Raw genomic sequence first — 57,671 nt, forward strand, 5'->3', positions numbered from 1 at the left:
CGGGAGTTATAGAAATGGAAGCTTTAAAGTCTGTAGAACAAAGTTACCTCACGCAACTATGGAGTAACGATGTATTCAGTAAAAATAAAGAAGATAGCTTTACCACCTTAACAAACCAAATTAGTAAGCGATTTACAATTGCCGTTTTAACCATCGCTATTGTAGCAACTACCTATTGGTTATTTGCAGATCCAAGCAAAGCAATGAATGTATTTACAGCAGTTTTAATTATTGCTTGTCCCTGCGCAATTGCACTCTCTGCCCCTTTTACTCTAGGAAATATGCTACGTATTTTTGGAAGATTAAAGTTTTATGTGAAAAACGCTTCGGTAGTAGAACAATTAGCTGCTATTAATACCATTATTTTTGACAAAACAGGAACCATTACTTCCAATGCAAAAAGTACTGCGACTTACGAAGGCGAGGAATTAACAACTTCGGAAAAAGTTTTATTGAAAAACACGCTCCGAGGATCGAACCACCCTTTAAGTAGATCGCTTTATGAGATTCTAGATGCCAATAATATTATTACTTTAAATCATTTTGAAGAACACGTAGGGAAAGGTATTGAAGCTTCCCATGAAAATAATAAAATAAAAATTGGTTCTGCTAGCTTTGTTGGTTCTAATGAATCTTCCGTATTAAATACAACCGTACACATTAGCACCAATAATAATTACAAAGGAAAATACACTTTTTATAATAGCTACAGAAAAGGTTTATCGAATCTATTTAATAGACTGAAAAAGCAATATGATTTAGTTATTCTTTCTGGAGATAACGAAGGAGAGTTGGAAAATCTAAAAAAATTACTACCTTCAAAGACGAAATTGATTTTTAATCAAAAACCTGACGATAAGTTAGAGTATATAAAATACCACCAAACAGAAGGTGCAAAAGTATTGATGGTTGGTGACGGATTAAATGATGCTGGAGCATTAGCCCAAAGTAATGTAGGAATTGCCATTTCTGAAAACGTAAATGTATTTTCCCCTGCCTGTGATGCTATTTTAGATGCTTCAAAGCTTACACAGTTAAACAATTATATAAAAGCAGCAAAAGGAGCTATTAAAATAATAAAATGGAGTTTTGCACTTTCCTTTTTCTACAATGTAATTGGATTGTACTTTGCGGTAACAGGACAACTAGCACCAGTAATCGCTGCTATATTAATGCCGCTAAGTTCTATTAGCATTGTGGTATTTACAACGGTTGCTACAAATCTTTTAGGAAGGAAATTAAATACATTAAAATAACCAAATATGATAAAAGTCATATTTTTATAAATCGGTCAATTGTAAATTTGTCCAATAACTTCAAACAGGTATGAGTGTTATATACATTTTATTGAGTATTAGTATCATAGTTGCTATTATATTTTTTGTCGCTTTTATATATGCAGTAAGAAGAGGACAATTTGATGATAGTTACACCCCTTCAGTTAGAATGCTTTTTGAAGACGAACTAGTAAAAGAAAAACCAGAAACAAAAACTAATAAGACTAATTAATTATTATGGAAGTACAACAATTCTATTACGATAATAAAATCGTTAAAAATTTCCTTTATGCTACCATATTTTGGGGTGTTGTAGGTATGACAGTAGGTTTAATGCTTGCTTTCTTATTTATTTTTCCAAATTATATGGAAGATATTTCGTGGCTTAGCTTTGGTCGATTAAGACCTCTACACACCAACGCGGTAATTTTTGCCTTTGTAGGTAATGCTATTTTTGCAGGAGTTTACTACTCGCTGCAAAGACTGCTTAAAGCAAGAATGGCTAGCGATCTTTTAAGTAAAATAAACTTTTGGGGATGGCAACTTATTATTGTTGGAGCGGCTATCAGTTTACCGCTTGGGTATACAACCTCAAAGGAATATGCTGAACTAGAATGGCCTTTTGATATTGCAATTGCAATAGTATGGGTTGCCTTTGGTGCAAACATGATTTGGACTATTTTACAACGTAGACAAAGACATTTATACGTTGCTATTTGGTTCTATATTGCTACATTCGTAACTGTTGCTGTACTTCATATATTTAATAGTTTAGAACTTCCTGTAAGTGCCATGAAAAGTTATTCTGTGTACGCAGGGGTACAAGATGCACTTGTGCAATGGTGGTACGGACATAATGCCGTTGCATTCTTCCTTACTACTCCTTTCTTAGGATTGATGTACTACTTTGTTCCAAAAGCAGCAAACAGACCTGTTTACTCTTATAGACTGTCTATTATTCACTTCTGGTCTTTAATCTTTATTTATATCTGGGCGGGACCTCACCATTTATTATATACTGCCTTACCAGAATGGGCACAAAACTTAGGTGTAGCCTTCTCTATCATGTTATTATTACCGTCTTGGGGAGGTATGATCAACGGATTATTAACGCTTCGTGGTGCTTGGGATAAAGTAAGAACAGATCCTGTTTTAAAATTCATGGTAGTGGCTATTACTGGTTATGGTATGGCTACTTTTGAAGGGCCAATGCTTTCTCTTAAAAACGTAAATGCAATTGCTCATTATACAGATTGGATTATTGCTCACGTACACGTTGGGGCATTAGCATGGAATGGTTTCCTGGCCTTTGGTATGATTTACTATTTAGTACCAAAGCTATTCAATACTAAATTACACTCGCTGGGCTTAGCTAACTTACACTTTTGGGTAGGTACTTTAGGTATTATTATGTATGCATTACCATTATATGTTGCTGGATTCACACAAGCAAGTATGTGGAAACAATTTAACCCAGACGGAACTTTAGTGTACGGTAACTTCTTAGAAACCGTTACGGAAATTATGCCAATGTACTGGATGCGTGCGATTGGTGGTACATTATATATTGGAGGTATGTTAATTCTAGTATATAACGTTATTATTACAGTTAGAAACGGAAGTGTTGTTTCAGATGAGTTAGCTGAAGCTCCTGCCCTACCACATGTATCTAAAAAACGTACATCAGGTGAAGGATGGCACACTTGGTTAGAGCGTAAGCCTATTCAATTAACTATTGGCGCTACCATCGCAATCTTAATTGGAGGAATTGTGCAAATTGTTCCTACAATTATGGTAAAATCTAACATTCCAACTATTGCTAGTGTAGAGCCATATACGCCATTAGAACTAGAAGGCCGTGATATTTATATTCGTGAAGGATGTGTTGGATGTCACTCGCAAATGATTCGTCCTTTCCGATCTGAGGTAGAACGTTACGGAGAGTACTCCAAAGCAGGAGAGTATGTTTATGACCATCCATTCTTATGGGGAAGTAAACGTACAGGACCAGACTTACACCGTATTGGTGGAAAATATTCTGACAACTGGCACTTTAACCATATGTATGACCCAGAAAGTACTTCTTCAGGTTCTATTATGCCTTCGTATAGATGGCTAATTAGAGATGAATTAGACAAATCTTTAACAGAAAAGAAAATGGAGGTTATGGTAACATTAGGAGTTCCTTATACCGAAGAGGAAATTGCTAATGCACAGCAAGCAATGTTAGAACAAGGAACCCAAATCGAGGAAAACCTTTATGCAGATCCTGATTTTGCAAAATCATACGAAGCAGATAAAGCTGCAGGAGGTGAAGATTTTGTAGAAATGCGTAATCGTGAAATTGTAGCACTTATCGCTTACTTACAACGATTAGGAACAGACATAAAAGTAAAGGATTTAGAAACAGCTAAAAACTAAGATTATGCTAAAATTCGTAAAAAATCATATGGATAGTATTTCTGGTATAGAAATCTACCCTATCATATCATTACTTATTTTCTTCGGCTTTTTTGTTGGTCTTTTCTGGTGGGTTTTTACAGCCAAGAAAGATTATATAGATAAAGTAAGTAATATTCCATTAGACAACCAAAACCAAACAGAACTATGAGAAATCAAATTCCATCTTGGGTAAGAATACCTGTTATCTTTTTTATAATTGTAGGTATAGTAGAATTCTTTGTAGACTCTGGTAAACAACCGGCGTTTATAGAGCAACCTATTATCTTATTGTTCTTAGTATTGGTATTATTTATACTTATTGCTACAGATGCAATTGTAGGGTCGTTAGATAATATTCTTTACCAAAGCTTAGACGAAAAAGGAAGAGAAAAATACGATGCTAAAGTGATAGAAAAATCTAAATTCCTTACTTGGGTTGAAGCCACTTACGAAAAAGCTTTAGGAGCTAAACCAATGCAAGAAGAGCATGAAATCATTCTAGACCACAGCTATGATGGTATTAGAGAGCTTGACAACGACCTTCCGCCATGGTGGAAATATAGTTTTTATGCTTCTATCATTTTTGCTTTTGTTTATATGATAAAATACCATGTATTTAATGGTGAAAATCAATATATGGAGCTAGAAGCTGAATATGCACAAGCGAAAATAGATATCGAAAACTACAAAAAAACAGCGAAAGATTTAGTAGACTTTAACACTGTAGAGCTACTAACAGATGCCTCCGACTTAAGTAACGGTAAAAGAATATACATGGAAAACTGTGTTGCTTGTCATAAAGCAGATGGTGGTGGTGGAATAGGACCTAACCTTGCCGATGAACATTGGATTTTAGGTGGCGGAATTAAAAACGTTTTCAAAACAGTTTCTGAAGGGGGTCGTGCCGGAAAAGGTATGATTGCTTGGAAACAAAGTTTAAAACCTGCTGAAATAGCACAAGTATCTAGTTATGTTTTACAATTTCAAGGCACAAATCCGCCAGATGCAAAAGCTGCAGAAGGGGATATTTGGGTAGAAGAAAACAACTAATATTTAAATATAAATCATTGTGGAAACACCAAAAAACGAAACTTTTAGAGATTCAATTGGAACGCTTACCGAAGACGGAAAACGCGCCTGGGTGTACCCTAAAAAGCCAAGTGGTAGATATTTTGAAATGCGTAAAATTGTAAGTTATGCATTACTTACATTCTTTCTCGCTGCGCCATTTATAAAAATAAACGGAAATCAGTTTTTACTGTTTAATATATTAGAACGCCGTTTTAATGTATTCGGTTTACCATTTTGGCCTCAAGATTTTTATTTAGTAGTAATGTCCATGCTTATTGGTATTGTCTTTATTGCACTATTTACCGTAAGTTTTGGCCGTGTATTTTGTGGGTGGATTTGTCCGCAAACCATTTTCATGGAAATGGTATTCAGACGTATAGAATTCTGGATTGAAGGCGACAGAAACAAACAACGTAAGTTAGACAGACAGGAATGGAATGCAGAAAAAATTAGAAAACGAGCAATAAAATGGTCTATCTTTTTATTGATTTCCTTTACTATTGCAAACGTTTTCCTAGCATACCTAATAGGTAGTGATAAACTGTTTCGTTATATTAAAGAAGGACCTTTAGAGCATTTAGGAACTCTTTTTCCGCTATTAATATTTACAGCTGTTTTCTATTTCGTATTTGCCTGGTTTAGAGAGCAAGTTTGCATTATTGCCTGCCCTTATGGTAGACTGCAAAGTGTTTTATTAGATAATAAATCTATTGTAGTTGCTTACGACCATAAACGTGGTGAAGGGGAAAAAGGACGTAAGAAATTCAGAAAAAACGAAGACAGACAAGCCTTAGGTCACGGAGACTGTATAGATTGTTTACAATGTGTAAATGTTTGTCCTACAGGTATAGATATTAGAAACGGTACACAATTAGAATGTGTTAACTGTACTGCATGTATAGATGAATGCGACCATATCATGGAAAGCATCAACCTTCCTAAAGGATTGATTCGCTATGCAAGTGAAGATGAAATTGAAAAAGGAGAAAAATTCAAACTTACTGCTAGAATGAAAGGTTACATCGCCGTTCTTACCATACTTGTTGGTATGTTGTGCGGAATGTTACTTTTAAGAAATGATGTAGAAGCTAGAGTTTTAAGACTTCCAGGACAATTATTTGAACATAAAGGAGAAACTTTAATTAGTAATGTTTTCACTTATAAGCTAGTGAATAAAACGACTAGAGATATTGAGAATGTAAACTTCAGACTTAGAAAAGTGAAAGGTGAAGTAAAAGTAGTTTCTAATTCTGATTCCTTTATTGTTCCTGCACAAGGTTTAGCCGAAGGAACACTATTTATAGAAATAGATCAAAGTCAGTTAGAAAGTGATAAAAATAAATTAATGATTGAAGTATATAGTGGAGATGAATTAATAGAAACCACTAATGTGTACTTCCTTGGTCCGCGTAGTTATAACTAAACGGAAACAAAAAAATACTCGTGTTCCGAAGTTTCGGGAGAAAACAATAAAGTTAAATTAAAAATGGAGGTTTCCGGTTAACGGAAAAAGGATAAGATGAAAATAAATTGGGGAACGGGAATAGTAATAGCTTTTGTTTTATTCATAAGCTTCATCATGTACTTTGTAGTAAATATGATGGTAGACAAAAAATATGATCATGATTTAGTAACCGAAGACTACTACAAAAAAGAAGTAGAATTCAACAAAGACATGGTTCAAGAAACAAATGCTAAAAGTTTAGCAGAAGATGTTAGCTGGAAAAAAACTGCAGAAGGTATTATTATAGAGTTTCCAAAAACACTACAAGTAGAAAATATAACTGGAAATGTGTTCCTATACAGGCCATCTAATAAACAATTTGACTTTGAAATGCCAATTTCACTGTCAAACCATAATTTGCTCATACCTGACAAACGTTTGCTAGGTGGTCGTTGGAACATAAAAGTTTACTGGCAATATAACGACACCTCTTACCTGTTCAAAAAAGATATAATTTACTAAAACAAAAAGTCATGCTTTGGTCTGCGGTTCTTTTTGGATTATTAGGAAGTTTCCATTGTATAGGTATGTGTGGACCTATTGCATTTATGCTTCCGGTAGACAGAAGTAATTCTGTAAAAAAAGTATCACAAATTGCTATCTATCATTTGGGGAGAATTTTTGCATACGCAATTATTGGTTTCTTCTTTGGCTTAGTAGGTAAAAGTCTTTATATATTCGGAATACAACAACAATTATCTATTATCATAGGTGTATTAATGATTTTAGTAGTGCTAATTCCGGTACAAACTTTCAATAAATACAACCTTTCCAAACCTATATACAAAGTAATAACTAAGGTAAAATCTTCCTTAGGAAAAGCTCTAAAAAAGAAAACGGCAGACACCTTTTTAACCATTGGTTTTCTTAACGGTTTTTTACCTTGCGGCTTAGTTTATATGGCTGTTTTTGCTTCCTTAGCAATGCAAAGCGCCGTTCAAGGCAGCTTATACATGGCTTTATTTGGTGTAGGAACTATTCCATTAATGACCTCAGCAATTTATCTTGGTAAATTTTTAAATACCAAAATGAAGCAACGTATTCAAAAAGCTATTCCTATTTTTGTGGTCATAATAGGTTTATTATTTATACTTCGTGGTTTAGGATTAGGAATTCCCTACCTCTCTCCTGCACCAGTTATAGATATTATGTCTAGTAATATAGATTGTCACTAAGTGGTAATACTATTTCAATAGAACATTTTAAATTAAAAACATACATGCCCTTAATGGACAATGCACACAAATTGCAATTAAGCAAAGAAGAAATGAAGCAATACGGCTATCAGGTAATAGACGCTATTGTAGAACATTTTGATACCGAAAGAAATAAAAAACCAGTTGCTCTTGCGACTAGAGAAGAAATGGATTTGCTTTTTAAAACTGAAGCACCAGATGAACCAACAAACTACAAGGAAGTTTTACAGTTTGTAACCGATAAGGTTTTACCTAATAGTAATATCGTATCACATCCTAAATCCTATTCCTTTGTCCCTGGCCCTAGCAATTACGTAAGCGTTATGGCAGATACGCTTGCTACCGGATTTAATGTTTTTTCTGGTGGTTGGGCTGCTTCCCCTGCTGCTGCTGAGTTAGAAATTGTAACCATGAATTGGCTTTTAAAACTGTTTAAGTTTCCTACTACAAAAGGTGGTGGAATTTTCACCAGTGGCGGCTCCATGGCAAACCTAACAGCGCTTGTTACTGCAAGAAGACAACGTTGCGGTGATGATTTCTCTAAAGCTATTATCTATCTTTCAGACCAAGCACATTCTTCAAATATTAAAGCTATTCGTGTTCTTGGTTTCAAAAAAGAACAGGTAAGAATCATTCCTACAGATATAGAATTTAAAATGGCCATCAATAAACTTAAAAATGCCATTGCTAAAGATAGATTAGAAGGCCTACAACCTTTTTGTATTATAGCTTCTGCTGGAACAACCAACACAGGTAGTGTAGATCCTTTAAGCCAAATTGCTAAAATCTGTAAAACCGAAAAATTATGGTTTCATATTGATGGTGCTTATGGTGGTGCTGCAATTTTATCAAAAAAAGGAAGCAAATTATTAAAAGGAATTGAAAAAGCAGATTCTCTTACCATCGATCCGCACAAATGGCTATACCAACCTTATGAAATGGGATGCTTATTGGTAAGAAATCACAAATGGCTTAGCGAAACTTTTAGCGAAAAACCTGAATACCTAAGAGATATTGAAGGAAATACTTCAGAAATAAACTTTTACGATCACGGGATTCAACTTACAAGACGTTTTAGAGCCTTAAAGTTTTATATGTCGATGAAAACCTTCGGACTTTCCGCATTTAAAAAAGCGGTATCCTACTCTATCGATTTAGCAGAAGAGGTTGAAGAACACCTAAGGAAAAGTCCAAATTGGGAGGTTATTTCTCCAGCTACTCTAGCAGTAATTAACTTCAGATACCACCCTATAGGAAGCGCTTATTCCGAAAAAGAATTAGATGCAATCAATCAGAAAATATCCAAGACAATTGTAGACTCTAGGGAAGCTTTATTAGTAACTACGGTTTTACAAAATCAAGTGGTTTTAAGAATGTGTTTAATCAATCCTAGAACAACTATCGAAGATGTGAAGGATACTTTAAAAACTTGTGAAGCAATAGCGAAAGAAATAGTATAATGTCCTTGTAAATAATTCATAAGCTGATATTTATCATACTTATTCATTAGTTTAACTATTACCTTTAGGTAAGTAATTAAAACCAATCAATATGAAAAAGAGAACACCAGTATCAGCTATAATGACTAAAGAAGTTATTACACTAAAAACAACCGACGAATTAGAAACAGCAGAAAGGCTATTTAAAAAGAATAAAATTCGTCATATTCCTGTGGTAAGCGGAGAAAAAATCATCGGGATGCTAAGCTATACAGACTTATTACGTATAAGTTTTGCTGATGCTTTAGATGAAGAGGAGGAAAATGTAGATACCGTAGTTTATAATATGTTTTCTATAGAACAAGTAATGGCAAAAAACCTAACAAGTGTTCATGTAGACACCACCATCAAGGAAGTTGCAGAAATACTTGCTAAAAAAGAATTTCATGCCCTGCCGGTACTGGAAGGAACTAAACTTGTTGGTATTGTAACAACTACAGATCTTATAAATTACCTAATAGACCAATTTTAAATCATAACCAAAAAGCGTTTAGAGAAATTCTAGACGCTTTTTTTTTACATATTTTAATTAAGACAAACTTATCCTAATTAAAATATATATCGTATATTTGAAGAACAAAATCTTAAACAAATGTTTTCAAAAGCTTGTGAATACGGAATTAGAGCTTCTATTTTTATTGCGAAAAACTCGTATGAAGGAAGACGCGTTTCTCCTAAAGAAATTTCTGAGGAAATAAATTCTCCCCAAGCATTTACTGCTAAAATTCTTCAAGCATTAGTAAAAAACAATCTTATTAACTCTGTCAAAGGTGCCTACGGCGGTTTTGAGATTGAAAAAGATAAAATAGCTGCCATAAAACTTTCGCATATTGTAAAAGCTATTGATGGAGATAATATATATAACGGCTGCGGACTTGGACTAGAAACCTGTGACGAAAATCACCCTTGCCCGGTACACTATAAGTTTAAAGAAATTAGAGATGGCCTAAAAGAAATGTTGGAATCAACCAACTTAGAAGAGCTGGCTTTAGACATCAAAACAGGTATAGCTTTTCTTAAAACCTACTAACAAATAAAACAAGAAAGTAAAAAAACGACCTTAAAAAAATTTGATTATAAATAGGATAAAAATATCCGAAATAAGCATAACTATGGAAACATTAACAAAAAACACTCAGAAACAAATAGGACAATATGTAGCAGAAGACTACAGAACTGCTGCTGTATTTTCAAAACACAAAATAGATTTTTGCTGTAATGGAAATAGAACTATTGAAGAAGCTTGCGAAAAGAAAGGAATAGACAGTAATATGTTGGTAGAAGAACTAGAAAACGTTTTAAATACCAAAACGGATCAATCTATAGATTATAAATCTTGGCCTTTAGATTTACTAGCGGAATATATTGAAAAGAAACACCACAGATATGTAGAAGAAAAAATTCCGGTACTTCTTCAGTTTTTAGACAAACTTTGTCGTGTACACGGGGAACGCCATCCAGAACTATATAAAATCACAGAATTATTTAATGCTTCTGCTGGAGAACTTGCTTCACACATGAAAAAAGAAGAGCTAATCCTCTTCCCTTTCGTTAAGAAAATGGTAGCAGCAGAATTAAATACAAGTGCAGTAAAGTCTCCACAATTTGGAACTGTTGAAAACCCAATCGCTATGATGATGGAAGAACATGATACGGAAGGAGAACGTTTTAGAGAAATTGCAGCGTTAACAGATAACTACAATCCCCCAGCAGATGCTTGTAATACCTACCGTGTAACCTTTGCCATGCTAAAGGAGTTTGAAGAAGACTTACACCTACATATTCATTTAGAAAACAATATCTTATTCCCTGGAGCAATAAAATTAGAACAAAAGTTTAATTAATAACTTGTTATGGTTGGTATTAGTAAATGTTGTTAATTTTGAGAATCCTAGAGCATTTTTCATTAAATGTTCTAGGTTTTTTAATTAAAAACCGCACTTTTACTAACTAAGATTAAAAAATGCCTAAAAAACTAGTAATTGTTTGTTTACTTAATTTCTTAGTCGCGGCACTTATGGGGCTTGCACTAAGATATACGTTCATAGATGCTATAGGATTCAACTATAGGTTTCTTACCCATGCACACTCGCATGTAGCCATGTTAGGTTGGGTGTACCTTATGCTGTACACTCTTATTGTGCATTATTTTATTCCAGATAAAAAGCCCATTTACAATAAACTATTTTGGATTACCCAAGCATCGGTAATTGGAATGATGCTTAGCTTCCCTTTTCAAGGCTATGCTGCGATTTCTATTACATTTTCAACCCTACATATATTCTGCAGTTATTACTTTGTGCGCCTAGCATGGAAAAACCATAAAACAGATTCTGTTGTAAGCCAATACACTTTAAAGGCAGCACTGATATTTATGGTAGTTTCTACAATTGGTGTTTGGTGTTTAGGTCCTGCAGTGGGTTTACTTGGACAAGCTTCTGCTTTTTACCAAATAGCGATTCAGTTCTTTTTACATTTTCAATTTAATGGCTGGTTTTTAATCGCTGTTCTAGCAGTATTTTTTCACCTTCTTAAAATAAAAGACTCTTTAGTATTTCAAAAGTTTTTCAAAACCTTAATCGCTGGAACTATTCTAACTTTTGCTTTACCTGTTCAATGGTATGCGCCTCATAAGGCTTTATTATATATAAATGCAATAGGTATAATATTACAAGTAGCATCGCTGTTTTACTTTCTAAAACTCATACAACAAAATGTAAAGCAGTTCTTAAATAGGCAGTCCAAGCTGATTATTATATTATACTATTTCAGTTTATTTTGCTTCAGCGTAAAAATAATCTTACAAACCTTTAGTATCATTCCAGAGTTTTCGCAGGTGGTAGTAAATAACCGTAATTTTGTGATTGGTTTTATTCACCTAATGATGTTAGGCCTAATTAGTGGCTTTCTCTTTTCATTTATATTAAAACCGAAAAAGACAAAACAATCAAAGGAACTAAGCATTGGAGTGTACAGTTTTTTAATAGGCTTTGTACTTACAGAACTTATCTTATTAGTACAAGGATGTTATTTCTATTTTGGCATAGGATTTATACCAAATTATTATACATTGTTATTCTTTTTCAGTACGTTGTTGCCTCTAGGACTCCTTTTTATTCTAATCCATTTTATTAAAACTAAAAACCATGAAAAACAAGCCTCAAAAACGCCATAAAGCATTACAACCATTAAGCAGAGAACATCATCATGGTTTACTCCTATCTTGGAAGATAAGATCTGGATTCAGCAAAAATATTGCACCAGAAAGAATGAGAACTTATGCCAATTGGTTTTTTAAAACACACCTGATTCCGCATTTTGAAATGGAAGAAGAACATATTTTCACCATATTAGAAAGCGATAACGAACTAGTAAAAAGAGCTTTGGCAGAACACAGACGTTTAAATCGTTTATTTGCTGAAACAGATAACGATACTAAAACACTAAGTAAAATTGAAGAAGAATTAGAGCAGCATATTAGATTTGAAGAACGAGTATTGTTTCCGGAAATTCAAAAAGTAGCTACCGAAGAACAAATGTTACAAATAGAAAAAATTCATCAACCAGAAACCTTTGTAGATAATCTAGAAGATGAATTTTGGAAATAGGCGTTTAAGCTAATTATTTTTCCTTAGCAAAATTCGTTTTAAACAAGCTTGGTTTTACCGTAACCATAAGCCAAGCCCAGTTATTAGTTGCATCGCTATTGCCTCCTTTTAAGGCTTCCATAGTATCTGTTGCAAACATTTGAGAATATCCTGCTTGAAAACTTACATCTTTCGTCCAATTATACCCTAGAACTAAATCTATTTCGGTTCCTAAACTATTAGGCATTTCTTTCCCAGTAAAATCAACCACCCTAGCTGCCGAAGAAAACAGATGCGGTATAAGCTTTGCTGAAAACTTTTCTTTTTGATAGGCTAAACTAGCATGAATATCTAATAAACCTACGGAATTACTATGGTTTCCCACATAAAAATAATCCATAAAACCATTGAATTTATGATTCGTTCCAAACCAAGGATTAAAAGATTTTATCTTATCATCGGTACTATCACTATCGGTTCCTGAAAGATATTCTGCTCCCAAACCTGCCTTAAATGCTTCATGAATCTGATAAGAAATATTTCCCGAAAATTGATATGCACTTACACTAGTATTAGCAATCTTTCCGGTTTGAAAATATACCGAAGCATCTGCTTGTAGTTTATTTTTCGCATAGTTTAAATAAGTTCCTATGGTTTGGTTGTAGTCTACTTTCTGTTTGTCGTTTACATCCGTATAAGCTAAACCGTTATTTAATACTAAAAAACTAATACCTAGATTGGAAGCTTTGGTATGATACCATAAGTACTGAAAAGCTTTATAATTATTTACCGTATAATCTGTTTTAAATAAGGTTTCTGAACTTTCATTAAGAGCCAATCCTAAATCTAATTGGTGCTTTGTGTTAGGTCTGTAACTAGCTATAAACGCGTCATGGCTTCTTGCTTGCTGTGCCCAACCTACATTACCAAACATTCTATGATTATCATAAACTATTTCTTGCCTTCCTAACTTTAAAGAAAACTTAGGGTCTAATTGTAATAAGGCCCAAGCTTCATGTATGGCTGTATCGTTTACATCGGAAGAAGCTAAAGTGGAAACATCTCCCCAAACTCTTACATTTTGTAAAGAAATATATGCTTTTAGTTTTTCACTAGCATAGGCAAGGTTGATTCGGGTACGCTGCGAAACAAAAGATGCTGCATCTTCTGCATCTGGAATTAAGGTTTTAAATCCATGTCTGTATTCAAAACGAGGTCGTAATTCTGTCGAAATTTCAAATTCTTGGGCATAGCTAGTCATTACAACTCCTATGCAAAGAATTGTTAGTATTTTTTTCATCTGTACTGGCTTTATTTTGTTAGCTCTAGAATAGCGTCTACTGTTTCAGCATTGTCTACCCCTAAACCTTCTTGTTGGTGAATTAATTCGCCTTCCGTATTAAAAACACTTATAATATTAGAGTGAGAAAAATCGATTGGAGAAATCTCTTTGTATTTTACCGAAAGTACATTGGCAAATTCTCTTACACCACTTTCTGTACCTTGTAAAAAAGTCCAATGTGCATCGTCCATAAGGTTTTCAATGGCGAATGCTTTTAGTCGCTCTGGTGTATCTACTTCAGGATCTATACTTACTAGAATAAAGTTTAAGTCTTTTAATCTTTCCTTAGGGATTTTGGCTTCAATATTTCTCATATCGGCAACTAATCTAGGACAAGCAGCTTTACAAGAAGTATAAATCATAACCATTACTAAGGTTTTTCCTTTTAAATCTTTTAATTCAATTTTAGTACCTTCTTCGGTATGCCATTTACTGGTTAAGTTGAAAATAGATTCTTCTGAAATCTCATCGTTTGTAACTTTTTCTGAAGCTTGTTCTTCTACTAACTTTAAATCCATTTTACAAACAGGACAAGACCCCTCTTCGGTATATGTTTTGTCTCCTTCGCAAAGCATTGGACATTGATAGATAGCAAGCGCTGCATCCGATTTTTTATTGTTACAAGAACTAATAGATACTACCATAAGTAATACCATTAAAATGGGTTTTAAGTATTTCATGTCTGTTGTTTTAAAAAGTTACTGTAATAGGAAAGTGAGTAACTATAGTTCGTTTTTTGCTGCTGTATCTATGTCTTTAACACATCTAAATCCTAGATTTTTCATAGAATATTTTGCTTTCAAACTTCCGCGAGTAGCGTAGCGCATAAAAGCTGCATAGTTCATTAAATCTGTAGCATTTACTGCTGCACTTCCGCAGAACAGATTATTATCTTGATCTGTATCTTTTCGGGATTCTCCAGTAATTAATACCGAGTTAAAATCTAAAGTCCACTCCCAAACCAATCCGTGTAAGTCGTATACACCCCAGATATTTTTCGGACTATCTCCAATAATTTTTTCTTTTTTTGGAGCTTCGTACCAAGCTAATATTCGCTTGTTATATTCCGGCTTTACTCTAGCATCCGTGGTGTTTTCATCTGCCATGGCAACGTATTCCCATTCATCTACTGTTGGTAATCGTTTTCCTTGACATTCGCAATATGCTTTGGCGGCAAACCAAGAAACATAGGTTGCTGGACTCTGTAAGTTTTCAGAATCTTTAAGCTCTAAGTCCGATTTATAATTTGCTAAGTACATTTTATCTGTAAAAAGTCTTAGAGCTTGAGATTTCTGCCATTTAGGATTTTCTTTTAAAAACTCTAAATAAGAAGCGTTGCTTACAGGATAAACATCCATTTCAAAATCTTTAACTGCTACAACTGTAGAGTCTCTTCCGTATAAAGGAATATATCTACTTCCTTTAATCAAAGCCATGTCTTTAGTTTGTGAAAACATTGCTGTTTGAAAGACTAAAAGAACTATCACGAATCTAAAGACTTGACTTTTCATACTATTTTTAATTTTTATTTACCTTTTACTTTATCTACCATTTCCTTAGTAACTACTTTCTTAGAGTTACCCCAGCTATTATAAACGTAAGTTAATACATTTGCAACTTCTTCAGAAGAAATCATCTGTCTTGTCATGACACTATTGTATTTCTCACCGTTTACTGTAATTTCTCCACTTAATCCGTTTACTACTGCACTAATTGCACGGTCTACATCTGCATTTAAGTAATCGGAATTAGCTAAAGGAGGGAACGCGTTAGGAATTCCTTGTCCTTCACTTTGGTGACAAGCAAAACAGTTTTGCATATATATTTGTTTACCAAATTTCATTTGCTCTTCAAAAGATTTTGCTGGTATTTCAGATTCTACAACCTCATCGGTAGTTGGCATATTTTGAATACCAGGTCCTTCTGGTAAGTAGATACCTTCACGAATTTCTCCAGAGTAGATTTTCTTATCTTCTTCACCTTCTACATTAAGAATACCTAAGGCTCCTTTGTTGAATGCTCTAAAGATAGAGTGGTCAACTAATACAAGAGATCCTGGTACATCTACACGGAACTCAACTATAGCAGCTCCACCTGCAGGAATAAGGGTTGTTTGAATATTTTCATTAATTAAATCTCCTCCTTCTACATATACTTTGTCAAAAATTTCTCCAATTACGTGGAAAGAAGATACTAGGTTTGGACCTCCATTTCCTACAAATAATCTTACGGTTTCTCCAACTTTTGCAGTAATTGCATTATCTCCAGTTAACCCATCTACACTACCGTTAAATACCACGTAGTCTGCATTTTCATCTACTGCTTTTTGCATATCAAAAGGTTGTAATCCTCTTTCTCCATTTTTACCTTTAGTATAGAAATCACCTTGCATTACGTAGTATTCTTTATCTACTGGCTCTAATCCTCCTTCTGGTTCAACTAAGATTAGACCGTACATTCCGTTTGCAATATGCATCCCAACTGGTGCAGTAGCACAATGGTATACAAAAAGCCCTGGGTTTAAAGTTTTAAAGGAAAAGGTTTTTTCATGTCCTGGTGCTACGAAAGAAGATTCTGCTCCTCCTCCTGGCCCAGTTACCGCATGTAAATCGATATTATGAGGTAATTTATTATCTGGGTGGTTAGATAAGGTAAATTCAATCTCATCTCCTACACGAGCTCTAATAAAGCTTCCTGGTACAGAACCACCAAAGGTCCAGTAATTATATCGTACTCCAGAAGTTAATTCCCCTTCTTGTTCCAGAATTTCCATATTCACAATTAGTTTTTTGGCTTTTCTTCTACCAATCGGGGTTGGTACATGTGGCGGAGAAGTTAATTCGGCAACCATTTCTTGGCTTACAGTAATGTCTTCAGCTTTTACCGGTTCTTTTTCTTTATTAAAGCAACTTGTTGCTGTTAAAGCAATTGCTAATAATGATAGTTTTAATGTTGTTTTCATAGTAGTTAGTATTAAATTATTGAGTCAAAAATATAGCTAAAGAATTGTTTAAAATATGATAATTATCATAAATCGGACTTTTTTATCCTATTTAATTAAAATAAGTAGTTTTCGAAAAAATAGTTAATGAAGATGTAAAACTGACTTTCGTCATATTTTACTCAGTTATAATTAACTACCTTTAAATATATATAAAATATTATGAAAAAGATACTCCTTTTAACCGATTTTTCTGACAATTCGTTAAACGCAATAGAATACGCTACACAATTATTCAAAAATGAAAAATGCACGTTTCATATCATGCATGTACATAAAATTGGAGGCTATACTTCTAGTGATTTAATGTATTCTAATAAAGACAGTGTTTATGATACTTTCACCAAAGAACCTAAAAACAAACTAGAGGCTTTAATTACTAGTATTCAAGAGAAAGAAAACAACAAAAATCATATTTTTGAAGCACATATAGATTTTGATGTGTTTATAGATGCTATTAAGCAAGTTATAAAAGCGCAAGAGATAGATTATGTGGTAATGGGAACTAATGGTATTTCTGGCGCAAGAGAAAAGCTATTAGGAAGTAATACAAAAAATGTTATTAAACATATTGACTGTAAAACATTAATTATTCCAGAAAACTACAAGTTCAAACCTATTAAGGAGTTATTACTTCCTTTAGATCCTAAAACCGATGTAAAAGAGGAAACATTTACAGAGCTTTTGAAGTTTTTGGAAGACTACAAACTGCAGTTTCATATTTTAAGAGTAAATCCGAATGAAGAAAATGCAGAAAAGAAGCACAGAGATCATGTGAACTTAGCTATAATTAAATGTAAATACCATATTGTAAATAATGTACCAATAGACTTTGCTTTATCTACTTATTTACAAACAAACCCTATAGACTTTATGGCTTTATTTGTGCATAATGAAGGGATTATAGAACACGTTTTGTCTAAGTCAAGTACTAAAATTACATTCTCAAAAATCACAAAACCCATGCTTATTTTACATGCAAAATAAATTAAAAAGGAGCAAAACAGCTCCTTTTTAAAATATATAGCTTAGGTAACATCATTATAAAATAGCAGATATATTTACATAAAAATTACGACCTTGTCTTGGTATATTATTCCAATCTGCAAAAGTAGTATAGTTGGTATCTAGCAAATTTTCAATTCCGTATTTCAATACAAATTTTTGATGTTTAGTATAAAATGCATTCCCTAAATTTAGGTTTAACACACCATAAGCTGGAGTTGCATCTTCACCATAATAACCAGAATAATTACTTTGGTTACCGTTACCTTCTAATTGTAAGGCAACATTAAAATGTTTTTTATGATAGTTAAGTTCTGCTAAATAAGAAAATGGCTTTATTAAAGGCAAGTTTTCATTGTTATTTCCTTCTCCATTGTTATAGCCTAAAGTTGCGTTAACCGAAAAAGATTCAGAAAAGGAATACGAACTATTCAAATAAGCATTAAAAATAGTTGCATGAGAAATAGCATTATATAGTTTTACACCATCTGCATTTATAGTCATCGGACTCAAATTATCAGTTATATTGCCTATAATATAATCTTTAATAAAAAAGTAAGAAGAAGCAATTCCTAAATGAAATTTGTTATTATGGTAATTGGCTATCATATTGGCTTCAAATGCCTTTTCGTTTTTTAAATTTGGATTTCCTATATAATCATAATTATCAAAACTGTTGAAGAGATAAAAACCATAAGCTTCACTAACAGAAGGTGCTCTTTCTCCATAGCCTACGCCAAAGGAATAGTCGTAGTGTTTTTTCTTGAAGGTATAATCTACTGAAAAACTGGATAAAAATCTATTTTTATAATTAGATAGTTTAGGATAAAAAATTTGTAAACTTTCTAAACCTACTTCTTCTGTTATTTTATTTTGATGGAATCCAAATCTTACCGAGCCCGTAAGTGTTTCATGCGTATTTAAGGTATAAATATCTTTTGCATAAACACCTCCATATAATGTTCTAATATCTGGCCAGGTATACATAAACATAGCTGGTTGATTCATATCGTTTGGGTACATGGTCATTTCTGCTAAAGAACGATTATAAAATCCGTTAAGATTTAGTGAAAGATGATGTTTATTGGTATGCAAATTAGCCTTACTATAAAAACCATAGGTATCACTCCAACCTGGCATATCCATTCGAATAGGCACATCTGGACGTTTAGAATCGTCCATAACATGTGTAATTGTATTAAAATAAATTTTCGTTTCTAAGCTTTTTATTGTGGCTGATTCATTTTTGAAATGATGCGTAACAGCTGTAATTAAAGCTTCCGCTGAAGAAACATCCATTGGGAGTGCAGGGTAACCTACATCTGTAGCTTTATCATAAATAACACTTGCATCTATTGCATGGTTTTCAGATAATTGATATCCTGTTTGTAGCGAAATATTAAACTTTTCAAATTGAGAATACAAAATCTCTTTACTGTTTCCTGCGTCATAATTATCAGATTTTCTATAAATACCATCAGCATTTACATAAAACTGATTGCTAGAGTATTCCATATCTAAACCTGCAGTTTTATAATTTCCATTTGTTTCGTACCCCAAATCTACACTTGTTTTTAATCCAGAGTCGAAAAATTTAGACGGAGCTAGTTGTAAATCAATTCCGCCACCAACACTATGCCCGTTTTCTGTACCTACTTGCCCAGAACCCACAGCTACTTTTTCTAAATTAGATACATCTACATAAGATGTTATTGGGTCCATTTTATCTGTACATGCGCCAAAAATATGCATGCCATCAATAGTTACAGATAAACGCTCACTTTGCATATTATTTAAAGCGGGCTCCCAAGCATAATTACCACGTTTTATCATGGTGATATTATTGGATTTTTCTAAAAAATTATCGAGAGTAGAAAGTGTTTTTTCTTGACGATAATTACTTAATTTTCGCCTTGTACTTACTGTTACTTCTTTTAAAATTATAGTATCTTTTTTAACGAAATTATCATCTTCTTGTCCAAATGAAAACCCAAAAAAAAGTATGCTAAAGCAACAAACAAATAGCTTTTTCATATTTATAGCATTTTATAAGGCTATCAAAAAAGCCAGAATAAAGTAGCTTTTTCAATAGCCTAATTATATAGATTCTTGTTTAAAACTCTAGCTCAAGATATAATGAGCTTTGTGGATTGTCTTCTGTTACCGTTTCTCCTTTTAGTATTTCATCAAGCGTATTCATAAGCTTTAAGTTAAGAACCCAATATCCAGTCATCGTTAATGATAAATCTCCATGATACAGCTTATCTACAAAGCTATAGCTTAAATCTGTATTGTTTGGTGAAGAGTGATTACCCATTCCTGGCATTCTAGGATCTAAAGAAATAGTATAATCTTCAACTTCTGAAAAAGTCATCATACTTTCCATTCTAAATAATGCTACTTTTAATGTATTAACACCAATAATAGGACTTTCAGGTTCTACTAGCGCTAATACATAACGAACAGCATCGTTTCCCATAAAGCTAGTTACATGCTGTTTTTCGTTTTGCAATACATGTATAGCATCGGTAGCAGTATAATCTGTTCCATCAATAGCATAATCTATAGTTAAAGACCAACCAGAACCATCTGTATTTGTCATTTGATACACAATAAAACCCTGATAAACAGTGTTTGTTCCTATAGATTTTTCAATAGTAGAATAAGGAGAAGAGTGTTGCATGCTTGGCATTTGCATTATTGGCTTCCAAGAAACAGTTGCGTTTTCTACATACATATTTGTAGTATTATCTTTTATTCGTAAACGAATACTATTATATCCTGTTTTAAAAACTCCTTCTTTATTATAAAGTTCTATTGTATGAGTGTTATTAGAGATTTCTTGAACTTTAAGTACTCCTTCTACTTCATTTACTTCTTGTTGGGTGTCATCAGCGTCATCTGTATTACATGCAGTTGTAAAACAAGCTATAAATAAGAATAGTAATATATATTTTAGTTTCATTTTATTAATTTATTGGGTATATTGAAAACACATAACTCTTTTATACAGAGCTATAATTACAACTAGTTTTTAGTCATAACAACTGTGTCTTTTCAATATAAATGTGAAATGTTTATTTATAAAACTCTTACTTGTTTAATAATTGAGACAAGGTTTAGAGTAAAATCATTTTGATTTTTTTTCGTAAAATGATTAGCTAAATTTTGGCGGAGGGGTATCTATTTCTAGAAACATTTTAAAAATTCTTGAAGAGATACTAATTGAATTTACTTTGTTCACAGCTATTGGTAAAGATGCTGTTATAACCGTATTAGTGTTAGAAATACAGAACAGATCTAAAGCCATGCGTTTATTTTCTTGAATAGGATTATCTGATTTAGAACTGGAATTAGTGTCAGAAAGTTCTTTACGTAATTGACATTTACCATTACACCCTTTTTGCTCGTCTTTTTGAATACATAAAGTTTTTGCAATAAAATCTTGGTTTATTACAAAATCACCAATAATAACGAGTGTATTTATATTGTGAGAGAATAATATAAATACTAAAATTAAAGCTGTTATTTTTTGTGCTATAGCCCTTATCACAACACAAAAATAAGACTATTTTTATGATAAAACAGGATGGAAATCATTATAAAATCATAGCTCAAAATGATTAAAATAATCTTGAATCAAGCCTTCTAATTTTAGTAAGGCTTTTGCTCCCTTTGCACTATTTTCAGCTTCTTTTAAATTTCCTATGGCATCTAACATAGGAACTAAAACTACATGCAATTGATCATGCGACGGACCTACCATATTACAATTCTGAATAATATAGCTTGTTTGCTTAGAGAGCTTCTTTCCTAAAGCTATATAATTTTTGCTAGGTTCTTTTTTAAATGCAGTAATAATAGATTGCATTTTTTCTACTCCGCCTTGTGTTTCCGGATTGACACGCCATTTCTTTCCTTTATTCAACATTAATTGTAAGCTATCGCTTACAGTTATCTCATTGGTTTGAGAAATTTGCTGATTTTTGTGTTTTGTTTCGTTTTTACAACTAAAAGCAACTGCTAGTAGTAAAACAACAATGGTATATCTAATTTTCATAATTACTTACTTAGTCATTGGGTTAAAAAAAATAACGCTTGACAATGCTATTTAAAATGAAATGCCAAGCGTTATATAATTTATTATAAAGTTCTGAAGTATTCTAATACCGCACGAGCATCTGCTTCACTTAAGTGTTGATTAGCCATTGGAGAACCATTAAATTCTTCTAATAACTCCTTTGCTAACGGATCATTTTTAACCATTCCTTCAGGATCTAAAATCATGTTCATAATCCATTCTGGTGATCTACGCTCTAAAATTCCTTTTGGTGCTGGACCAATAAACTTTTTGTCTGTTCTATGACAAGCAGTACACATTTGCTTAAATACCTCTTCTCCTCTATTTGCCATTTTTTGGTCAATAGTATCGTCTAAAGTTATAGAGGTAATTGGCCCTACTCCTTTGTTTTCTAAATCTACTTTTTTAGATGCAAGAACCTTTTCCTCCTTAACTGTCTCTACTTTTTCTGTAGGAGCTTTTTTCTTAAAAGGTAATTCATCTTTTTTCTTTTCTTCTTTACCTCCACAACTCATTAGGATGGTTGCGAATAATACAGTCATTACTTTTAGTGTGTGCTTCATTTTTTCAAATTTTAATGTTTATTTAAATGTAAAATATCTTATTTATAAAGTATAAAATTAAAGGAACTAATAGTTATAAAATATGATACAAATCATATTCAAGATAAATATATCTTAATTAAAGCAAACTCTTTAAAAAAAGCTGAACAATGTCCAGCTTTTTTCTCACTTTAATCAAAAATATTAACTAATAAAACTATCAAATCAAAGTGCTTTTATATTTTAAATGTCATTACTGGTAATGTAGAGTGGTTTGCGATATCTTCCGAAACACTTCCTTCAAAAAAGTGAGCTAAACCTGTTCTACCATGTGTTGCCACAGCAATTAAATCTGCTCCTATTACATTGGCATAGTTTAATATTCCTTTTTCTATAGTATAATCATTTACATAGGCCACATTTTTCATTTTATCTATATTCCCATCTGCCGTCTTTAAAAATGTTGCCACTCGTTTTTCTATTTCTGTTGAACTTCTAAATCTATTATCTGGAAGATTTACATAAACCAAATGCATAGTTGCATCTAAGCCTTCACACATCTTACTTGCTTTAAGATAAGGGTTAATAGACTCTTCTGAAAAATCACAAGCAAAAACTATATGATCAAAATTCGTTAAAATAGGACTGTGTTTTATTACTAAAACCGGAATCTCAGAATGTCTCACAACCTTTTCTGTATTAGAACCTATAAATACTTCTTTAAGACCACTGGTTCCTTGCGAACCCATAATGATTAAGTCTACATTGTGTTCTTTACCTACCTCACTTATTTCACTAAAAACCTTAAAGTGTTTTACAATAGGTGTAACCTTAATGCCTTTTAAATAATCTTTGTCTAAAAAGTCTTTAAACTTTTGTTTCGCTAATCTTAAATAGAAAACAGTTTCCATTTGTTGCGAATCTCCTGTACTAGTAAGAACGGCGTTAGATAATTCTAACATATGTAATGCTAAAATTTCTGCATTATATTTTTTTGCAAAAACTGCTGCTGTTTCTAGTGCGTATTCAGAGTGCTCTGAAAAATCTATGGGTACAATTATTTTTTTCATAATGCTGATGTTATATGGTCATTGAAAATAGTTGTGACTCTGGCTGATTGCGTTGTAAAAGCAAATCAAAAGCCATACAAATATTTCTTACAAAGGGCTTTCCTTTGTCTGTTACTATTATGCTATTTGGAAAAATTTCTACAAGAGCATCTTTCTCCATTTCTTTAAGTTTGTTAAGTACTTCTGGTAATTCAGGAAAATAATTTTCTTCTGCTGTCCAAGAAGTTTCTAACTGACACATTAAGTTTAATATATGTTTTCGAATAATAAGGTCTTCGGCATTTAAAATATGTCCTTTAAAAACCGGAATCATATCTTGTTCTAATAATTTATAATATTCCTCAATCACTTTCACATTCTGTGCAAATCCATACCAACTGTCACTTATAGAGGAAACCCCTAAACCAATCATAGCTTGTGTTTTGGATGCCGTATATCCCATAAAGTTTCTGTGCAACTTTTTATTTTCGGTTGCTTGGTATAAAGCATCTGTTTTTAATGCAAAATGATCCATACCTATTTCTACATAACCTGCTTCCGATAGTAACTTTTTTCCTAGTTCATATTGAAAACGTTTACTTTCTGGTGAAGGCAAATCGCTTTCCTTAAACCCGCGTTGTCCATTTCCTTTTATCCATGGCACATGTGCATAGCTATAAAAAGCAATTCTGTCCGGTTTTAAGGCTTTGGTTTTCTTGATGGTTTCCCTTACATGGGCTTCTGTTTGAAATGGCAAACCAAAAATAATATCGTGGCTTACAGATGCGTAACCTATTTCTCTAGCTGTTTCTGTAACACGTTTAACATTTTCAAAAGGTTGAATTCTATGTATAGCCTTCTGTACGCTTTCATTATAATCTTGCACACCAAAACTTACACGACGAAAACCTAAATCGTAAAGCGTTTGTAAATGTTCTCTTGTGGTATTATTAGGATGTCCTTCAAAACTAAATTCATAATGCTCCGCTAGTACAGACCTACCTAATAGTCCGTTTATTAATTTCTTTAAATTTTCAGGCGAAAAAAAAGTAGGTGTTCCTCCTCCAAAATGCAATTCCTTAATAATAGGTTTACTGTCAAATAAATCACAGTATAAGCCCCATTCTTTTAAAACAGCCGTTATATAAGGAGATTCCACCTCATGTCTTTTGGTTATACGTTTATTGCATCCACAAAACGTACATAGACTTTCACAAAACGGTAAGTGAATATACAAGCTAATTCCCTCACTATCATTACTTTCGTTAAAAGATTGTATTAAAGAGCCTTTCCATTTTTCAAAAGAAAAACTTGATGCATCCCAATAAGGAACAGTAGGGTAACTTGTGTATCTAGGACCAGCTACATTATATTTATTTACAAGTGAATTTGTCATACCTAAATTAATATTAACCAAAATTAAAGTATCTAATTAAAAAAAAACATGATATATATCATATTAGAAAATTTGGTGTTCCATAATTTATCTGTAACTTTATTTTTTAAACAACAAACATATTTATAATGAAAAAAAGAACGATTTATATTCTTGCTTTTAGTTTAGTATTTGCTTTTAGCTGTAAAAAGCAAGCAAAAGAAGACAAAGAAGTACAAGAAAAAACCACAACAACTACAGAAACAACAGAAACTGTAAACGAAAAAAAGCTGAAAATGGAATTGCAGCCTAAGAGTGGATCTAATGTAAAAGGAAATATTGTTTTCACAGAAAAAAATGGAGAGGTAAAAATGATTGCTATGATTGAAAATTTAGAACCTGGCCAACATGCAATCCATATTCACGAAAAAGCGGACTGCTCTGCAGAAGACGGAACTTCTACAGGCGGACACTGGAATCCAACAGCGCAACCACACGGAAAATGGGGAGATGCAGCTGGATACCATAAAGGAGATATTGGAAACCTAACTGCTAACGAAAAAGGTATGGCTTATCTAGAGTTCAAGACAGACGAATGGTGTCTTGGTTGCGGGGATAAAAACAAAGATATCATAGGAAAATCTATTATTGTACACGCTGCGGTAGATGATTTTGTATCACAACCAACAGGTAATGCTGGAGGACGTATAAGCTGTGGTGGAATTATTCAATAAAAAAATCCATCCAATCTAATAATAAATAAAGCTACCATTTTGGTAGCTTTTTTATTTTCTATAACGCTAAAAGCAACAATATCTTCATTTTAGATAGCTACTGAAATCTCGTTTTTTATTACTAAATTAGTTCCGTAACCCACTTATCCCAAAATACCGAGACCAATTATTATGAGAAACACACTTATTAAAAACGGACTATTTTTTTCTGGAGACCCCAACCAAAAAGCAAGCATACAAGACATCTTCGTGGATGCTAGCGGAAAAATCAAAAAAATAGGAGCTATTTCTGCTTCTGAAATGGAAGTAAATATAATTGACGCAGAAGGAAAATGGGTGATGCCTGGCTTTATAGACTCACACACCCATTACGATGCAGAAATAATTGCCTCTCCAGGTCTTAAAGAATCAGCGAGACACGGAGTAACATCTGTGATTTTAGGTAGCTGATCGGTTTCTGCTTTTTATAATACACCAGAAGATACTTCAGATTCCTTTACTCGAGTAGAAGCTATTCCTAGAGAAGTTATGCTTCCTTTATTAGAAGAAAAAAAAGAATGGAATTCTCCTAAAGAATGGAAAGAATACATCAATAAATCTCCTTTAGGAATTAATGTCGCTGCTTTTGTTGGTCACTCAGATTTACGAATGAAAGTAATGGGTATTGACAGGTCATTAACCCATGAAGATAAAGCAAACAAACAGGAGCAAGAACAAATGTATACCTTGCTAAAAGAAGCATTAGACGAAGGATTTATTGGCTTATCTACTATGGATAATCCTTGGGATAAAATGGATGGAAACAGATATTGGTCACACAAAACACCTTCTTTTTATTCCTCTTGGAAAGAAAGAAAAGCGCTTCCAAAATTACTAAGAGAGAAAAATGCCGTCTTACAAGGGGCTCCAAACTTAGTTACCCGCTACAACGCCCTAAACTATATGTTAGCTAGTTCCGGACTTTTTAGAAAACCGCTAAAAACCACCATGATTGCTATGATGGATTTAATAGGTGACAGATATATTTTTCCACTTATTGGTTTTGCAAGTAGAGCTATTAATGTTTTAGGAAATGCAAATTTCAGAATGCAGTCCCCTCCTTGCCCATTTACGGTTTATTACGATGGTGTAGATTCGGTGATGTTTGAAGAATTTCCTAGCGGTGAAGCATTAAGACACTTAGCAAAAGAACTAGATACCAGAAACGAATTGATTAAAGACCCGGTGTTTAGAGAGAATTTCAAAAAGGAAATCAAACAGAAATTCGCTCCTAAAGTATGGCATAAAGACTTAAGCAAATCTATCATTACTGCTTGCCCAGACGAAAGTTTTGTGGGTAAAAACTTTTACGAACTAGCAGAAGAAAAAAACTTACATCCAGTAGATTTATTTTTAGACACCATTATACAATATGATAAAGAAATAAAATGGACTACCACAATTGCAAACGATAGAAAAGAAAAATACAAAAGCCTGTACAACTTCCCATACAATCTAATTAGTTTTTCCGATGCTGGAGCACATATAAACAATATGGCTTTTTATAATTTTCCATTAAAAATGATAAAAATAGTACAAGATGCTATAGATAACGGTAAACCAATAATGTCTATGGAAAAATGTATTTGGCGACTAACCAAAGAGCAAGGAGACTGGTTTAATTTAGATTGTGGGTATTTAGCCGAAGGCAAAACGGCAGATATAGTAATTATCAATCCAAAGAAACTCCATACTATTACCGAAGAAGTAGAAGTTGGAACTATCAAAGAGTTTAATAACTGCGAAAGATTGGTCAACCGAAATGAAGGCGTAATATCTAGAGTTTTAGTAGCTGGGAAAACCATTTTCAAAGACGATGCATTTGTAGAAGGATACGGAGAATCTAAAAAATATGGAAGATTTTTAAGTAGGGTGAGTTAATAAGAATTTCTACAAGCAATAAAAATGAAGAGTACAAATATGATATGTACTAACTGCAAGAGTAAAGCTGCTTTTACAGAAATTTTTCACATAAAACCTAACGAAAGCTATTTCTGTAAAAATTGCCAAAACAATCTAGAACCTGTTTTTCACTCTTTAGTTTTAAAAACTTGGAAAATCACTCCCTTTTTAGGGTTCCTTACTACTGCTGCTCCTATTTTTATAATAAATTATATTATAGAGGACAGATGGAAGGCATACGGTATAGGAGGCACCATAGGTGTTTTATGCTTTGTAGCATATCTATACTTTGTAAGAAAAACCACAAAATTCCAATAGCAAACCAATATTCTTAAAACAAAAAACACTCCTGATAAGGGAGTGTTTTTTTATATACTTAAAAAGTGATACTTATTTAACGTCCATTAACTCTACGTCAAAAATAAGTGTAGCATCTGGTGGAATTACTCCTCCAGCTCCTCTACTTCCGTAAGCTAAATCACTTGGTATTACAAAACGAGCTTTATCTCCAACTTTTAAAAGTTGTACTCCTTCATCCCAACCAGAAATAACTTGACCTACTCCTAATGGGAACTCAATTGGCTCTTTTCTTTTGTAAGAAGAATCAAATACCGTTCCGTCTGCTAATTGTCCTTTATAGTGCACAGAAACAGTTTTTCCTTTTTCTGCTTTCGTACCAGTTCCTTCTTGAACTATTTGGTAACGTAAACCACTATCTGTTTTACTAAAACCTGCAGATATTTTATCTAATTCTGCTTCTTGAGCAGCTTTAGCTTCAGCAATACGTTTTGCTCTAGATCCTTCAAAAGTTCTAAAAGCTTCAACAGCATTAAATGCTTCTGCTTCAGCTCCAACTTTAATAATTTCTAAAGTAGTAATTTCATCCCCTTGAGCAATAGCATCTACAACATCTTGTCCTTCCACTACATTTCCAAAAACTGTATGGTTGTTATCTAACCAAGGAGTTTCTACATGGGTAATAAAAAACTGAGAACCGTTTGTTCCAGGACCTGCATTGGCCATAGATAAAATTCCTGGTCTATCGTGTTTTAATTCTGGATGAAACTCATCATCAAATTTATAACCTGGGTTTCCTGTTCCTGTTCCTTGTGGACAACCACCTTGAATCATGAAGTCTGGAATTACACGGTGGAATTTTAATCCGTCGTAGTAAGGAGTCCCTTGTGGCTTCACCGAGTTTTCTAAATTACCCTCTGCTAAAGCAACAAAATTACCTACAGTTCCTGGTGTTTTTTGATATTCTAAAGCTACTAATATTTCGCCTTTTGTTGTATTGAATTTTGCGTATAAACCGTCTTGCATGTTTTATTTTTTTAATGAAAGTGCAAAGATAAGAAATGCTTTTTTAATAGCGAATAACCAAATACCTTATCTGAAACACTCTAAGCTTTTCAACGAAAAAAAAAAAAAAAAAGAAGAATAAATACCTCAAGTACAAACACAAAAAAAAACCTCCCATCAAAAGATGAAGAGGTTATTTATTATTTACTAACTACTATCTACTAATTACTAACTACTAATTAGCCACCTCAGAAATAAACTTAATTCTATATAATCGAAGTTCTTCGTCATCATAATCGCCGTCAAACTCTTCAATAGCTACATCTATTTTATCGGTTTCAGATTCCATAAAGTAATCATGAATCTCTTCTTGCTGATCTTCATCTAAAATATCATTCAACCAATAGTCGATATTCAATTTTGTTCCAGAATATACAATAGCCTCCATTTCCTTAATAAAATCGGCCATTTCCATTCCTTTAGCAGAAGCAATATCACTTAGTGGTAGCTTTCTATCAACATTCTGAATGATATAAAGTTTTAAAGCCGAATTACTTCCTGTAGATTTTACAACCATATCATCCGGACGGATAACATCGTTTTCTTCTACATATTTTTCTATAAGCTTGATAAAATCTTTACCGTATTTTTTTGCTTTTCCTTCTCCTACACCGTGCACATTAGAAAGTTCTTCTAAGGTAATAGGGTATTTTAAGGACATATCTTCTAAGGAAGGATCTTGAAAAATCACAAACGGAGGAACGCCTAATTTCTTAGCATTCTTCTTACGTAAATCTTTCAGCATACCCATTAAAACAGCATCTGCAACACCACCTGAACCTTTAGATGCCGTTACTATAGAGTCGTTATTAGCTTCATTAAATACATGGTCTTCTGTCATCATAAAGGACTGCGGATTCTTAATAAATTCCTTCCCTGCTTTAGACAACTTGATTACCCCGTAAGTTTCAATATCTTTCTTTAAAAAGCCTGCAACCAAAGCTTGCCTTGTTAGAGCCATCCAATATATTTTATCATGATCTTTTCCAGCTCCAAAGAAAGGCTGCTCATGAGTTTTATGTGAGTTTATCATGGCATTTTCTTTACCTATAATAACATTCACTAAATCTTTAGACTTGTATTTCTGATTGGTTTTATCTACTATTTCTAATAACAGTTTTACAGAGTCTTTTGCTTCTTGCTGCTTTTTAGGATGTCTAACATTATCATCCATCTCTCCACCTTCTCCGGTTTCGTTGTCAAATTCTTCTCCAAAATAATGAAGGATGAATTTTCTTCTAGAGATAGAAGTTTCTGCAAATGCAACAACTTCCTGCAATAAAGCATGACCAATTTCTTGTTCTGCTACTGGTTTTCCAGACATGAACTTTTCAAGTTTTTCAATGTCTTTATAAGAATAATACGCCAAACAATGCCCTTCTCCTCCATCACGTCCTGCTCTACCGGTTTCTTGATAATAACTTTCAATACTTTTTGGTATATCGTGGTGGATGACAAAACGAACATCTGGCTTGTCAATTCCCATTCCAAAAGCAATAGTTGCAACAACTACATCAATATCTTCCATCAAGAACATATCTTGGTGCTTCGATCTAGTTTTAGCATCTAAACCTGCATGATAAGGTACAGCCTTGATACCATTTACTTGTAAAGCCTGAGCAAGTTCTTCAACCCGCTTCCTACTTAAACAATAAACGATACCGGATTTCCCTTCGTTTTGTTTGATAAAACGAATAATATCTGCATCTACATTTTTTGTTTTTGGGCGTATCTCGTAATATAAGTTTGGTCTATTAAAAGATGCTTTAAAGGTATTGGCATTTGGCATACCAAGATTCTTTAAAATATCTTCCTGCACCTTAGGAGTTGCAGTAGCTGTAAGACCTATAATAGGAATATTATCGCCTATACGTTGAATAATACTTTTTAAATTTCTGTACTCTGGTCTAAAATCGTGTCCCCATTCACTAATACAATGGGCTTCATCTACCGCCATAAAAGAAATCTTTACCGATCGAAGAAATTCTACATTATCTTCTTTTGTTAAGGATTCTGGGGCTACATAAAGTAATTTCGTTACACCATCCGTGATGTCCTTTTTTACTTGTTTTACCTCGGTTTTATTTAACGAAGAATTTAAAACATGTGCAATTCCTTCGGTATTAGAAACACCTCTAATAGCATCCACCTGATTTTTCATCAAAGCAATTAAAGGCGAAACAACAATTGCTGTACCCTCTTGCATTAACGCTGGAAGTTGATAACATAAAGACTTTCCACCTCCTGTCGGCATAATAACAAAGGTATTTTCTCCTGCTAATATGCTTTTAATGACGCTCTCCTGTAACCCTTTAAAGTTACCAAATCCGAAATATTTTTTTAAAGAAGCTTGTAAATCCTTTTCAATAATAGACATGTATTGTTTTTAATTTTTATAATTCAAAAATACACTAATTATTTTTGCTATTAATTAGTAGTGTAAATATTATCCTCTTCATTTTTTCATTAGCTTTGCATCATTATATATAGTACAAATTCTGAAAAATTGAATAAATTTAAAGGTAAAAAATTCTTCAGACCTAACAACTTAAAAAACTCATAAATTTTGAGCAATAATCAATCTATATTAAATACTGCAAAACAAACTATTGAAATGGAGAGTAAATCCATTTTAAATTTAGCTAGTTTAATTACAGAAGACTTTGCAGATGCTGTAAACCTTATTTATAACGCTAAAGGTAGAGTTATTATTACAGGAATTGGTAAAAGTGCCATAATTGCCACCAAAATAGTAGCTACATTAAATTCTACAGGAACTCCTGCCGTTTTTATGCATGCTGCAGATGCTATTCATGGGGATTTAGGTTTAATTCTAAAAGAAGACATTGTTATATGTATTTCTAAAAGCGGAAACACGCCAGAAATTAAAGTCCTTGTTCCTTTAATTAAGAACGCAGGCAACAAAATGATTGCTATTACTGGTAATAAAGACTCCTTTTTAGGAAAACAAGCAGATTATCTTTTAAACGCTTATGTTGAAAAAGAAGCTTGCCCAAACAACCTTGCTCCTACAACTAGTACCACGGCACAATTAGTACTTGGAGATGCACTTGCCGTTTGCTTATTAGAATTGCGCGGCTTTTCTAGTACCGATTTTGCTAAATACCACCCAGGAGGTGCTTTAGGTAAAAAATTATATTTACGAGTACACGATATCTCTTCGGTAAACCAAAAACCAAAGGTTACTCCAAACACTAGTATCAAAGAAGTAATTGTTGAAATTACCGAAAAAATGCTTGGGGTAACTGCTGTAGTAGAAAATGATAAAATCATCGGGATTATTACCGATGGGGATCTACGTAGAATGCTTACCAAAGTAGATGATTTCTCTAAGCTTACTGCAAAAGACATCATGAGCGAAAACCCAAAACGCATCGATATTAACGCTATGGCCGTAGATGCCATGGAGGTTTTAGAAACTTACGGAATCTCACAACTTCTTGTAGAAGAAAACGGAAACTATGGCGGTGTAATTCACGTACATGATTTAATTAGAGAAGGAATTATATAATGGCTAAAAGAAAGAAGAATGTAAACGAAATGTCCTTTCTAGACCACCTAGAAGATTTAAGATGGCATTTAGTACGTATTTGTATTGCAATCGTCCTTTGCGGATTTGCAGCTTTTATATTTAAAGGATTTATTTTCGATGTAATTATCCTAGGGCCTAAAGATATGTCATTCCCAACTTACCGCTGGCTTTGTGCGGTTAGCCAATTTATTGGTATAGAAGACGCTACTTTCTGTGGGGAAAGTTTCCCTTTCAGAATCCAAAGTAGAACCCTAGCCGGACAATTTTCAGCCCATTTATGGACCTCCGTGTATGCTGGATTCATAGTTGCATTTCCTTATGTATTATACCAACTTTGGGCATTTATAAGCCCAGGAATGCATGAAAACGAACGTAAACATTCAAGAGGGTTTATCATTGTATCTTCCCTTTTATTTTTCTTAGGAGTACTTTTCGGTTACTATATTGTAACACCTTTATCCATCAACTTCCTAGGAACTTATTCGGTGAGTCAGCAAGTGCATAACGATTTCGATTTAAGTAGTTATATAGGTTTAGTAAGATCTACCGTAATTGCTTCAGGATTAATTTTCGAGCTTCCTATAATCATCTACTTCTTAACCAAAGTAGGCTTAGTTACTCCAGAATTCTTAAAAAAATACAGAAAACACGCATTAGTAATTGTACTAATCCTTTCTGCAATTATCACCCCTCCAGATATTGCGAGTCAGATAATTGTTGCCATCCCCATATTAATACTATACCAAGCAAGTATTTATATTTCGAGATTTGTAGTAAAAAGAGAAGCTAAAAAGAAAAAAGAAACTAAAATAAAAGAACATGTCTAATATAGTAACAGAGTTTAACGAGTATCGTTCTAAAATGAACGATAAAATTTTAGCCGATAACAATAAGGTCATCAAACGTATCTTTAATTTAGACACTAACGCTTTCGCGGAAGGCACCCTAGATAAGAAAACTAAAGAATTACTAGGCCTAGTAGCATCTATGGTATTACGTTGTGACGATTGCGTAAAATATCATTTAGAAGCATGTTATAACGAAGGTTTAACCAAAGAACAAGTAGTGGAATCCCTTTCTATTGCAAACCTAGTTGGAGGAACCATTGTTATTCCACACCTACGTAGAGCCTATGAATATTGGGATGCTCTTGAAAACCAAGGTTAAACTTTACTTAAATTACTAGTGATTTTATAATAGTAAATTGCTTTTTACTATTTTTAGCATTTACAATACAGATATGAAGCTTAGAGCAGAACATTTAATGAAGTCCTATAACGGTAGAAAAGTTGTAAAAGATGTTTCTCTAGAAGTCAACCAAGGAGAAATTGTCGGACTTTTAGGCCCTAATGGTGCAGGAAAAACAACTTCGTTTTATATGATTGTTGGACTGATTAAGCCAAATGGTGGAAATATTTACTTAAATGACACCAATATTACCAAATACCCAATGTACAAACGTGCACAAAACGGTATTGGATATCTAGCACAAGAAGCTTCTGTATTCAGAAAATTAAGTATCGAAGACAATATCTTAAGTGTTTTACAACTTACAAAGCTTAGCAAGAAAGAACAACTCCATAAAATGGAATCCCTTATCGAAGAGTTCAGCTTAGGACATATTCGTAAAAGTAGAGGGGATTTACTTTCTGGGGGAGAGCGTAGACGTACAGAAATTGCTCGCGCCCTTGCAACCGACCCGAATTTTATTTTATTAGATGAACCTTTCGCTGGTGTAGACCCTGTAGCGGTAGAAGACATCCAACGTATTGTAGCTCAACTTACCAAAAAGAATATCGGTATCTTAATCACCGACCATAACGTACAAGAAACCCTTGCCATTACAGACAGAACCTACCTGATGTTTGAAGGAGGAATTCTTAAAGCAGGAAAACCAGAAGAACTTGCAGAAGACGAAATGGTTAGGAAAGTCTACCTAGGTCAAAACTTTGAATTACGTAGAAAGAAACTGGATTTTTAATTTTTTTTGTAGATTTCCCCTAATAGAAAGACTCCCATTATCTTTTTAAACTTTTAGTTCGCCATTTTTTAATATTAGGTACTAAAATCTAACATTCTAACTCTGTCATTCCTCCAAAGACAAAAATCCACTAACAAGAGTAAGCCCATCGCTTAGACGCTCCCCTCTTTAGCCAAAGAGGGGAATGAATTTGCTGAAGCTCCGCGAAAGCAAAGAAAGGGGAGTTTGAAAGTAAAATACTATATATCTTAGTAAAATTATCATTCTTACGCAGACAGGAATCCATTCAACTTATTGCTAAAAAAAATCACCCTTTTTAAGAATAAGCTCCTTAGTATCCCCTCGGCTTATTTTTCGTTTGCGTAGTAAAACAAATAAAAGACGCAGAAAGGACGCGGAGGATGGCCTAGCGCAGCGTTTTGCCATCCGCATGATAAGGCTTTTATGTAGTTTTCAAGCAAACGAAAATCCGCCTAGACTTTTTTGGTTCGTTTTTTGATCAATGCAAAAAATGAACATTTATAAATAAATAAATAAAGCACCTTCTGTCATTCCTCCGAGGCAGGAATCCACAACCAAGAACAAAGCCCATCACATAGACGCTCCCCTCTTTAGCCAAAGAGGGGAATGAATTTGCTGAAGCTCTGCGAAAGCAAAGAAAGGGGAGTTTGATTACTGAAAACCATCATATTCATTTATAAGAAAAAAGCCCCTTAGTATGCCCCCGGCCTATCGAGGATTTATCGTAAAATTTGAAATGAAGACACCGTAAAATTTTAGGCTGTTTGAGCTTATCAAAACACTATTTGAACGAGTATTCTAATAGCGAGTTCCTAAAATTTAGGTGGCAAATGAAAAATTTAGATAAAGCATCGTCAGCCTAGATTTTTTTTGGTTCGTTTTTTTGATCAATGCAAAAAAATGAACATTTATAAATAAAGCACCTTCTGTCATTCCTACAAAGGCAAAAATCCACTAACAAGAGTAAGCCCATCACATAGACGCTCCCCTCTTTAGCCAAAGAGGGGAATGAATTTGCTGCAGCTCCGCGAAAGCAAAGAAAGGGGAGTTTGAAAGTAAAATACTATATATCTTAGTAAAATTATCATTCTTACGCAGACAGGAATCCATTCAACTTATTGCTAAAAAAAATCACCCTTTTTAAGAATAAGCTCCTTAGTATCCCCTCGGCTTATTTTTCGTTTGCGTAGTAAAACAAATAAAAGACGCAGAAAGGACGCGGAGGATGGCCTAGCGCAGCGTTTTGCCATCCGCATGATAAGGCTTTTATGTAGTTTTCAAGCAAACGAAAATCCGCCTAGATTTTTTTTGGTTCGTTTTTTTGATCAATGCAAAAAAATGAATATTTATAAATAAAGCACCTTCTGCCATTCCTCCAAAAGCAGGAACCCACTACCAAGAATAAAGCCTATCACATAGACGCTCCCCTCTTTAGCCAAAGAGGGGAATGAATTTGCTGAAGCTCTGCGAAAGCAAAGAAAGGGGAGTTTGATTACTGAAAACCAACATATTCATTTATAAGAAAAAAGCCCCTTAAAAGGCACCCGGCTTATTTTTCGTTTGCGTAGTAAAACAAATAAAAGACGCAGAAAGGACGCGGAGGATGGCCTAGCGCAGCGTTTTGCCATCCGCATGATAAGGCTTTTATGTAGTTTTCAAGCAAACGAAAATCCGCCTAGATTTTTTTTGGTTCGTTTTTTTGATCAATGCAAAAAAATGAACATTTATAAATAAAGCACCTTCTGTCATTCCTCCAAAGACAAAAATCCACTAACAAGAGTAAGCCTATCGCTTAGACGCTCCCCTCTTTAGCCAAAGAGGGGAATGAATTTGCTGCAGCTCCGCGAAAGCAAAGAAAGGGGAGTTTGAAAGTAAAATACTATATATCTTAGTAAAATTATCATTCTTACGCAGACAGGAATCCATTCAACTTATTGCTAAAAAAAATCACCCTTTTTAAGAATAAGCTCCTTAGTATCCCCTCGGCTTATTTTTCGTTTGCGTAGTAAAACAAATAAAAGACGCAGAAAGGACGCGGAGGATGGCCTAGCGCAGCGTTTTGCCATCCGCATGATAAGGCTTTTATGTAGTTTTCAAGCAAACGAAAATCCGCCTAGATTTTTTTTGGTTCGTTTTTTGATCAATGCAAAAAATGAACATTTATAAATAAATAAAGCACCTTCTGTCATTCCTCCGAGGCAGGAATCCACAACCAAGAACAAAGCCCATCACATAGACGCTCCCCTCTTTAGCCAAAGAGGGGAATGAATTTGCTGCAGCTCCGCGAAAGTAAAGAAAGGGGAGTTTGATTACTGAAAACCAACATATTCATTTATAAGAAAAAAGCCCCTTAGAATCCACCCGGCCTATCGAGGATTTATCGTAAAATTTGAAATGAAGACACCGTAAAATTTTAGGCTGTTTGAGCTTATCAAAACACTATTTGAACGAGAATTCTAATAGCGAGTTCCTAAAATTTAGGTGGCAAATGAAAAATTTAGATAAAGCATCGTCAGCCTAGACTTTTTTGGTTCGTTTTTTGATCAATGCAAAAAATGAACATTTATAAATAAATAAAGCACCTTCTGTCATTCCTCCGAGGCAGGAATCCACAACCAAGAACAAAGCCCATCACATAGACGCTCCCCTCTTTAGCCAAAGAGGGGAATGAATTTGCTGCAGCTCTGCGAAAGCAAAGAAAGGGGAGTTTGAAAGTAAAATACTATATATCTTAGTAAAATTATCATTCTTACGCAGACAGGAATCCATTCAACTTATTGCTAAAAAAAATCACCCTTTTTAAGAATAAGCTCCTTAGTATCCCCTCGGCTTATTTTTCGTTTGCGTAGTAAAACAAATAAAAGACGCAGAAAGGACGCGGAGGATGGCCTAGCGCAGCGTTTTGCCATCCGCATGATAAGGCTTTTATGTAGTTTTCAAGCAAACGAAAATCCGCCTAGATTTTTTTTGGTTCGTTTTTTTGATCAATGCAAAAAAATGAACATTTATAAATAAAGCACCTTCTGTCATTCCTCCAAAGACAAAAATCCACAACCAAGAACAAAGCCCATCGCTTAGACGCTCCCCTCTTTAGCCAAAGAGGGGAATGAATTTGCTGAAGCTCTGCGAAAGCAAAGAAAGGGGAGTTTGAAAGTAAAATACTATATATCTTAGTAAAATTATCATTCTTACGCAGACAGGAATCCATTCAACTTATTGCTAAAAAAAATCACCCTTTTTAAGAATAAGCTCCTTAGTATCCCCTCGGCTTATTTTTCGTTTGCGTAGTAAAACAAATAAAAGACGCAGAAAGGACGCGGAGGATGGCCTAGCGCAGCGTTTTGCCATCCGCATGATAAGGCTTTTATGTAGTTTTCAAGCAAACGAAAATCCGCCTAGATTTTTTTTGGTTCGTTTTTTTGATCAATGCAAAAAAATGAATATTTATAAATAAAACTCCTTCTGTCATTCCTGCACACGCAGGAATCCACTTCAAACCTATAAAGCAAATAATAAAAGAAACACACTATATACAAGAAAAAGCCCCTTAGTATGCCCCCGGCCTATCGAGGATTTATCGTAAAATTTGAAATGAAGACACCGTAAAATTTTAGGCTGTTTGAGCTTATCAAAACACTATTTGAACGAGTATTCTAATAGCGAGTTCCTAAAATTTAGGTGGCAAATGAAAAATTTAGATAAAGCATCGTCAGCCTAGATTTTTTTGGTTCGTTTTTTGATCAATGCAAAAAATGAACATTATCCTTAACTAGAGATGCTTCCCTCGTTACCTCCATCTCAATGACAAAACAACAACCCTATCATTCCTGCACACGCAGGAATCCACTAACTACTAACAACTAACAACTAAAAACTAAAAATCACCCCTCCTTCTTAGGAAGAAACAACTTCACCACTTGCATCACCAAAAACGCAACAAAACCAATTAGTATCCCTAATATAAATTCCCTAAGCGTACCAGGAAGCATTTCTAAGAAATGATGAAAGAACTCTATATTATGCGCAAATATCCCACCGGAAACAAGAAGCAAAGCAATAGTTCCTATTACAGACAAACTCTTAATCACTACTGGCAAAGCCCTAATCAAAAAATTCCCAATACGACTAGAAAAACTTTTCTTATTAGCACTCAAGCTCACCAACTTATAGCCAAAATCATCCATTCTAACAATAAGTGCAACAATACCATAAACCCCAATGGTTGCAATTAAGGATACAATAGAAACCACCAATATTTGAAAAAGTATCGGTTTACCCATCACCGTACCTAAAGCGATAATAACAATTTCTACCGATAAAATAAAGTCTGTAAAAATAGCAGACTTAATCTTCTTCTTTTCTGCAATTCGTTGATCTGCTTCAGAAACATCCTTCAAAGCTACAACTGCAGCCTTCTTTTTATGCGGAACAATATACTCGTAAACCTTTTCAACGCCTTCATAAGCTAAATAAATTCCCCCTAAAATCAATGCCAACTTCACCGCCCATGGCGCAAAAGCACTCAGCACAAAAGCAATAGGTAAAATAATTAGTTTATTGAGTCCAGAACCCTTCGTGATTTCCCACAAAACAGGTAATTCTCTAGAAGAAACAAAACCAGTAGCCTTTTCAGCATTCACCGCCAAATCATCTCCTAGAATCCCAGCAGTCTTTTTGGTACTAATCTTTGCCATGACTACAACGTCATCCATTAAAGCCGCTATATCATCTAATAATGCAAAAATACCTGATGCCATCTAATATGTTTTAAAATTGCTTCTTCTATTTAGAAAATAAGGATAAAATAATATATGTTAAAATAATTAATGGTATGGCTGCAAACTGAAGAACTACCAATAAAACAAGGCTTAGAATAAGAAAGATATAACGTATCGCATTGTCTTGAAATCCGTAGTTTTTAAACTTCAATGCAAAAAGTTTCACCGGACTATTCAGTATATAAGTACTCAACAACGTTATCCCTAACAAGAACCAAGTATTCAAAATTATAGCATGCATAGCATCGCTGTTCTGAAACTCTAAAATTAACGGAAAGGATATAATAACCAAGGCATTTGCCGGTGTTGGTAAACCCTTAAAAAAGCTCTGCTGCTCTTCGTCTATATTAAATTTAGCCAACCTATAAGCAGATCCTAAGGTAATTAACAAACCTACAAAGGCTAAAGGAACTACCTCCGTATCTCCTAAAGTCATAAAAGAATCCCAGGAACCTACATTTGGCTCCGGACTAGTAGAAGCTAAAGCCAAAAGCTTATACATGATAATACCAGGAACCAAGCCACTTGTAACCATGTCTGCTAAGGAGTCCAACTGCACTCCTAGCTCACTTTGCACCTGCAATTTCCTTGCAAAAAAACCATCAAAGAAATCGAAGAAGATTCCTAGAATAACAAAAAAAGCAGCATAAACAAAATTGTTTTCTACAGCTAATATTACAGCAATGCTTCCACAGAAAAGGTTAAGCAGAGTAATTAAATTCGGAATAAATCTTTTTAATCGCATATATCAGTTTATGATGTAAAAATAACAAACTATTTTCGTCTAAAACAAAAATTAAACAATATCTATTGCTTTTTCAAGTTTAATATATTGGAAAATAATAGCATATTTGTAAAAAATAAATCTTTGAAAAGACTACTAACCATACTACTCCTAACCCTTTGCGTAAATCTCTCAGCGCAAACCCTTAGAAAATACTCTAATGAATTTATGAATATTGGTGTAGATGCTGCTGCACTAGGTATGAGCAATGCGGTTACAGCCTTTTCAAGCGATGTAAATTCTGGCTATTGGAATCCTGCCGGATTAGTAAATATGGAAGACAAACAACTTGCACTAATGCATGCTAGCTACTTTGCCAATATTGCCAATTACGACTACGCTGCTTTTGCAATGCCTTTAGATCATGACAGCGCTATTGGTATATCCTTAATCCGGTTTGCAGTTGACGATATTCTAAATACTACCGAATTAATCGATTCCGAAGGAAATATCAACTATGACAGAATTAGTAAATTTTCCACAGCCGATTACGGGGTAACCTTTTCCTATTCACGACGATTACCTATAGATGGGTTTAACTACGGAGTAAACGCTAAAGTTATTAGACGTGTTATTGGGAAATTCGCAAACTCTTGGGGTTTCGGACTTGACGCTGGGGTACAATTCGAATCTAAAAACAATTGGAAATTCGGCCTGATGGCTAGAGATATCACCACAACTTTTAACGCGTGGTCTATAGACAAAGAAGAGTTTGCCAAAGTGCAAGATGCTGTCGAAGGGCAAAACCAAGAGCTTCCGGAAACTACCGAGCTTACCATCCCGAAACTGCAATTCGGTATAGCAAAAAAGTTTATATATCGCCATGATTTTTCCATCCTAACAGAAGTAGATTTAAACATTCGTTTCGAACAAAACAACGACTTAATTTCTACCTCAGTAGCAAGTATCAATCCAGCATTCGGCTTTGAAGTAGGCTATATCGATATGGTCTACCTTAGAGGTGGTGTGGGTAATTTCCAAAACGAATTACAAATAGATAATTCCGAAAAAATAGGCTTCCAGCCCAGTATTGGTATCGGATTCAAATATAACTGCATTCAAGTAGATTACGCCTTTACAGATATTGGCGATCAAAGTGTAGCACTATATTCCAACGTATTTTCCCTAAAAATAGATTTTGACTGTTTCAGATAGTTAAGCAAAATAATATGAAAAAGCTTTACCTACTTTTATGCTTCTTTTCCTTGGTATACACCCAAGCACAAACCAACTACGCCAACACACAAGTTAGTGTTTTAACCATAGGGCCAGGATCTTCCCTTAACGATGCCTTTGGCCATAACGGAATCCGAATAAAAACCCCTACTTCCGATGTGGTTTATGACTACGGAAGGTTTCCTTTTGACGACCCAAATTTCTACTTAAATTTCGCAAGAGGTAAACTATTATATTCCCAAGGATTTAGCAATACCTTACCGGTTATTGAGTATTACCGAAGCCAAAACAGAACCATCAAAGAGCAGGTTTTAAACCTTACGGAAGAAGAAAAAAGAGACATACACGCCTTTTTAGAAACCAATGCCCTTCCGCAAAACAGAGAGTATTTATACGATTTCTTTTACGATAACTGCGCTACAAAAATTAGAGATGTTCTAGAGCAAACTACACACCATAACGTACAATTTCATACACCAGAAGCTCTAGGTGATAACACCTTTAGAGATTTAATCCGTCAAAATGTACATTGGAATTCTTGGGGCGGACTAGGAATCGATCTAGCCCTAGGTTCTATCATAGACCAAAGAGCAACCGATTACGAACACATGTTCTTACCAGAATATATCCATCAGTTTTTTGAAAATGCTTCTCGTGATGACAACAACCAAAACTTGGTTACAAAATCGGAAGTTATTTATACCAAAATAGAAACTGAAAAAGATCAAAACTTTTTCCTTAGCCCTTTATTTATTATCGGCGTACTAAGTCTTATCATCTTATACATCACTTTCAAAAACTACAAAACCGGAAACCGAAACAAATGGCTTGATTTCAGCTTATTTCTTTTCACCGGACTAACAGGAGTTTTCCTCTTACTATTATGGTTTGCCACAGACCATACTACAACCGCAAACAACTACAACCTACTTTGGGCCTTTGCATTAAACATTTTGGTAGCACACCAAGTCCTAAAAACAAAAGTAGCAACCTGGTTTAAAAAGTATCTAAGCTTCCTAATCATCCTACTTGCTCTACTCGTTTTCCATTGGTTCACCGGAGTACAAAGCTTCGCATACGCGCTTATCCCGCTACTTATTGCAATAGCTGTGAGATATGTGTATTTGTTTAATTATTTTTCTAGGAAATAGGAAACAGGTATTAGGTATTAGAAGCTAGTAAATAGAAACTAGAACACTAGGACTAAGGTTAAAAGATTTGGGAATAGGAATTAAGGATTTGGGATTAGAATACTAGCAACTAAGTTTTAGGATTTCAGGTTAGGAATTAGGAAACAGGGATTAGGGATTAGGGATTAGAAAATAGCAAATAGAAACTAGGAGTTAAGGTTTTGAAATTAGAAGCTATAAAAACAAGCAATAATCACCTATCAACCTACAATACACAACAAACAACTAAACTATTAACGACTATACTACTAACGATTAAACGAATAACCACCAAACACCTCCCCACTTTTCACTTATCACTTATCACTTTTCACTTTTCACTTTTATCTTTTCACTTAAAAAACCACTAAACTATTAACAACTATACCACTACCCACTACCCACTAACAACTAACTCACTGCCCCCTATAATAAACAACAGTACTCAAAGTCTTCAGAAAGATTTTAGCATCCAAAAAGAAACTTCGATGCTTAATATAATACAGGTCGTATTGAAGTTTTAACAAGCTATCTTCCACAGAAGCCCCATAGCGAACCAATACCTGTGCCCAACCAGTTAGTCCAGGCTTAATAATATGTCTCGTTTCGTAAAAAGGAATAACCTCCGACAATTCTTTAACAAAAGAAGGTCGCTCCGGTCTTGGTCCAATAAAACTCATATCCCCTAAAAGAATATTATAAAACTGTGGAACCTCATCCAGTCGGCATCTACGCATAAATCTCCCAAAAGGAGTGACTCTAGCATCATTTTTACTTGCCCAAACAGCACCATTTTTTTCCGCATTTTCTACCATAGTACGAAATTTCAGAATATGAAAATGTTTACCATTTTTACCAACTCGCTCTTGCTTATAAAACAACGGTCCACGATTAGCAAGCATGTTTCCAAATAAAATAAAAGGAAGAAAAAACACAGCTAGTAGAAGCCCCACAACAGCAAAAAGCAAATCAAAAATACGCTGAAAAAACAAGTACAATTTGTTATGATTAGATCTGCTAAACGGAAAGTATTTATAAAAGTCTTTCCCAACAAACTGCACAGGCACACGATAAGTCATCTCTTCATATACCTGCGTATATTCTTTAATAGGAAAACCTCTTTCCAATAAAGCTATTAAATGGTGATACAAGTCCGGATGAATAGTATCCGAATTATAACAGGAAACCACTATTTCAGAGATTTGCTGTTTTTTAATTACCTCATGTATGTCCTTAACTACCACCTCCTGTAAACCAAAAACCTCCTCCGGTTTCTCTCCACCACAATTAACAAAGCCAACGATTTTATAATTCGGATCCGAACTACCTAACTCCTGTAAAACTTTACCAACATTACAAGAATCACCCACCAACAAAGCCTTTTTATAAAATCTAGGGGAAGCAACAAAACCTATATAAGCAAGACGCCATACTGTCAAGCCTAGGATAATCGCTAAAAAGAAATATAAAATCTGTAACCTATTTGCTGGTAAAAAAGGTGTAAAAAAAGGAGTAAGCAAGTAGCATAAAACAGTAACCGAAACCGTTAAAAGAATATTTGATAAAACAGCATCTTTTCTGCTGGCCTTTTGTAAATCATATAGCTCAAACACCGTTCCAAAAACACTTAAGTAAACAGCCAAAACCAAAGCCCATGTCCAGTTCTCTTCGGTAACATAAAAATAATCAAAAGCAAAGGATTCACTAATAATGAAAAGAGACAGAAACACAAAAAACACATCAAAAGTGCGTAATAGTATTTTCCTTTCAGAAATATTAAAATGAACCGACCTCTTTTTACCCATTAATATAATTAATTTCAGAGTAAAGATATAAATATACAAGAAACAAACAAGTATTTTACCAAATCCTTAATCCTAAACTCAAAGCCCAACAACCCACACCTAAAACCTAACACCTAATCCCTAAAACCTACCACCTAATCCCTAATCCCTAACAACTAACCCACTCCTCCTTTACCACCTCCCAATCAAAAGCCTCCACCTTTTTCCTAGCTGCCAAAGCCATTTCTCTACTAGCCTCTGGATGAGCAACCAACTGTTGTATAGCCCCTACAAAAGCAGCTGCATCCTCTGGAGCAACCAACAAACCATCTTTCTTGTCTGTAATTAGATACGGCATCCCACCAACATTCGTAGAAACCACCGGCAACCCTAAAGCCATAGCTTCAATCACACTTACCGGCATATTATCAAAATTAGTTGTATTAATAAATACATTATAATCTTCAGAAAGACTAATCCATTCTTCCTTTGGCAGCTTTCCGGTAAAACGAACAGACACCTGTAAATCTTTAGCTAATTGTTGCACCGCCTCCAAACTACCATCTGCATCTGGCCCAACCATACAAAGACTAGCAGAAACACCAGCATCTTGTAACTGCTTCAATACACGTACTGCCAAACAAGGGTTGTATATTTCAGAAAACGAACGTACCCAAAGCATTCTAACATCGCTAAAATCTCGTTCCTTAAAGGCATACTTTTCTATTTCTATAGAATTCGGAATGTACTTAACTCCTTCATAACCTGCTTCTTTAAAGGCTTCCACCATATACAAAGACGGAGAAACCGTTTTATAGGCATGTTTAAAAACTAAGTTAGATAAAAACGGACTATCCGCTAATCTACTTGGTAAATTCCCGCCGTGCAGTATAGGAATATAGGGCAGTTTCAACACCCTGCATAACTGACTAACCACCACAGCATAATAAAAGTTTAGGGTACTATAGGTATCTATAAAAACCACATCTACCCTATCCGACAAGCTTATACAGCTACGAGCCATATCCAACAGCCTTAAAACCTTATTTTGTTTAGAGGAAGCATAATACATAGCAAAGCCCTCCTTTTCCAATAAAGCTCCTAAAACCTGTATAGAAGAGGTATTAGACTGCTGGTTTCTTAAGTTGTTTCCTATGTAAAGGACGTTTTTCATGAGTGACGTTTAATAAAGCTAGGGCATAAATAAAGGCTGGCATAGCTATACGCATACCAGAATGGTTAATAGTTGCAAACCAAAGGCACAGAAAAGCATAAAAAAACAAATTTTTCTTATTCTGAGAACGGTAATATAAAGGAACAAAAATTAATATCATTAAAATAACAACCCCAGGGAAACCATGTTCAGCCAAAGTTCTACTTATCTCGTTATGGGAAGCTAACCCATGTCCTTTGGTCTCAATACGCAGGTCTTTAGCTCTACTAGAACCAATTCCCCAAAAAGGGCTAGACATAAACCCCTCTAGCTCTTCAATAAACAAGTCTACTCTACCTGTTGAAACGTCTTCTTTTTCACGCCCTAAAGCATCCTGGTTAGCATAACGCTTATCCAACATATTATTGGTTTGTATAGAGGTATAGGTCCAAATAGCAAAAATACTTAAACAAAACAATACTAGTAATTGAGCAATTTGATTTCGCTTCCTAGTATTGACATAACCATAATAAATTACTAAAAAAGCAATAACCGCAATAACAGCAGCATAAATCCCTCCTCTACTTAAAGTAACTAAAGCTCTAAAACTCAAAAAAGCAAAAAGACTAATATGTAATATTTTTAAAGTTAAAGTAGGCGACTTCATAAAAAAGCGAACCGTTAAAACAAACATCCCCAAACCAAAAACAGTAGCTACTTGATTGGACCCAAAACCTCCAGAAGCTGCTGTATTAGAAGCCGTACTAGTAATAACTTCCTTAATGTCTGGTGTATAAAAGAAGTTATAAACCATATGTGCTATTAACGGGAAAAGCATATACAACATTACTGCCTGTATTTGTTTAGAACTCACTTTTTTATCATAACAAAACAATGCAGCCACTCCCAAACATACAGGTCCACTTAGCACAAAAGCTACATTCGTTCTAAAATTTGCATCATAACGCAAGGTAGTAGAGGCTACAAAAATAGAGGGAACTAAAAGTAAAAGATAAATAAAGTACGGAAAGGCTTTACCTGATACCCCCCTATAAAACATACCTATCATCGCAAAAAGAACCACTAGATATTTAGATGCTTCGTAGGAAACAGATCCTTTAGTTGTGCGCATAAATACTTCTATCCCTACAAAATAAGCACAAGCTTTTAAAACTTCAAAAGTCTTCTTATCCCCCGAAACCACAACAACTTGATGCAAAAAACAGAAAAATGCACCAAAAAAATATAGTTTTGCTAAACTTTCATTAAAATAAATCAACATCCCTAAAGCTGCATGCAACCCAATGGCGCCGATATATGTAATATTAGTTTTCAATATTCTTGATTTTCATTTGTCTATATATAATACCTTAATTAATTTATACTTTTACGCTAAAGTATTTCTGTTTTTATTCTAAGATTATAATACTTATAAGTAAATTTTTCTACAACCCCTCTTTGCTTGTTTAAAATTGTTTTATACTGTGTATCACTTAACCCCATAAGCTCCCTTATAACTTCTCTTAAATTTTCTGCACTAACCTCTTTTAAGCAATAACCTAACTCACCATCTATAATATATTGCCCTATAGAGGAAATATTAGACACTACAGGCAAGCAACCATAATTCATAGCTTCCGCGATCACTTTAGGAAAGCCTTCAGAAGCAGTGGTAGGCATCAAAAACACTTGGGATTCTCTATATATTTCAAAAACTTCATGTCGGGGTAAAAATCCGTGAAATTTAAAACGCATCCCTGTATCTTTGCTTATTTCCAAAAAGTAATCCTTTTCTTTACCATCACCTACTAGATGTACAACTCCTATTCTACTTTTTTCACTTGCAGATAGACCTGCTAACGCTTTTATTATCCGCTCTACACCTTTTGGTTTTTCTAACCTACCAACATAACAAAAATTAATAGTGCTCGCTATACTCTTTTCTTTTCCTAAACGAAGCCCTTCTTCTAATTCGTTAATGGTTAAACAGGGGTTTTCAAAGGTTATACAGTGCGTTGGCTGATTAGGCCAACTTCCATTCATCGTAACTTTCCTAGATTGCTGCTGCAACATCCATCGTTGCAGTCTATAGCCTAATGGTGGGGTTTCTTGATTCCAATTCCCGGCATATTTAAACCATCCAGGCTTTTTAACGCATAAACTTAGAAAAGGGATAACATAAACTCCAATCCCTGTTGGTGCACGAAATTGAAACTTATCTGCCTTTTTTAAAGTATTATAAATGATACTAATTACCGATGGTGCTTTCCAAAGTATTTTCAACTTTGCTCCAACCCCATGACCTCCCAATGGGGGTAAGGACACAAATACAACCCGATCAGAACTGTAGCCTAATGCACTTGGAGGTGCTTCCAGCTCATGCAACATAGCAACATGATAAATTGTGTCAAAAACTTCTAACAGATGATTAATTTCGTTAATTGTAGGCCCCCAACCTACAATGCTTCCATCCTTTAATTTATAATGCTCGGTATGTGATATAATGGCTAACTTCATGATTAAGCTTCAAGCATCTCAATATACTTTTTAATTATTACATCCCAAGAGTGAGACACTGCCCAGCTTTTAGCTGATTGACTATACGAATCCTTATTTGTTAACAAGTGCTCCAAAGCCTGTTGAAACTCCAAAACAGAATGAGTGTTCACTAAAAACCCCGTTTTACCATCCAAAATAGCATCAGCAATACCACACCCCTTAGCTCCAATAGCAGGAACACCCATAACATTAGCCTCTAATATAGCAATTCCAAAACCTTCTACATCCCCCGTCTCACTTTCTGAACTCAACATAACAAACACATCGGTAGCCAAGAGCCCTTCCTTTAAAGTCTTGTCATCTACTGCACCATGAAAATGCACTTCATTTTCTACTCCTAGCTCCTTTGCTTGCTCCATAAAAGCATCTGCTTCTGTAGGTATCCCAAAGCAATGGTAATCTATGTTTGGATAGTGTTTTTTTAACTCTGGTAATAGTTTAATAACTTCTAGTTGTCCTTTTCGGCTACTTACCCTTCCAACGGTTGTTATTACAGGACTTCCTTTTAAGTCGCACTTAACCAACTTATGAGCCTGCCAATGGTTCAAATCAATCCCATTAGGTATCACCTGTATATCTTTCTTTAAATGTTGTACTAATTGTTTGGTATAAGAAGATACTGCTACAATAGAATCAAAACGCTTTAAAGACAAATCAATACTCTTCCTTAAAGCGGCGGACTTAAAATTCACCTCCGTCCCATGTATCACCGCCATCGTATTTCTTTTAAATAATAAGGAGCAAAAAGCCACATTCCATAAGGAAAACTTCCCAGTCGCTATCACATGATCCGTTTGTCTAAATGCCTGCATGGTGATGAGAATCCTTTGAAAATACATCAAAAATCGTACAGACCGTATCGGAATCCGCTTCACAACAAAAGGCAAATTCTCATCAAAAAGTACTTCTTCTGTAGGGTCCACATCCCGTTGGTCTGCTATAACAGTTACTACATAGTCATGTTTAGAGAAGTATAAAGCTAAATTATACGCATGATTCCCTATCCCCCCCGGCTGCGGAGGAAACTCAGAACTTACTATCAATATGCGTTTACTTTTCATTTCTAATAACTAAATACTACTGACTAACAACTAACAACTAAAATACTTTACACTCCTAATCCCTAGTCCCAATACCTAATCCCTAACTACTATATACTAACGACTAATCCCTAATCCCCAATACCTAATACCTAAACACTATCTACTAAAAACTTTTCCCTTTTCACTTTTCACTCTTCTCTTTTAGTTTTTAACTCTTCAATCAATGCCCCCTCTTTTAACTTCTTACTAGCCAATCGCCAAGACCATACCACCTGGATAACAACCACCGGCAGCAACAATACACTTAAAAGTACTCCAAGAACCAAAAATGGTTTATTCTTTTTAAACTGATACGGAAAAATAGAAATAGGTACGGTTCGTAACAAACTTAACAGAGCTGCTCTCTTCCCAAAATACTTTCTAAAATAATACAACACACTAGGAATCGGTCGTGGTGCAAAAAAATTAGAAGGCCTAAAGGCATCCCAACTGCCCATTTCTCGTAAACCTCCAGTTCCTGCTTTAACATCTATACAGGATGCATACGGGTTAGATACCGACTTCAAGCCTGCTAAATATACACGCATGCCAAACTCCCCATCACCCATTCGTTGTTTTTCAAATTGTCTATCAAATAAACCTACTTGCTTAAAAACCCCCTTATACAACATAGCATTACCCGTTGCAAACTGAGAAGCTAATGTAAAAAACGACCTTTCTTTGGGTATTTCTTGCCCTTCTGGATAAAATACACCGGCCGACACCTGCGCCTTAAAAAAGTTTATACATTTTAAATGGGTAGATATCCAATCTGCATTTACACGTACGTCATCTTCCGATAAAGCTATGAACTCCCCTTTGGCTTCTTTAATGGCTGTGTTTCGTGCTAACCACAGTGCTTTTTCTTCCTGTTTAATCACACGAAGATTCAAATCAAACGCCTTATAAAAATCAGACTGGAAGGGTACGGACTGATCTACCACCAATACTTCAAAATTTTTGTAATCCTGCTGCTCCAAGTCACTAAGTACATCTTTTAAATAAGTATAGCGATTCAGCGTTGGTATCACCACACTAACCAAAGGCGCATCCAACACTAAAGCTGAATCAAAAGTTTGCCAGCCATCATTAGTAATAGGCCGCTGTAAATAGGTACTTCTTTTTACATTTCTTGTATTATGATAAGCTAGAATTTCTTTTATCGGGTTTTTAAAAGAAAGCAAACGAAGTAGCAACACATATAAGACCCATACAGGATGAAAATACTTTCGTATAAAACGATATTCATCTTCAATAGGTACTTTTTCAAAAGAAGCATAACTCGCGGTTCCTCCTATATAGCCCTTATTTAATGCCTGCCAAGAAAGGTCATATTCTTTTGCAACAGCACTTGTAAAATTAGAATCTGGCTCCAAACACTCAAGAACATCTTTTGGCAGTTTATTTGGAATAGGGAAAACAGAGCTCCCGTCTTTTTTATAAAGCTGAAAGTACTGGGTAGGTTGGAGGAATTTAAGGAATAAAAACTGCATTATTCTTTATAGGATTGACAAGTAAAAAATGAATTAACAAAAACTTCAGTAAACAACATAGCTCCTTTTTTATTTACATGATCAGCATTGCTAAACAAATTTCTTTCATGCAATATATTCGAAAAATTATAATAATTAGATAGGTGATTAGATATTATCTCTAAATTTCCTTCTGCCTTATATATTGGTGAAGTAAAATAAACTACTTCAATGTTATTTAACCTACAAATTTCATTAATTTCTATAAAATGAGAATTAGATTTATCCTCTAATAAAAACCTGTAGGGTTTGTCTTTTTGTAAATTTCCTATCGATTCTGTATATCCCTTAGACTCTGAGTAGTCAAGACCTTTATTTAAACTACTTAACAAAACATTGCGATATCCTAAACGAGCGTCAAATACTTGGTATCTATAAAAAGGTAAATACTTAAATAGTTTATACTCTGATCCATAAGGCTCAAAACTCTCATAAACATCATCATCAACTATATAAGGAATCCAACTCAATTGACCTGTCCTATCCGGTTTTTCTTTACTGTACGAATGATCTACTTGTATAAAAATTCTATTAGCAGTATTATGTTTTAAATATTCTTTAACAGCAACTTTGATTTCCAACGGACCAGATGCTTGAATAGCCAAATTGAGTCCTCTTTTCCCTGTTTTTTCATAAATAATATTCGGAATCACATAATTATTTGCTCTAGAGGACCCAAAAACAACATAGTCTAAGTCTTCATTCTTTAGATCATGCATCCACATGACTTTATTCCTATAAGCTCCATTTTGATACACCCAACTATATATAGAGTCTAACAAGTACATAGAGCCAACTAAAATGGAGACTAAGACAATTATGTATGTTATAAATTTTCTCATTAAAATTGAAAGTATATAAAGTCTTGAGCTATTGAAAAACTTCCAAAAACCAATATCATTATAATAACAGCACCAACTTTAATATAGTTTGGTTTAGCTGAACATAATGGAAATTCACTATTTCTTGAAAACCACTCTATTCCTAGTAAAATTAAAATTAACGGTAAAAGTTCAAAAGAGAACCTTTCTAATCTTAACATTTCGATACTAAAATCACCTTTAAAAATTCCCCCAATATATTCAAATGCAGTTTTTATAGAAGTAGCCCTAAAAAACACCCACCCAAACAAGGCAATACAATAAGTTGAAAATAGAGAAACTATTTCTATAAACGTCGGAAAAATCCTATTAGCAGCAATTGTATCGGTATTAATCCTATTCTTATTTGAGAGTAATAAAGGAATAAAAAACAAAGCATTTATCGCTCCCCATACTATAAAGGTCCAATTGGCTCCATGCCAAAATCCGCTGACTATAAAAACTATAAAAACATTCCTAATTTGTTTAGTTCGTGTAACTCTACTTCCACCCAGTGGAATATATACGTAATCGCGAAACCATGTAGTTAATGAAATATGCCATCTTCGCCAAAACTCAGCTATATCTCTAGAAAAGTACGGATACCTAAAATTAACCATTAATTTAAAGTTAAATAAACGTGCTGTTCCTATGGCAATATCTGAGTAGCCTGAAAAATCACAATATATCTGAAAGGAAAAATAAATAACACCCAAAATTAGAGTCGCACTTGAGAAACTAGTGTGATTTGCAAAAATTTCATTCGCGAATTGAGCACAGTTATCTGCGATAACAATTTTTTTAAATAGCCCCCATATAATTTGTTTAACACCAATAATCGCTTCATCTTTATTAAATTCTCTTTTCTTAAAAAACTGAGGTAAAAGATTAGTAGCTCTTTCAATAGGACCAGCAACTAATTGTGGAAAAAAAGCAACAAAAGCAGCAAACCCTATAAAATCTCTAGTTGGCTCTAGTTTTTGTCGATAAATATCGATTGTATAACTAAGTGTTTGAAATGTATAAAATGAAATCCCTACAGGTAAAATTATGGAGAGCGAATTAGGTTGAATTGTTCCACCAAAAAATGTAAAGGCTGTAGTAAAATTGTCAATGAAGAAATTGTAGTATTTGAAAAAACCTAATAAACCCAAATTCACGAACAAACTGAGAAAAAGAAGCAACTTCCTGCTCTTTAGATTACTTGTTTTATCCATCTGAAGCCCAATTGTATAATCTACAATTGAGCTAAATAATAATAGTGATAAAAACCGCCAATCCCACCATCCATAAAAAACATAACTCGCCGCCAAAATAAGTATATTTTGGTACTTAAGGCTTTTGATAAATATAAACCAATATAATATAAATACTATTGGTAGGAATATGGCGAAATCTATTGAATTAAAAAGCATCTAATCAACTTGTCTATTGTAAAACATTCTGCAAACTCTTAAAAAACTTTCCCAAAGTAAGCTTCTCCTCCCATAACTTTCTATTAGTATGCTGTAAATCTATAAATTCATTTTCAGTTAAATCGTTATGAAATTCAAATACTTTTTGTGCTACGTTCATACGATCCTTATACTCCACCCAAACCACATGTTTTTTCCAAGAAATAGTGTTATCTAAGGGTAAAGCGCAATCGGTATTAATAAATATAGGAATTCGCCCCATAGCCAAAGCTTCATAAAATCGTACCGAAAAATTTCCTGCTCCTCGTACACAAACAATATAATCAGAGTCTTTTAAATTATTGTAAAACGCTAAGGTAGTCTCATGGTAATCCTTATTACTATGCACTCCTGCTCGGTATTTTTTTCTAAATATAAAATTAGAAATTACTTTATCAGACTCTTGCAAATTGCTTAAAACCCTTGCTCTTAAATAAGTTGTAGAAAGCAACTGCTGGGGATCCTCTTTAGTTAAACCTAAATAATATTTCATGTTTCTACCTACAGTTTTTACTACTTCTTTAATAGCATTAACACGAGAGCTATTTGCTTGACCACAAAACCCAACAATAGCTTTAGTAGTATATGGCCTAAGTAATACTTTTTCGGTTTTGTAATATTTTTTTAAAGGGTCTTCTATAAAAGGAGGAATACAAAACTCATAATGCTTAAACTTGCTTTTATAGCCTCCAGATCGAAGATGTATAATAGTGTTAAAACTTGGTATTTTAACTCCAAAATCTCCAACATTAACCACAAGAACCTTTTTATGGAGCCGACCACATTCCTCTATAAAGGATACCGCCAGACTCTCCTGTTTTGTTTTTACATAATAATTCCAAGCCATGGTCAGGATCACTAAATCCGCCGCTTCCATCCTATCGGTAAACGCAAAATCTTGCTCAGAAACCCCATAGACTTCTATCCGCTGAGTATCGGTAAAATCAGCTCCTTTTATAAATGGTTTTAAAAGAGGAAATACCATACCTCGGTAGGTTGCATCATAATGTAAGAGTGGATAGTATAGTTTCAAATTTGGCGTTTTATATCGTTTTGAACTTATGGTTTATGCATTTTTATCTTTGTAAAAATCAAGAAATGCCAACAATTGCTTTTCTGTGTCAAATTCCTTTCTTACTCTTTCACTAGCATTCTTTGAAATATGCGCTTTTTCTTCGTCAGTCATGTATAGCACTTTCTCTATTTGATTTGCTAGAGCTTTTGGGTTATTCTTAGCAACAACCCATCCAGTTTGACCATGTAACACATTTTCAGCCAAACCTCCAGCATTACTTACTATACAAAGTTTCCCCATAGCCTGCGCCTCTAATACGGCATTGCAAAAGCCTTCTTGCTTGCTGTATTGCAAATAAATATGGGCATCCTCTAATGCTTTTTGAACCTCTTCATGCGGTAGCTTCCCTAAAAACTGCACCTCATCTTTTAATCCTAGTTGGTAAGCAGCAAATGCAATACGCTCATACTCCTTTCCTTCCCCTATAATTTTATAAGTAAAAGCAAAACCCTTCTCTTTAAGTATAGCTAAAGCTTCAAGCGTAGAAACCACCCCTTTTATCCAATGCAAACGTGCTGTAGTAATAAATACTAAATCATTTGAAACTTTAAAATTAGAGGTTTTATGTGCAAATATTTTCATCGCCACGGCAGGAGTAATTTTACTTGTTGGAATAGAATCAGGTAATCCATTTTTTTTCGCTAATTCCAAAAGGTAATCAGAAATAGTATGCACCTTATCTACATACTTCCATAACTTAGTATAACATCCTGGATATTTCACTGGGTAAACTACCATATCAAAACCTCGAAAACTAACCGCCATTTTAGCTCCAATGGCTTTGGCTACAGTTTCACTGCCTAAGGCCATCGTAGCAAAACCAAAGTGCAACCAATCAACCTTCGCTTTCAGTAAGTGCGCATTTAAATACACCTTCTTTATAATTTGTACCCATAAAGTTTCTTCAGCTCGCTCCAATTTCACATATCGTATTACCGTGAATAAGTATGGCAACAGCAACACAAACTCTTTTATAAAAAAACATAATTGCAGGAACGGATTCTTACTCACCTTAGGACTAACAACAATGGGACAAAGTGTAAATTCATCGTTTCTATGCTGACAAAACAAGCGCACTTCTACTCCATTCTCCTGAAGCCCAAGAATTTTGGACCGAAAGAAAGTTTCTGAGTAACCAGGGGGTTGTGAAAGTACAATTCCAATGCGCATGACTAAGCTTGAATTCGTGGGTATAAATTACAGTTAAAAATATCTAGCAAATTATTTATTACATCTAGTTCTTCTATCGTAAACTTTGAAGTTTTTTTCTCTTCATTTATAATTTCGCTTTTTGGGTGTGTTTTTGACGAAGGACGCTGATACTCTTTCTCAATATCCGATAATGGCTCAATATTAAATTCGTCACATAACTCAAGAAACAGACCTAAATCATTACGTAAATCCTCATGTTTGACGATACGATGTTTGTATTTATATGGTTCTAAAATTTGTAAGGGCAATACATTTTCCAAGCACCATCGCACTGTAAGTGTTTCCAAAGGAGTAAAAGGTTTAGTATCTTCAATAAGGTCGAATTTAAAATTTTCTTTTACCACTTGAACTAAATCTTTTTGTTGCTTGAAGTGCTCTAAATTATATAGCCATGGAAACTTAACCCGTTGTTGTGAAGCGAGAACATCGTAGGGATTCCTAATGATATGTATAAGGGGCACCTTAAAGTTTTCATTTAAGTATTTAGCCGAAAGATTAGCTCGTACAAATTTGATAATGTACTTTTTAGGAATAAAGGGCCACAAGTGCATTTTGTATTTCCTATTACTTATCTGCCCTATCCAATCACTATCTACTTGGTTGTTTAATACTTTTTTTAAATAACGATTAGCGTCAACAGAACTTGCTTCAGCCCTAAGCCACTTATCGCAAATCAACTTTCCGTTTTGGGTATTAAACTCATGCTCTGGTTCAAAAAGCATCCTATATCGAAATTGCCTTGCAATGACTTCGCTTAACCAACTAGTACCACTCCTCGCAGAGCCAACTATAACAATATGTTTTTGAAACAACGCCATGAATTACTTTTTTAAGTTTTTATACAGCTTTTGGTAGGCAGCAACCTCCTTAGCTACACTGTGCTTTTTACTAACGCCTTCCTTTAGCAATTTTGTTATCCTTTGCTTTTCTCCTAAAGGCATGGTGTAAAAATGAAGTATTTTACTTTTTAACTCGTTGGTGTCCCTTAAGGTAAAAATAAACTCTTCATCTAATATATACTTTGCACCACCACCAGCATCAGAACTTAAAACAGGGATACCGCAGACCAATGCTTCCAATATAGAAACCGGCAACCCTTCTTGTAAGGATGCAAGTACAAACAAGTCTGCATTCCTAAACACCTCTGGAATATCCTTATTTGCAACAAAACCCATAAAATGCACCCTATCATGTAATCCGTTTTCATCTATATACTCCTCTAATTTCTTACGGTAAGCTTTCTCTTCATTGCCATACAAGTACAGGTGTATAGTACTAGGTAGCTCTTGTAAAGCCTTAATAGTAAACAGTTGATTTTTATTGGTTCCTATATTACCAATACAAACAATATTAAAGGTACTACGGTTTAATTGCTCCAAGGGCTTAAATATATCGGTGTTTACACCATGAGGAATAAAGGATATTTTATTACGTAAATACAAAGAATTAAAAAACCGTGTTTGCATCTCTGGATTATCATACCCTATATGACTGCTCAACAAACTTTTCAACAACCATCGTTTAGACCACGCATTATTCTTTTTTGTGTACAAATAGGCAACTCCAGCCAATCTACAAGCTAAGACCTCTATATAATTAGATTTGTAGTCCCAAGAATGTAATACATCTATTTTATTTTCTTTTAAGATGGTTCTAAAACCTAATATATCCCGAAATTTATTTTCTGACCAGCTAAACTGGATCCATTCATCTTCCTGAATATCAATCGGTATTACTTCTGGAAACTTTTCTATACAGATATAGGGTTTAAAAACACTTCTGTCTATATTTCTAAACAAAGAAAGTAAAACGTACTGGCTTCCCGCTGTTTTAAAGTTAGGGATGGTATATAAAATATTAATTCGCTTATGCATGATTTCTACTTTTATACCAAACCGCTAGCGTTAATAACATACTCAAAGGGTGAGAATAGTTTACTGCGTCTTTCTTTTTAAATCCATTGTAAAACGAATCTAATAAGGTATTAGGTAGAAAAGGGTCAAGATTTTCACAAAAAAGATGTTCTTGTAACTCTTTATCATTCTCCATTCCTAAAAACTGCAACTCCCAATTACGCTGTATATATGGTTTTCCTAGAACCCCATAGATTTCACGTTGTAATTTATGTACAATACGATAAGGCAAATTATAAGGAACTCTATTGTGGTGATAATTGTACAAATTAAAAGGTCGCGCTGCTTCCCAGGTAATTTTTGCTAAAGCAGGACTTTGCTGTTTTATATATGCAATTTGTAGTTTCCTATCGGCTAAATAGGCTTCTGGTATGCTACATATAAAGGCACACATCCTATCGTCATAATAAGGTAATTGAAACGGATGCGCAGCTTCAAATACACGTAAATTAACTGAGGTCCATCGGGGAGCCCAAGATAAACTTTTAAAGGCACGAACTTTTGCACTAACGTTATCTATTTTAATCATATCTAGCATGGCTTCCATGCGCTGCTTCAAATAGGCTTCAAAACTTCC

At 34.2% G+C, this 57,671-nt stretch carries 53 protein-coding genes (2 of these 53 running past the window's edge); 25 read left to right on the plus strand and 28 right to left on the minus strand.

The window, feature by feature from the left end; genetic code table 11:
• From DU428_RS08900 to DU428_RS08965, 14 genes are all read left to right on the plus strand, one after another.
• Positions 1–1,256: the 3' portion of a heavy metal translocating P-type ATPase gene (locus tag DU428_RS08900; RefSeq protein WP_113966520.1), read on the plus strand. The gene continues 1,126 nt to the left of window position 1, outside the view; the window shows 1,256 of its 2,382 coding nt (coding positions 1,127–2,382); its start codon lies off the left edge, out of view; its stop codon occupies positions 1,254–1,256.
• 70 nt (positions 1,257–1,326) lie between these two features.
• Positions 1,327–1,509, plus strand: a complete 183-nt coding sequence (gene ccoS / locus DU428_RS08905; RefSeq protein ID WP_072352121.1) for a cbb3-type cytochrome oxidase assembly protein CcoS — start codon at positions 1,327–1,329, stop codon at positions 1,507–1,509.
• A 5-nt stretch (positions 1,510–1,514) separates the two neighbouring features.
• Positions 1,515–3,698, plus strand: a complete 2,184-nt coding sequence (gene ccoN, locus DU428_RS08910) for a cytochrome-c oxidase, cbb3-type subunit I (protein ID WP_113966519.1) — start codon at positions 1,515–1,517, stop codon at positions 3,696–3,698.
• 4 nt (positions 3,699–3,702) lie between these two features.
• Positions 3,703–3,888: a CcoQ/FixQ family Cbb3-type cytochrome c oxidase assembly chaperone gene (locus DU428_RS08915; RefSeq protein ID WP_113966518.1), complete on the plus strand. Its 186-nt coding sequence runs from the start codon at positions 3,703–3,705 to the stop codon at positions 3,886–3,888.
• Positions 3,885–4,769, plus strand: coding sequence for a cbb3-type cytochrome c oxidase N-terminal domain-containing protein (locus tag DU428_RS08920; RefSeq protein ID WP_072352118.1), 885 nt, complete (start codon positions 3,885–3,887; stop codon positions 4,767–4,769). Before DU428_RS08915 ends, DU428_RS08920 begins: the two co-directional genes overlap by 4 nt.
• A gap of 19 nt (positions 4,770–4,788) precedes the next feature.
• Positions 4,789–6,213 carry a cytochrome c oxidase accessory protein CcoG gene (gene ccoG / locus DU428_RS08925; RefSeq protein WP_072352117.1) on the plus strand — a complete coding sequence of 475 codons (1,425 nt, stop codon included), beginning with the start codon at positions 4,789–4,791 and terminating at the stop codon, positions 6,211–6,213.
• A 96-nt stretch (positions 6,214–6,309) separates the two neighbouring features.
• The gene (locus DU428_RS08930; RefSeq protein ID WP_072352116.1) at positions 6,310–6,756 is read left to right on the plus strand and encodes a FixH family protein; all 447 of its coding nucleotides are present in this window, start codon (positions 6,310–6,312) and stop codon (positions 6,754–6,756) included.
• 11 nt (positions 6,757–6,767) lie between these two features.
• Positions 6,768–7,469, plus strand: a complete 702-nt coding sequence (locus tag DU428_RS08935; protein WP_113966517.1) for a sulfite exporter TauE/SafE family protein — start codon at positions 6,768–6,770, stop codon at positions 7,467–7,469.
• A 53-nt stretch (positions 7,470–7,522) separates the two neighbouring features.
• Entirely contained in the window at positions 7,523–8,950 is a 1,428-nt protein-coding gene (locus tag DU428_RS08940) for a pyridoxal phosphate-dependent decarboxylase family protein (RefSeq protein WP_072352114.1), read from the plus strand.
• Between the two features lie 91 nt (positions 8,951–9,041).
• On the plus strand, positions 9,042–9,461 hold the full coding sequence (locus tag DU428_RS08945; RefSeq protein ID WP_072352113.1) for a CBS domain-containing protein: 420 nt from the start codon (positions 9,042–9,044) through the stop codon (positions 9,459–9,461).
• A 120-nt stretch (positions 9,462–9,581) separates the two neighbouring features.
• Positions 9,582–10,019, plus strand: coding sequence for an RrF2 family transcriptional regulator (locus DU428_RS08950; RefSeq protein ID WP_072352112.1), 438 nt, complete (start codon positions 9,582–9,584; stop codon positions 10,017–10,019).
• Positions 10,020–10,101: 82 nt separating this feature from the next.
• Entirely contained in the window at positions 10,102–10,833 is a 732-nt protein-coding gene (gene ric, locus DU428_RS08955) for an iron-sulfur cluster repair di-iron protein (protein ID WP_113966516.1), read from the plus strand.
• 119 nt (positions 10,834–10,952) lie between these two features.
• Positions 10,953–12,164: a hypothetical protein gene (locus DU428_RS08960; protein ID WP_113966515.1), complete on the plus strand. Its 1,212-nt coding sequence runs from the start codon at positions 10,953–10,955 to the stop codon at positions 12,162–12,164.
• A complete protein-coding gene (locus tag DU428_RS08965; protein ID WP_072352109.1) occupies positions 12,136–12,597 on the plus strand; it encodes a hemerythrin domain-containing protein in 462 nt (153 codons plus the stop codon). The genes DU428_RS08960 and DU428_RS08965 overlap by 29 nt, the downstream gene beginning before the upstream one ends.
• Positions 12,598–12,610: 13 nt before the next feature.
• On the opposite strand, the gene DU428_RS08970 is transcribed toward DU428_RS08965, so the two are convergent.
• The 4 genes from DU428_RS08970 to nirK are packed head-to-tail and all read right to left on the minus strand — an operon-like array spanning position 12,611 to position 16,880.
• On the minus strand, positions 12,611–13,876 hold the full coding sequence (locus DU428_RS08970) for an alginate export family protein (protein ID WP_113966514.1): 1,266 nt from the start codon (positions 13,874–13,876) through the stop codon (positions 12,611–12,613).
• An 11-nt stretch (positions 13,877–13,887) separates the two neighbouring features.
• Positions 13,888–14,598: an SCO family protein gene (locus tag DU428_RS08975; RefSeq protein ID WP_113966513.1), complete on the minus strand. Its 711-nt coding sequence runs from the start codon at positions 14,596–14,598 to the stop codon at positions 13,888–13,890.
• Positions 14,599–14,640: 42 nt separating this feature from the next.
• On the minus strand, positions 14,641–15,429 hold the full coding sequence (locus DU428_RS08980; protein WP_113966512.1) for a formylglycine-generating enzyme family protein: 789 nt from the start codon (positions 15,427–15,429) through the stop codon (positions 14,641–14,643).
• A gap of 14 nt (positions 15,430–15,443) precedes the next feature.
• A complete protein-coding gene (gene nirK / locus DU428_RS08985; protein WP_072352106.1) occupies positions 15,444–16,880 on the minus strand; it encodes a copper-containing nitrite reductase in 1,437 nt (478 codons plus the stop codon).
• Between the two features lie 201 nt (positions 16,881–17,081).
• On the opposite strand from nirK, the gene DU428_RS08990 reads away from it, so the two are divergent.
• Complete coding sequence (locus DU428_RS08990) at positions 17,082–17,906, plus strand: universal stress protein (RefSeq protein ID WP_113966511.1); 825 nt, start codon at positions 17,082–17,084, stop codon at positions 17,904–17,906.
• A gap of 54 nt (positions 17,907–17,960) precedes the next feature.
• On the opposite strand, the gene DU428_RS08995 is transcribed toward DU428_RS08990, so the two are convergent.
• The 7 genes from DU428_RS08995 to hemN form a co-directional block, all read right to left on the minus strand.
• A complete protein-coding gene (locus tag DU428_RS08995; RefSeq protein ID WP_113966510.1) occupies positions 17,961–19,958 on the minus strand; it encodes a TonB-dependent receptor in 1,998 nt (665 codons plus the stop codon).
• A 79-nt stretch (positions 19,959–20,037) separates the two neighbouring features.
• Positions 20,038–20,889: a hypothetical protein gene (locus DU428_RS09000; RefSeq protein WP_113966509.1), complete on the minus strand. Its 852-nt coding sequence runs from the start codon at positions 20,887–20,889 to the stop codon at positions 20,038–20,040.
• 192 nt (positions 20,890–21,081) lie between these two features.
• On the minus strand, positions 21,082–21,477 hold the full coding sequence (locus DU428_RS09005; RefSeq protein ID WP_072352102.1) for a hypothetical protein: 396 nt from the start codon (positions 21,475–21,477) through the stop codon (positions 21,082–21,084).
• Between the two features lie 54 nt (positions 21,478–21,531).
• Positions 21,532–21,984, minus strand: coding sequence for a hypothetical protein (locus DU428_RS09010; protein WP_113966508.1), 453 nt, complete (start codon positions 21,982–21,984; stop codon positions 21,532–21,534).
• Positions 21,985–22,067: 83 nt separating this feature from the next.
• The gene (locus DU428_RS09015) at positions 22,068–22,568 is read right to left on the minus strand and encodes a c-type cytochrome (protein ID WP_072352100.1); all 501 of its coding nucleotides are present in this window, start codon (positions 22,566–22,568) and stop codon (positions 22,068–22,070) included.
• A 215-nt stretch (positions 22,569–22,783) separates the two neighbouring features.
• Positions 22,784–23,617: a universal stress protein gene (locus DU428_RS09020; protein ID WP_072352099.1), complete on the minus strand. Its 834-nt coding sequence runs from the start codon at positions 23,615–23,617 to the stop codon at positions 22,784–22,786.
• A 10-nt stretch (positions 23,618–23,627) separates the two neighbouring features.
• Positions 23,628–24,992 carry an oxygen-independent coproporphyrinogen III oxidase gene (hemN, locus tag DU428_RS09025; protein ID WP_113966564.1) on the minus strand — a complete coding sequence of 455 codons (1,365 nt, stop codon included), beginning with the start codon at positions 24,990–24,992 and terminating at the stop codon, positions 23,628–23,630.
• Between the two features lie 128 nt (positions 24,993–25,120).
• Between hemN and DU428_RS09030 the strand changes: the two genes are divergently transcribed.
• The 4 genes from DU428_RS09030 to DU428_RS09045 all read left to right on the plus strand — a co-directional run bounded on the left by DU428_RS09030 (position 25,121) and on the right by DU428_RS09045 (position 27,964).
• Positions 25,121–25,705: a superoxide dismutase family protein gene (locus tag DU428_RS09030; protein WP_113966507.1), complete on the plus strand. Its 585-nt coding sequence runs from the start codon at positions 25,121–25,123 to the stop codon at positions 25,703–25,705.
• A gap of 171 nt (positions 25,706–25,876) precedes the next feature.
• Complete coding sequence (locus DU428_RS09035) at positions 25,877–26,155, plus strand: amidohydrolase family protein (RefSeq protein WP_113966506.1); 279 nt, start codon at positions 25,877–25,879, stop codon at positions 26,153–26,155.
• A 78-nt stretch (positions 26,156–26,233) separates the two neighbouring features.
• Entirely contained in the window at positions 26,234–27,625 is a 1,392-nt protein-coding gene (locus DU428_RS09040) for an N-acyl-D-glutamate amidohydrolase (RefSeq protein ID WP_113966505.1), read from the plus strand.
• Positions 27,626–27,649: 24 nt separating this feature from the next.
• Positions 27,650–27,964 carry a hypothetical protein gene (locus tag DU428_RS09045; protein ID WP_072352095.1) on the plus strand — a complete coding sequence of 105 codons (315 nt, stop codon included), beginning with the start codon at positions 27,650–27,652 and terminating at the stop codon, positions 27,962–27,964.
• Positions 27,965–28,036: 72 nt separating this feature from the next.
• Here DU428_RS09045 and DU428_RS09050 read toward each other — a convergent pair whose 3' ends face one another.
• Complete coding sequence (locus DU428_RS09050) at positions 28,037–28,969, minus strand: peptidylprolyl isomerase (protein WP_072352094.1); 933 nt, start codon at positions 28,967–28,969, stop codon at positions 28,037–28,039.
• A 214-nt stretch (positions 28,970–29,183) separates the two neighbouring features.
• On the minus strand, positions 29,184–31,385 hold the full coding sequence (locus tag DU428_RS09055; RefSeq protein ID WP_113966504.1) for an ATP-dependent DNA helicase RecQ: 2,202 nt from the start codon (positions 31,383–31,385) through the stop codon (positions 29,184–29,186).
• A gap of 237 nt (positions 31,386–31,622) precedes the next feature.
• Between DU428_RS09055 and DU428_RS09060 the strand changes: the two genes are divergently transcribed.
• The 4 genes from DU428_RS09060 to lptB all read left to right on the plus strand — a co-directional run bounded on the left by DU428_RS09060 (position 31,623) and on the right by lptB (position 34,542).
• Entirely contained in the window at positions 31,623–32,540 is a 918-nt protein-coding gene (locus DU428_RS09060) for a KpsF/GutQ family sugar-phosphate isomerase (RefSeq protein WP_113966563.1), read from the plus strand.
• A complete protein-coding gene (gene tatC, locus DU428_RS09065; RefSeq protein WP_113966503.1) occupies positions 32,540–33,388 on the plus strand; it encodes a twin-arginine translocase subunit TatC in 849 nt (282 codons plus the stop codon). The genes DU428_RS09060 and tatC overlap by 1 nt, the downstream gene beginning before the upstream one ends.
• The gene (locus tag DU428_RS09070) at positions 33,381–33,728 is read left to right on the plus strand and encodes a carboxymuconolactone decarboxylase family protein (protein WP_072352090.1); all 348 of its coding nucleotides are present in this window, start codon (positions 33,381–33,383) and stop codon (positions 33,726–33,728) included. Before tatC ends, DU428_RS09070 begins: the two co-directional genes overlap by 8 nt.
• Positions 33,729–33,801: 73 nt before the next feature.
• A complete protein-coding gene (gene lptB / locus DU428_RS09075) occupies positions 33,802–34,542 on the plus strand; it encodes an LPS export ABC transporter ATP-binding protein (RefSeq protein WP_113966502.1) in 741 nt (246 codons plus the stop codon).
• A gap of 3,902 nt (positions 34,543–38,444) precedes the next feature.
• Here lptB and DU428_RS09080 read toward each other — a convergent pair.
• Together DU428_RS09080 and DU428_RS09085 are read right to left on the minus strand one after the other, a co-directional pair.
• Positions 38,445–39,320, minus strand: coding sequence for a DUF808 domain-containing protein (locus tag DU428_RS09080; RefSeq protein ID WP_113966762.1), 876 nt, complete (start codon positions 39,318–39,320; stop codon positions 38,445–38,447).
• Positions 39,321–39,345: 25 nt separating this feature from the next.
• Positions 39,346–40,086 (minus strand): CDP-alcohol phosphatidyltransferase family protein, encoded by a 741-nt coding sequence (locus tag DU428_RS09085; protein ID WP_072353256.1) that lies wholly within the window; start codon positions 40,084–40,086, stop codon positions 39,346–39,348.
• A gap of 123 nt (positions 40,087–40,209) precedes the next feature.
• Between DU428_RS09085 and DU428_RS09090 the strand changes: the two genes are divergently transcribed.
• Together DU428_RS09090 and DU428_RS09095 are read left to right on the plus strand one after the other, a co-directional pair.
• Positions 40,210–41,280, plus strand: a complete 1,071-nt coding sequence (locus DU428_RS09090) for a putative type IX sorting system protein PorV2 (RefSeq protein ID WP_072353274.1) — start codon at positions 40,210–40,212, stop codon at positions 41,278–41,280.
• 14 nt (positions 41,281–41,294) lie between these two features.
• The gene (locus tag DU428_RS09095) at positions 41,295–42,452 is read left to right on the plus strand and encodes a lipoprotein N-acyltransferase Lnb domain-containing protein (RefSeq protein ID WP_113966761.1); all 1,158 of its coding nucleotides are present in this window, start codon (positions 41,295–41,297) and stop codon (positions 42,450–42,452) included.
• A 434-nt stretch (positions 42,453–42,886) separates the two neighbouring features.
• Here the strand turns inward: DU428_RS09095 and DU428_RS09100 are convergent, their stop codons facing one another.
• The 13 genes from DU428_RS09100 to DU428_RS09160 all read right to left on the minus strand — a co-directional run.
• Entirely contained in the window at positions 42,887–44,275 is a 1,389-nt protein-coding gene (locus tag DU428_RS09100) for a sugar transferase (RefSeq protein WP_113966760.1), read from the minus strand.
• A gap of 148 nt (positions 44,276–44,423) precedes the next feature.
• Positions 44,424–45,428 (minus strand): glycosyltransferase family 4 protein, encoded by a 1,005-nt coding sequence (locus DU428_RS09105; protein ID WP_072353259.1) that lies wholly within the window; start codon positions 45,426–45,428, stop codon positions 44,424–44,426.
• Positions 45,379–46,743, minus strand: a complete 1,365-nt coding sequence (locus DU428_RS09110) for an O-antigen ligase family protein (protein ID WP_243633484.1) — start codon at positions 46,741–46,743, stop codon at positions 45,379–45,381. The genes DU428_RS09105 and DU428_RS09110 overlap by 50 nt, the downstream gene beginning before the upstream one ends.
• Before the next feature lie 56 nt (positions 46,744–46,799).
• Complete coding sequence (locus tag DU428_RS09115) at positions 46,800–47,924, minus strand: glycosyltransferase (RefSeq protein ID WP_113966758.1); 1,125 nt, start codon at positions 47,922–47,924, stop codon at positions 46,800–46,802.
• Between the two features lie 2 nt (positions 47,925–47,926).
• The gene (locus tag DU428_RS09120; RefSeq protein WP_113966757.1) at positions 47,927–49,027 is read right to left on the minus strand and encodes a glycosyltransferase family 4 protein; all 1,101 of its coding nucleotides are present in this window, start codon (positions 49,025–49,027) and stop codon (positions 47,927–47,929) included.
• Between the two features lie 170 nt (positions 49,028–49,197).
• Positions 49,198–50,541: a glycosyltransferase family 2 protein gene (locus DU428_RS09125; protein ID WP_113966756.1), complete on the minus strand. Its 1,344-nt coding sequence runs from the start codon at positions 50,539–50,541 to the stop codon at positions 49,198–49,200.
• Positions 50,541–51,422: a hypothetical protein gene (locus tag DU428_RS09130; RefSeq protein ID WP_113966755.1), complete on the minus strand. Its 882-nt coding sequence runs from the start codon at positions 51,420–51,422 to the stop codon at positions 50,541–50,543. The genes DU428_RS09125 and DU428_RS09130 overlap by 1 nt, the downstream gene beginning before the upstream one ends.
• Positions 51,422–52,855, minus strand: coding sequence for an MBOAT family O-acyltransferase (locus DU428_RS09135; RefSeq protein ID WP_113966754.1), 1,434 nt, complete (start codon positions 52,853–52,855; stop codon positions 51,422–51,424). Before DU428_RS09135 ends, DU428_RS09130 begins: the two co-directional genes overlap by 1 nt.
• A gap of 13 nt (positions 52,856–52,868) precedes the next feature.
• Positions 52,869–53,927, minus strand: coding sequence for an exostosin domain-containing protein (locus DU428_RS09140; RefSeq protein ID WP_123796510.1), 1,059 nt, complete (start codon positions 53,925–53,927; stop codon positions 52,869–52,871).
• A 33-nt stretch (positions 53,928–53,960) separates the two neighbouring features.
• The gene (locus DU428_RS09145) at positions 53,961–55,139 is read right to left on the minus strand and encodes a glycosyltransferase family 4 protein (RefSeq protein WP_113966752.1); all 1,179 of its coding nucleotides are present in this window, start codon (positions 55,137–55,139) and stop codon (positions 53,961–53,963) included.
• Positions 55,140–55,141: 2 nt separating this feature from the next.
• Positions 55,142–55,999 carry a sulfotransferase domain-containing protein gene (locus DU428_RS09150; protein WP_113966751.1) on the minus strand — a complete coding sequence of 286 codons (858 nt, stop codon included), beginning with the start codon at positions 55,997–55,999 and terminating at the stop codon, positions 55,142–55,144.
• 3 nt (positions 56,000–56,002) lie between these two features.
• A complete protein-coding gene (locus DU428_RS09155; protein ID WP_113966750.1) occupies positions 56,003–57,055 on the minus strand; it encodes a glycosyltransferase family 4 protein in 1,053 nt (350 codons plus the stop codon).
• A protein-coding gene (locus DU428_RS09160) for an asparagine synthase-related protein (protein ID WP_113966749.1) crosses the window boundary here: on the minus strand, positions 57,048–57,671 show its end. 765 nt of this gene lie beyond the right edge of the window; 624 of the gene's 1,389 nt are visible here — the last part of the coding sequence; the start codon falls outside the window, past its right edge; the stop codon is at positions 57,048–57,050. The genes DU428_RS09155 and DU428_RS09160 overlap by 8 nt, the downstream gene beginning before the upstream one ends.

The organism is Oceanihabitans sediminis, from assembly GCF_003337215.1.
Taxonomy (GTDB): Bacteria; Bacteroidota; Bacteroidia; order Flavobacteriales; family Flavobacteriaceae; genus Oceanihabitans; species Oceanihabitans sediminis.

What these genes read in the sequence shown, in the direction of transcription:
- DU428_RS09035 (WP_113966506.1), top strand. Translation starts at nt 25,877, where the DNA reads ATGAGAAACACACTTATTAAAAACGGACTATTTTTTTCTGGAGACCCC.
- DU428_RS09045 (WP_072352095.1), top strand. Translation starts at nt 27,650, where the DNA reads ATGAAGAGTACAAATATGATATGTACTAACTGCAAGAGTAAAGCTGCT.
- lptB (WP_113966502.1), top strand. Translation starts at nt 33,802, where the DNA reads ATGAAGCTTAGAGCAGAACATTTAATGAAGTCCTATAACGGTAGAAAA.
- DU428_RS09135 (WP_113966754.1), bottom strand. Translation starts at nt 52,855, where the DNA reads ATGCTTTTTAATTCAATAGATTTCGCCATATTCCTACCAATAGTATTT.
- DU428_RS09030 (WP_113966507.1), top strand. Translation starts at nt 25,121, where the DNA reads ATGAAAAAAAGAACGATTTATATTCTTGCTTTTAGTTTAGTATTTGCT.
- DU428_RS09040 (WP_113966505.1), top strand. Translation starts at nt 26,234, where the DNA reads ATGCTTCCTTTATTAGAAGAAAAAAAAGAATGGAATTCTCCTAAAGAA.
- DU428_RS09020 (WP_072352099.1), bottom strand. Translation starts at nt 23,617, where the DNA reads ATGAAAAAAATAATTGTACCCATAGATTTTTCAGAGCACTCTGAATAC.
- DU428_RS09125 (WP_113966756.1), bottom strand. Translation starts at nt 50,541, where the DNA reads ATGCAGTTTTTATTCCTTAAATTCCTCCAACCTACCCAGTACTTTCAG.
- DU428_RS08990 (WP_113966511.1), top strand. Translation starts at nt 17,082, where the DNA reads ATGAAAAAGATACTCCTTTTAACCGATTTTTCTGACAATTCGTTAAAC.
- DU428_RS09080 (WP_113966762.1), bottom strand. Translation starts at nt 39,320, where the DNA reads ATGGCATCAGGTATTTTTGCATTATTAGATGATATAGCGGCTTTAATG.
- DU428_RS08995 (WP_113966510.1), bottom strand. Translation starts at nt 19,958, where the DNA reads ATGAAAAAGCTATTTGTTTGTTGCTTTAGCATACTTTTTTTTGGGTTT.
- DU428_RS09050 (WP_072352094.1), bottom strand. Translation starts at nt 28,969, where the DNA reads ATGCAAGACGGTTTATACGCAAAATTCAATACAACAAAAGGCGAAATA.
- DU428_RS09085 (WP_072353256.1), bottom strand. Translation starts at nt 40,086, where the DNA reads ATGCGATTAAAAAGATTTATTCCGAATTTAATTACTCTGCTTAACCTT.
- DU428_RS09095 (WP_113966761.1), top strand. Translation starts at nt 41,295, where the DNA reads ATGAAAAAGCTTTACCTACTTTTATGCTTCTTTTCCTTGGTATACACC.
- DU428_RS08975 (WP_113966513.1), bottom strand. Translation starts at nt 14,598, where the DNA reads ATGAAATACTTAAAACCCATTTTAATGGTATTACTTATGGTAGTATCT.
- ric (WP_113966516.1), top strand. Translation starts at nt 10,102, where the DNA reads ATGGAAACATTAACAAAAAACACTCAGAAACAAATAGGACAATATGTA.
- ccoS (WP_072352121.1), top strand. Translation starts at nt 1,327, where the DNA reads ATGAGTGTTATATACATTTTATTGAGTATTAGTATCATAGTTGCTATT.
- DU428_RS09055 (WP_113966504.1), bottom strand. Translation starts at nt 31,385, where the DNA reads ATGTCTATTATTGAAAAGGATTTACAAGCTTCTTTAAAAAAATATTTC.
- DU428_RS09130 (WP_113966755.1), bottom strand. Translation starts at nt 51,422, where the DNA reads ATGAGAAAATTTATAACATACATAATTGTCTTAGTCTCCATTTTAGTT.
- hemN (WP_113966564.1), bottom strand. Translation starts at nt 24,992, where the DNA reads ATGACAAATTCACTTGTAAATAAATATAATGTAGCTGGTCCTAGATAC.
- DU428_RS09000 (WP_113966509.1), bottom strand. Translation starts at nt 20,889, where the DNA reads ATGAAACTAAAATATATATTACTATTCTTATTTATAGCTTGTTTTACA.
- DU428_RS08940 (WP_072352114.1), top strand. Translation starts at nt 7,523, where the DNA reads ATGGACAATGCACACAAATTGCAATTAAGCAAAGAAGAAATGAAGCAA.
- tatC (WP_113966503.1), top strand. Translation starts at nt 32,540, where the DNA reads ATGGCTAAAAGAAAGAAGAATGTAAACGAAATGTCCTTTCTAGACCAC.
- DU428_RS08915 (WP_113966518.1), top strand. Translation starts at nt 3,703, where the DNA reads ATGCTAAAATTCGTAAAAAATCATATGGATAGTATTTCTGGTATAGAA.
- DU428_RS08935 (WP_113966517.1), top strand. Translation starts at nt 6,768, where the DNA reads ATGCTTTGGTCTGCGGTTCTTTTTGGATTATTAGGAAGTTTCCATTGT.
- DU428_RS09100 (WP_113966760.1), bottom strand. Translation starts at nt 44,275, where the DNA reads ATGGGTAAAAAGAGGTCGGTTCATTTTAATATTTCTGAAAGGAAAATA.
- DU428_RS09150 (WP_113966751.1), bottom strand. Translation starts at nt 55,999, where the DNA reads ATGGCGTTGTTTCAAAAACATATTGTTATAGTTGGCTCTGCGAGGAGT.
- DU428_RS08980 (WP_113966512.1), bottom strand. Translation starts at nt 15,429, where the DNA reads ATGAAAAGTCAAGTCTTTAGATTCGTGATAGTTCTTTTAGTCTTTCAA.
- DU428_RS09015 (WP_072352100.1), bottom strand. Translation starts at nt 22,568, where the DNA reads ATGAAGCACACACTAAAAGTAATGACTGTATTATTCGCAACCATCCTA.
- DU428_RS09070 (WP_072352090.1), top strand. Translation starts at nt 33,381, where the DNA reads ATGTCTAATATAGTAACAGAGTTTAACGAGTATCGTTCTAAAATGAAC.
- DU428_RS08920 (WP_072352118.1), top strand. Translation starts at nt 3,885, where the DNA reads ATGAGAAATCAAATTCCATCTTGGGTAAGAATACCTGTTATCTTTTTT.
- DU428_RS09115 (WP_113966758.1), bottom strand. Translation starts at nt 47,924, where the DNA reads ATGAAGTTAGCCATTATATCACATACCGAGCATTATAAATTAAAGGAT.
- nirK (WP_072352106.1), bottom strand. Translation starts at nt 16,880, where the DNA reads ATGAAAACAACATTAAAACTATCATTATTAGCAATTGCTTTAACAGCA.
- DU428_RS09145 (WP_113966752.1), bottom strand. Translation starts at nt 55,139, where the DNA reads ATGCGCATTGGAATTGTACTTTCACAACCCCCTGGTTACTCAGAAACT.
- DU428_RS09155 (WP_113966750.1), bottom strand. Translation starts at nt 57,055, where the DNA reads ATGCATAAGCGAATTAATATTTTATATACCATCCCTAACTTTAAAACA.
- DU428_RS09010 (WP_113966508.1), bottom strand. Translation starts at nt 21,984, where the DNA reads ATGAAAATTAGATATACCATTGTTGTTTTACTACTAGCAGTTGCTTTT.
- DU428_RS08970 (WP_113966514.1), bottom strand. Translation starts at nt 13,876, where the DNA reads ATGAAAAAAATACTAACAATTCTTTGCATAGGAGTTGTAATGACTAGC.
- DU428_RS08960 (WP_113966515.1), top strand. Translation starts at nt 10,953, where the DNA reads ATGCCTAAAAAACTAGTAATTGTTTGTTTACTTAATTTCTTAGTCGCG.
- DU428_RS09105 (WP_072353259.1), bottom strand. Translation starts at nt 45,428, where the DNA reads ATGAAAAACGTCCTTTACATAGGAAACAACTTAAGAAACCAGCAGTCT.
- DU428_RS08965 (WP_072352109.1), top strand. Translation starts at nt 12,136, where the DNA reads ATGAAAAACAAGCCTCAAAAACGCCATAAAGCATTACAACCATTAAGC.
- ccoN (WP_113966519.1), top strand. Translation starts at nt 1,515, where the DNA reads ATGGAAGTACAACAATTCTATTACGATAATAAAATCGTTAAAAATTTC.
- DU428_RS08950 (WP_072352112.1), top strand. Translation starts at nt 9,582, where the DNA reads ATGTTTTCAAAAGCTTGTGAATACGGAATTAGAGCTTCTATTTTTATT.
- DU428_RS09120 (WP_113966757.1), bottom strand. Translation starts at nt 49,027, where the DNA reads ATGAAAAGTAAACGCATATTGATAGTAAGTTCTGAGTTTCCTCCGCAG.
- DU428_RS09060 (WP_113966563.1), top strand. Translation starts at nt 31,623, where the DNA reads ATGGAGAGTAAATCCATTTTAAATTTAGCTAGTTTAATTACAGAAGAC.
- DU428_RS08930 (WP_072352116.1), top strand. Translation starts at nt 6,310, where the DNA reads ATGAAAATAAATTGGGGAACGGGAATAGTAATAGCTTTTGTTTTATTC.
- DU428_RS08945 (WP_072352113.1), top strand. Translation starts at nt 9,042, where the DNA reads ATGAAAAAGAGAACACCAGTATCAGCTATAATGACTAAAGAAGTTATT.